Annotated in this window: 56 protein-coding genes, 1 tRNA gene and 2 pseudogenes (1 of these 59 only partly in view); 25 read left to right on the top strand and 34 right to left on the bottom strand. The window is 58.7% G+C overall.

The annotated features are described in order from the left end of the window. Positions 1 to 106: 106 nt before the first annotated feature. Positions 107 to 1,303 carry an amino acid aminotransferase gene (locus QRN61_RS09300; protein ID WP_027611521.1) on the top strand — a complete coding sequence of 399 codons (1,197 nt, stop codon included), beginning with the start codon at positions 107 to 109 and terminating at the stop codon, positions 1,301 to 1,303. 220 nt (positions 1,304 to 1,523) lie between these two features. Continuing rightward, a complete protein-coding gene (locus tag QRN61_RS09295; protein WP_097088650.1) occupies positions 1,524 to 1,724 on the top strand; it encodes a hypothetical protein in 201 nt (66 codons plus the stop codon). Here QRN61_RS09295 and QRN61_RS09290 read toward each other — a convergent pair. Then, entirely contained in the window at positions 1,721 to 1,951 is a 231-nt protein-coding gene (locus QRN61_RS09290) for a hypothetical protein (protein WP_285373645.1), read from the bottom strand. The genes QRN61_RS09295 and QRN61_RS09290 overlap by 4 nt on opposite strands. 228 nt (positions 1,952 to 2,179) lie before the next feature. Here QRN61_RS09290 and QRN61_RS09285 point away from each other — a divergent pair. Further along, positions 2,180 to 2,255: transfer RNA gene (locus QRN61_RS09285), tRNA-Asn, on the top strand. A gap of 186 nt (positions 2,256 to 2,441) precedes the next feature. Here QRN61_RS09285 and QRN61_RS09280 read toward each other — a convergent pair. Next, positions 2,442 to 3,965, bottom strand: coding sequence for a nucleobase:cation symporter-2 family protein (locus QRN61_RS09280; protein ID WP_285373644.1), 1,524 nt, complete (start codon positions 3,963 to 3,965; stop codon positions 2,442 to 2,444). 253 nt (positions 3,966 to 4,218) lie between these two features. On the opposite strand from QRN61_RS09280, the gene QRN61_RS09275 reads away from it, so the two are divergent. Then, positions 4,219 to 4,503, top strand: a complete 285-nt coding sequence (locus QRN61_RS09275) for a BrnT family toxin (RefSeq protein WP_285373643.1) — start codon at positions 4,219 to 4,221, stop codon at positions 4,501 to 4,503. 3 nt (positions 4,504 to 4,506) lie between these two features. Beyond that, positions 4,507 to 4,839, top strand: a complete 333-nt coding sequence (locus QRN61_RS09270) for a BrnA antitoxin family protein (protein ID WP_123588467.1) — start codon at positions 4,507 to 4,509, stop codon at positions 4,837 to 4,839. Between the two features lie 2 nt (positions 4,840 to 4,841). Here QRN61_RS09270 and QRN61_RS09265 read toward each other — a convergent pair whose 3' ends face one another. Further along, complete coding sequence (locus tag QRN61_RS09265) at positions 4,842 to 5,669, bottom strand: arylamine N-acetyltransferase family protein (RefSeq protein ID WP_285373642.1); 828 nt, start codon at positions 5,667 to 5,669, stop codon at positions 4,842 to 4,844. 100 nt (positions 5,670 to 5,769) lie between these two features. Continuing rightward, positions 5,770 to 6,564: an exodeoxyribonuclease III gene (gene xth, locus QRN61_RS09260; protein ID WP_096796937.1), complete on the bottom strand. Its 795-nt coding sequence runs from the start codon at positions 6,562 to 6,564 to the stop codon at positions 5,770 to 5,772. 127 nt (positions 6,565 to 6,691) lie between these two features. Here xth and QRN61_RS09255 point away from each other — a divergent pair, with 127 nt between their 5' ends. Continuing rightward, positions 6,692 to 7,276: a GNAT family N-acetyltransferase gene (locus QRN61_RS09255; protein WP_285373641.1), complete on the top strand. Its 585-nt coding sequence runs from the start codon at positions 6,692 to 6,694 to the stop codon at positions 7,274 to 7,276. A 90-nt stretch (positions 7,277 to 7,366) separates the two neighbouring features. Beyond that, complete coding sequence (locus QRN61_RS09250) at positions 7,367 to 7,666, top strand: hypothetical protein (RefSeq protein WP_285373640.1); 300 nt, start codon at positions 7,367 to 7,369, stop codon at positions 7,664 to 7,666. A gap of 92 nt (positions 7,667 to 7,758) precedes the next feature. Here QRN61_RS09250 and QRN61_RS09245 read toward each other — a convergent pair whose 3' ends face one another. The 4 genes and pseudogenes from QRN61_RS09245 to QRN61_RS09230 form a co-directional block, all read right to left on the bottom strand. Continuing rightward, a complete protein-coding gene (locus tag QRN61_RS09245; RefSeq protein ID WP_285373639.1) occupies positions 7,759 to 9,327 on the bottom strand; it encodes a sensor domain-containing diguanylate cyclase in 1,569 nt (522 codons plus the stop codon). A 236-nt stretch (positions 9,328 to 9,563) separates the two neighbouring features. Beyond that, on the bottom strand, positions 9,564 to 10,088 hold the full coding sequence (locus tag QRN61_RS09240) for a hypothetical protein (RefSeq protein ID WP_097088632.1): 525 nt from the start codon (positions 10,086 to 10,088) through the stop codon (positions 9,564 to 9,566). Positions 10,089 to 10,236: 148 nt separating this feature from the next. Beyond that, a pseudogene (locus QRN61_RS09235) lies at positions 10,237 to 10,347 on the bottom strand (PAAR domain-containing protein); the annotation flags it as partial. A 135-nt stretch (positions 10,348 to 10,482) separates the two neighbouring features. Beyond that, complete coding sequence (locus QRN61_RS09230) at positions 10,483 to 11,148, bottom strand: ribonuclease T2 (protein ID WP_285373638.1); 666 nt, start codon at positions 11,146 to 11,148, stop codon at positions 10,483 to 10,485. 165 nt (positions 11,149 to 11,313) lie between these two features. Here QRN61_RS09230 and QRN61_RS09225 point away from each other — a divergent pair, with 165 nt between their 5' ends. The 6 genes from QRN61_RS09225 (at position 11,314) to QRN61_RS09200 (ending at position 16,595) form a co-directional block, all read left to right on the top strand. Continuing rightward, on the top strand, positions 11,314 to 11,784 hold the full coding sequence (locus tag QRN61_RS09225) for a hypothetical protein (protein WP_150369167.1): 471 nt from the start codon (positions 11,314 to 11,316) through the stop codon (positions 11,782 to 11,784). A 102-nt stretch (positions 11,785 to 11,886) separates the two neighbouring features. After that, complete coding sequence (locus tag QRN61_RS09220) at positions 11,887 to 13,593, top strand: copper resistance system multicopper oxidase (RefSeq protein ID WP_285373637.1); 1,707 nt, start codon at positions 11,887 to 11,889, stop codon at positions 13,591 to 13,593. A gap of 11 nt (positions 13,594 to 13,604) precedes the next feature. Continuing rightward, positions 13,605 to 14,471: a copper resistance protein B gene (locus QRN61_RS09215; RefSeq protein WP_285373636.1), complete on the top strand. Its 867-nt coding sequence runs from the start codon at positions 13,605 to 13,607 to the stop codon at positions 14,469 to 14,471. Between the two features lie 32 nt (positions 14,472 to 14,503). Beyond that, on the top strand, positions 14,504 to 14,878 hold the full coding sequence (gene copC / locus QRN61_RS09210) for a copper homeostasis periplasmic binding protein CopC (RefSeq protein WP_027611506.1): 375 nt from the start codon (positions 14,504 to 14,506) through the stop codon (positions 14,876 to 14,878). Between the two features lie 3 nt (positions 14,879 to 14,881). Beyond that, complete coding sequence (gene copD / locus QRN61_RS09205) at positions 14,882 to 15,751, top strand: copper homeostasis membrane protein CopD (protein WP_096796944.1); 870 nt, start codon at positions 14,882 to 14,884, stop codon at positions 15,749 to 15,751. A gap of 58 nt (positions 15,752 to 15,809) precedes the next feature. Then, positions 15,810 to 16,595, top strand: coding sequence for a transporter substrate-binding domain-containing protein (locus tag QRN61_RS09200; protein ID WP_096796945.1), 786 nt, complete (start codon positions 15,810 to 15,812; stop codon positions 16,593 to 16,595). Positions 16,596 to 16,732: 137 nt separating this feature from the next. On the opposite strand, the gene QRN61_RS09195 is transcribed toward QRN61_RS09200, so the two are convergent. From QRN61_RS09195 to QRN61_RS09180, 5 genes and pseudogenes are all read right to left on the bottom strand, one after another. Then, positions 16,733 to 16,948: a hypothetical protein gene (locus tag QRN61_RS09195; RefSeq protein WP_027611503.1), complete on the bottom strand. Its 216-nt coding sequence runs from the start codon at positions 16,946 to 16,948 to the stop codon at positions 16,733 to 16,735. A gap of 102 nt (positions 16,949 to 17,050) precedes the next feature. After that, positions 17,051 to 17,830 carry a S6 modification regulatory phosphodiesterase RimA gene (gene rimA, locus QRN61_RS09190; RefSeq protein WP_183781038.1) on the bottom strand — a complete coding sequence of 260 codons (780 nt, stop codon included), beginning with the start codon at positions 17,828 to 17,830 and terminating at the stop codon, positions 17,051 to 17,053. Between the two features lie 136 nt (positions 17,831 to 17,966). After that, complete coding sequence (locus tag QRN61_RS27730; RefSeq protein ID WP_502942584.1) at positions 17,967 to 18,746, bottom strand: methyl-accepting chemotaxis protein; 780 nt, start codon at positions 18,744 to 18,746, stop codon at positions 17,967 to 17,969. Between the two features lie 78 nt (positions 18,747 to 18,824). Then, positions 18,825 to 19,901, bottom strand: a pseudogene (locus tag QRN61_RS27725) (methyl-accepting chemotaxis protein); the annotation flags it as partial. 447 nt (positions 19,902 to 20,348) lie between these two features. After that, positions 20,349 to 20,711, bottom strand: a complete 363-nt coding sequence (locus QRN61_RS09180) for a DUF6124 family protein (RefSeq protein ID WP_097088612.1) — start codon at positions 20,709 to 20,711, stop codon at positions 20,349 to 20,351. Between the two features lie 472 nt (positions 20,712 to 21,183). Between QRN61_RS09180 and QRN61_RS09175 the strand changes: the two genes are divergently transcribed. Then, positions 21,184 to 21,573, top strand: a complete 390-nt coding sequence (locus QRN61_RS09175; RefSeq protein WP_285373634.1) for a DUF7079 family protein — start codon at positions 21,184 to 21,186, stop codon at positions 21,571 to 21,573. A gap of 403 nt (positions 21,574 to 21,976) precedes the next feature. On the opposite strand, the gene QRN61_RS09170 is transcribed toward QRN61_RS09175, so the two are convergent. Beyond that, positions 21,977 to 23,407, bottom strand: coding sequence for a hypothetical protein (locus QRN61_RS09170; protein WP_285373633.1), 1,431 nt, complete (start codon positions 23,405 to 23,407; stop codon positions 21,977 to 21,979). A 367-nt stretch (positions 23,408 to 23,774) separates the two neighbouring features. On the opposite strand from QRN61_RS09170, the gene dusA reads away from it, so the two are divergent. After that, on the top strand, positions 23,775 to 24,770 hold the full coding sequence (gene dusA / locus QRN61_RS09165; RefSeq protein ID WP_285373632.1) for a tRNA dihydrouridine(20/20a) synthase DusA: 996 nt from the start codon (positions 23,775 to 23,777) through the stop codon (positions 24,768 to 24,770). A gap of 52 nt (positions 24,771 to 24,822) precedes the next feature. Here dusA and QRN61_RS09160 read toward each other — a convergent pair whose 3' ends face one another. Continuing rightward, on the bottom strand, positions 24,823 to 25,656 hold the full coding sequence (locus QRN61_RS09160) for an undecaprenyl-diphosphate phosphatase (RefSeq protein ID WP_027611490.1): 834 nt from the start codon (positions 25,654 to 25,656) through the stop codon (positions 24,823 to 24,825). Between the two features lie 507 nt (positions 25,657 to 26,163). Between QRN61_RS09160 and QRN61_RS09155 the strand changes: the two genes are divergently transcribed. From QRN61_RS09155 to QRN61_RS09145, 3 genes are all read left to right on the top strand, one after another. Beyond that, a complete protein-coding gene (locus tag QRN61_RS09155; protein WP_134786931.1) occupies positions 26,164 to 26,904 on the top strand; it encodes a winged helix-turn-helix domain-containing protein in 741 nt (246 codons plus the stop codon). Positions 26,905 to 27,182: 278 nt separating this feature from the next. Beyond that, the gene (locus QRN61_RS09150) at positions 27,183 to 27,827 is read left to right on the top strand and encodes a winged helix-turn-helix domain-containing protein (protein ID WP_027611488.1); all 645 of its coding nucleotides are present in this window, start codon (positions 27,183 to 27,185) and stop codon (positions 27,825 to 27,827) included. Between the two features lie 387 nt (positions 27,828 to 28,214). Beyond that, positions 28,215 to 29,609 (top strand): undecaprenyl-phosphate glucose phosphotransferase, encoded by a 1,395-nt coding sequence (locus QRN61_RS09145; RefSeq protein WP_247269292.1) that lies wholly within the window; start codon positions 28,215 to 28,217, stop codon positions 29,607 to 29,609. 965 nt (positions 29,610 to 30,574) lie between these two features. Here the strand turns inward: QRN61_RS09145 and QRN61_RS09140 are convergent. The 6 genes from QRN61_RS09140 to galE form a co-directional block, all read right to left on the bottom strand. Then, positions 30,575 to 32,653 (bottom strand): YjbH domain-containing protein, encoded by a 2,079-nt coding sequence (locus QRN61_RS09140; protein ID WP_027611486.1) that lies wholly within the window; start codon positions 32,651 to 32,653, stop codon positions 30,575 to 30,577. Further along, entirely contained in the window at positions 32,650 to 33,411 is a 762-nt protein-coding gene (locus QRN61_RS09135) for a capsule biosynthesis GfcC family protein (RefSeq protein WP_350310351.1), read from the bottom strand. The genes QRN61_RS09140 and QRN61_RS09135 overlap by 4 nt, the downstream gene beginning before the upstream one ends. After that, positions 33,408 to 34,073 (bottom strand): YjbF family lipoprotein, encoded by a 666-nt coding sequence (locus tag QRN61_RS09130; RefSeq protein ID WP_285373631.1) that lies wholly within the window; start codon positions 34,071 to 34,073, stop codon positions 33,408 to 33,410. The genes QRN61_RS09135 and QRN61_RS09130 overlap by 4 nt, the downstream gene beginning before the upstream one ends. Before the next feature lie 8 nt (positions 34,074 to 34,081). Beyond that, entirely contained in the window at positions 34,082 to 35,197 is a 1,116-nt protein-coding gene (locus QRN61_RS09125; protein ID WP_177416201.1) for a polysaccharide biosynthesis/export family protein, read from the bottom strand. Positions 35,198 to 35,287: 90 nt separating this feature from the next. Then, complete coding sequence (locus QRN61_RS09120) at positions 35,288 to 35,524, bottom strand: hypothetical protein (RefSeq protein WP_003226528.1); 237 nt, start codon at positions 35,522 to 35,524, stop codon at positions 35,288 to 35,290. 231 nt (positions 35,525 to 35,755) lie between these two features. Continuing rightward, positions 35,756 to 36,772, bottom strand: a complete 1,017-nt coding sequence (gene galE / locus QRN61_RS09115) for a UDP-glucose 4-epimerase GalE (protein ID WP_285373630.1) — start codon at positions 36,770 to 36,772, stop codon at positions 35,756 to 35,758. A 389-nt stretch (positions 36,773 to 37,161) separates the two neighbouring features. Here galE and galU point away from each other — a divergent pair, with 389 nt between their 5' ends. After that, the gene (gene galU / locus QRN61_RS09110; protein WP_027611481.1) at positions 37,162 to 37,995 is read left to right on the top strand and encodes a UTP--glucose-1-phosphate uridylyltransferase GalU; all 834 of its coding nucleotides are present in this window, start codon (positions 37,162 to 37,164) and stop codon (positions 37,993 to 37,995) included. A gap of 38 nt (positions 37,996 to 38,033) precedes the next feature. Beyond that, positions 38,034 to 38,438 (top strand): phosphohexomutase domain-containing protein, encoded by a 405-nt coding sequence (locus QRN61_RS09105; protein WP_285373629.1) that lies wholly within the window; start codon positions 38,034 to 38,036, stop codon positions 38,436 to 38,438. Positions 38,439 to 38,521: 83 nt separating this feature from the next. Here QRN61_RS09105 and QRN61_RS09100 read toward each other — a convergent pair whose 3' ends face one another. From QRN61_RS09100 to QRN61_RS09065, 8 genes are all read right to left on the bottom strand, one after another. After that, complete coding sequence (locus QRN61_RS09100; protein WP_285373628.1) at positions 38,522 to 39,661, bottom strand: SGNH/GDSL hydrolase family protein; 1,140 nt, start codon at positions 39,659 to 39,661, stop codon at positions 38,522 to 38,524. A gap of 211 nt (positions 39,662 to 39,872) precedes the next feature. Beyond that, entirely contained in the window at positions 39,873 to 40,916 is a 1,044-nt protein-coding gene (locus QRN61_RS09095) for an acyltransferase family protein (protein ID WP_285373626.1), read from the bottom strand. A gap of 12 nt (positions 40,917 to 40,928) precedes the next feature. After that, complete coding sequence (locus tag QRN61_RS09090; protein ID WP_285373624.1) at positions 40,929 to 42,032, bottom strand: hypothetical protein; 1,104 nt, start codon at positions 42,030 to 42,032, stop codon at positions 40,929 to 40,931. Next, positions 42,023 to 43,252, bottom strand: coding sequence for an MATE family efflux transporter (locus QRN61_RS09085; RefSeq protein WP_285373622.1), 1,230 nt, complete (start codon positions 43,250 to 43,252; stop codon positions 42,023 to 42,025). Before QRN61_RS09085 ends, QRN61_RS09090 begins: the two co-directional genes overlap by 10 nt. Next, on the bottom strand, positions 43,249 to 44,361 hold the full coding sequence (locus tag QRN61_RS09080) for a polysaccharide pyruvyl transferase family protein (protein WP_285373620.1): 1,113 nt from the start codon (positions 44,359 to 44,361) through the stop codon (positions 43,249 to 43,251). Before QRN61_RS09080 ends, QRN61_RS09085 begins: the two co-directional genes overlap by 4 nt. A 15-nt stretch (positions 44,362 to 44,376) precedes the next feature. Then, a complete protein-coding gene (locus QRN61_RS09075) occupies positions 44,377 to 45,459 on the bottom strand; it encodes a glycosyltransferase (protein ID WP_350310350.1) in 1,083 nt (360 codons plus the stop codon). Positions 45,460 to 45,498: 39 nt separating this feature from the next. Beyond that, on the bottom strand, positions 45,499 to 47,727 hold the full coding sequence (locus tag QRN61_RS09070; protein ID WP_027611473.1) for a polysaccharide biosynthesis tyrosine autokinase: 2,229 nt from the start codon (positions 47,725 to 47,727) through the stop codon (positions 45,499 to 45,501). A gap of 38 nt (positions 47,728 to 47,765) precedes the next feature. Continuing rightward, complete coding sequence (locus tag QRN61_RS09065; RefSeq protein WP_003226547.1) at positions 47,766 to 48,206, bottom strand: low molecular weight protein-tyrosine-phosphatase; 441 nt, start codon at positions 48,204 to 48,206, stop codon at positions 47,766 to 47,768. Between the two features lie 290 nt (positions 48,207 to 48,496). Between QRN61_RS09065 and QRN61_RS09060 the strand changes: the two genes are divergently transcribed. Together QRN61_RS09060 and tal are read left to right on the top strand one after the other, a co-directional pair. Further along, positions 48,497 to 49,447, top strand: coding sequence for a glycosyl hydrolase family 5 (locus tag QRN61_RS09060; protein WP_285373614.1), 951 nt, complete (start codon positions 48,497 to 48,499; stop codon positions 49,445 to 49,447). A 207-nt stretch (positions 49,448 to 49,654) separates the two neighbouring features. Continuing rightward, positions 49,655 to 50,581, top strand: coding sequence for a transaldolase (gene tal / locus QRN61_RS09055; protein ID WP_108183327.1), 927 nt, complete (start codon positions 49,655 to 49,657; stop codon positions 50,579 to 50,581). Between the two features lie 213 nt (positions 50,582 to 50,794). Here tal and rssC read toward each other — a convergent pair whose 3' ends face one another. Beyond that, positions 50,795 to 51,277: an anti-sigma factor antagonist RssC gene (gene rssC, locus QRN61_RS09050; protein ID WP_003226553.1), complete on the bottom strand. Its 483-nt coding sequence runs from the start codon at positions 51,275 to 51,277 to the stop codon at positions 50,795 to 50,797. Beyond that, a complete protein-coding gene (gene rssB, locus QRN61_RS09045) occupies positions 51,274 to 52,458 on the bottom strand; it encodes a two-component system response regulator RssB (protein ID WP_041074010.1) in 1,185 nt (394 codons plus the stop codon). Before rssB ends, rssC begins: the two co-directional genes overlap by 4 nt. A 274-nt stretch (positions 52,459 to 52,732) precedes the next feature. On the opposite strand from rssB, the gene QRN61_RS09040 reads away from it, so the two are divergent. Continuing rightward, entirely contained in the window at positions 52,733 to 53,032 is a 300-nt protein-coding gene (locus QRN61_RS09040; RefSeq protein WP_115989290.1) for a PilZ domain-containing protein, read from the top strand. A 52-nt stretch (positions 53,033 to 53,084) separates the two neighbouring features. On the opposite strand, the gene QRN61_RS09035 is transcribed toward QRN61_RS09040, so the two are convergent. Further along, positions 53,085 to 53,774, bottom strand: a complete 690-nt coding sequence (locus QRN61_RS09035) for an MlaA family lipoprotein (protein ID WP_027611467.1) — start codon at positions 53,772 to 53,774, stop codon at positions 53,085 to 53,087. Positions 53,775 to 53,971: 197 nt separating this feature from the next. Here QRN61_RS09035 and pcrP point away from each other — a divergent pair, with 197 nt between their 5' ends. Further along, a complete protein-coding gene (pcrP, locus tag QRN61_RS09030) occupies positions 53,972 to 54,592 on the top strand; it encodes an HAD superfamily inactivated hydrolase PcrP (protein WP_285373609.1) in 621 nt (206 codons plus the stop codon). 109 nt (positions 54,593 to 54,701) lie between these two features. Continuing rightward, complete coding sequence (locus QRN61_RS09025) at positions 54,702 to 54,965, top strand: DUF4404 family protein (protein WP_135296239.1); 264 nt, start codon at positions 54,702 to 54,704, stop codon at positions 54,963 to 54,965. Positions 54,966 to 55,142: 177 nt separating this feature from the next. Here QRN61_RS09025 and queF read toward each other — a convergent pair whose 3' ends face one another. Both queF and copI read right to left on the bottom strand, forming a co-directional pair. Then, positions 55,143 to 55,973 (bottom strand): NADPH-dependent 7-cyano-7-deazaguanine reductase QueF, encoded by an 831-nt coding sequence (gene queF, locus QRN61_RS09020; RefSeq protein ID WP_285373608.1) that lies wholly within the window; start codon positions 55,971 to 55,973, stop codon positions 55,143 to 55,145. Between the two features lie 61 nt (positions 55,974 to 56,034). Further along, a protein-coding gene (gene copI, locus QRN61_RS09015) for a copper-resistant cuproprotein CopI (protein ID WP_134786947.1) crosses the window boundary here: on the bottom strand, positions 56,035 to 56,450 show its 3' portion. 118 nt of this gene lie beyond the right edge of the window; 416 of the gene's 534 nt are visible here — the last part of the coding sequence; the start codon falls outside the window, past its right edge; its stop codon occupies positions 56,035 to 56,037.

The following is a 56,450-nucleotide window of genomic DNA, read 5'->3' as shown; positions in this document are numbered from 1 at the left end:
TGCTCAGTGATGGCCTCTATACTAGCTCCCCGTTTGTGCACCGCTCTAGTGCATTCGGCTGGAGCGCGACACGTCCCTCCACTCTCCATTCAGAGCCGCCGTAATAATGAGCCTGTTCTCCGCTGTCGAAATGGCACCCCGCGATCCAATCCTGGGCCTCAACGAAGCATTCAACGCCGATACCCGAACCACCAAGGTCAACCTGGGTGTAGGTGTTTACTGCAACGAAGAGGGGCGAATTCCCCTGCTGCGCGCGGTGATCGAAGCCGAAACCATTCGCGCTGCGCAGCACGCTTCCCGTGGCTACCTGCCGATCGACGGCATCGCGGCCTACGACCAGGCGGTGCAAAAGCTGCTGTTCGGTAACGACTCGCCGCTGATCGCTGCCGGTCGCATCGTCACCACTCAGGCGGTCGGCGGTACCGGCGCGCTGAAAATCGGTGCCGACTTCCTCAAGCAACTGCTGCCGAACGCCGTTGTGGCGATCAGCGACCCGAGCTGGGAAAACCACCGCGCGCTGTTCGAAACCGCTGGCTTCCCGGTGCAGAACTACCGTTACTACGACGCCGCCACCCACGACGTGAACCGTGCCGGCATGCTCGACGACCTCAACGCCCTGCCGAACGGCTCGATCGTTGTGCTGCACGCCTGCTGCCACAACCCGACCGGCGTCGATCTGACCCCGGCCGACTGGAAAAACGTGCTGGACGTGGTCAAGGCCAAAGGTCACGTACCGTTCCTCGACATGGCTTACCAGGGTTTCGGCGACGGCATCGACGAAGACGCCGCGGCTGTTCGACTGTTCGCTGAATCGGGCCTGACTTTCTTCGTATCGAGCTCGTTCTCCAAGTCGTTCTCGCTGTACGGCGAGCGCGTTGGCGCCCTGTCGATCGTCAGCGAATCGAAAGAGGAAAGCGCGCGCGTGCTGTCGCAGGTCAAGCGTGTGATCCGTACCAACTACTCCAACCCGCCGACCCACGGTGCAAGCATCGTCGCCGCTGTGTTGAACAGCCCGGAACTGCGCGCCCAGTGGGAAGCCGAACTGGCAGAAATGCGCCTGCGCATTCGCGGCATGCGCGAGCAGATGGTTGCTCTGCTGGCGGAAAAAGCCCCGCAGCGTGACTTCAGCTTCGTCGGCCGTCAGCGCGGCATGTTCTCCTACTCCGGCCTGACCACCGAACAGGTGCACCGTCTGCGTAACGAGTTCGGCATCTACGCCCTGGACACCGGCCGCATCTGCGTGGCAGCACTGAACCAGAGCAACATCAAAGCGGTCACGGATGCGATCGTTCAGGTCATCTGATTTCGCCTGGCAATGAAAAACGGGAAGCCTTGGGGCTTCCCGTTTTTTATTTGTCCGAAGGAATCCAACATTCCCTCTAAACTGCACACAAATCTGAATTGTGGGAGCGAGCCCGCTCGCGAATGCGGTGGGTCAGTCGCCATTGTTGGTGGCTGACAGCATTCGCGAGCAGGCTCGCTCCCACAGGTTTCGTACATCCAGGAATTTTGTGAGAACCCAAATGAAAAACGACAACCTGCGCGCTGACCGAGACGACCTGGATGACTTCATCCCCCGCACCCCGGCCAAACGCGACAAAAGCCTGGTGCTGCAAGTCGCAGCGGGCGTCTTCCTCGGCGGCCTGGCCCTGTGGCTGGTGCAACTGGCCGCCACCGCCGCTTACGCCAAACTGATGCTCGGTACGATCACCTTCGGCGGTTAGGCGAGTTCCGTCGCCCGTTGACTGCCCGCATCGTCATACGCGACGTAGAGCGATTCGGCGATCTGGCTCTTGATCGCCTTGGTGCTTTCCAGACCGAGCACGAACCCTTCGGCCTTGCCGCCAGCACGGTTCAGCTCTTCAGCGGTGCTGGCCTGGGTGATCGCGTCGAAGAGTTTCTCGGCGTGCGGGCCAACGCCCTTGGGCAGACTGATTTGCGTGACGCTCATACGAGCACCTCGCGTGAAAGGGAAACAACAACGGTTCGAGTCATGGCGCGTACCTTTTCGGCGAATGGCCGGCAGCGCGTGTCACCACTTCCGGGCAACCATGGTAGACCTGTGAGGCGGTTCTGGTAACCGCCAATCGCTGACAAAACACCGTCCGTCCTGCCGAACGCACAAAATTTACACCCGACGCTTGACTTCTCTTTTTGAATCAGTAACATACGCACCAATTCCGCAATAGCTCAGTTGGTAGAGCAAATGACTGTTAATCATTGGGTCCCTGGTTCGAGTCCAGGTTGTGGAGCCAAATAGCAAAGCCCCTGAATCGCAAGATTCAGGGGCTTTTTTGTGGGCGCTCGAAAAGTCAAAAGATCGCAACCTGCTGCAGCTCCGATCCCCTGTAGGAGCTGCCGCAGGCTGCGATCTTTTGCTCTTCAAACCAAAAAGGCCGATCTGTCTCACAACAGATCGGCCTCTTTCATCCATTCAGCGCTCAAACATGCTCGCTGCTCTTCATCTGGATCTTCGGCGCGCCATGCCCATGATCGTGTTCATCAGGCTCGATCACCGGCACTTCCTTGCCATCGCAATCATGCAGCTTGCCGTCGCTGAAGTAATCGCCTTCACGCAGCGCCGCCAGGTCGCGATAACGCAGGGTGCGCTCTTCTGCGGCGGCAAACACCGACTGTTGGTCAGAGTTGCCGGCGGTAAAGTGGTTGAAGGTCAGATTCAGCACAATCGCCATGATCGCCGACGAGCTGATGCCCGAGTGGAAAATGGTCGCGAACCAGCTCGGGAAATGATCGTAGAAGTTCGGCGCGGCAATCGGGATCATGCCGAAGCCGATCGAGGTGGCGACGATGATCAGGTTGACGTTGTTGCGGTAATCAACCTTCGACAGTGTGCGAATCCCGCTCGCCGCCACCGTACCGAACAGCACGATACCGGCGCCGCCCAGCACCGAAGTCGGCACTGCAGCGATCGCCCGGCCCATGAACGGTAGCAGCCCGAGAATCACCAGGAAGATGCCCCCGGTAGCCACCACATAACGGCTCTTGATCCCGGTCACCGCCACCAGCCCGACGTTCTGCGCGAAGGCGCTCTGGGTGAACGAACCGAAGATCGGCGCAAACATGCTCGACAGCATGTCCGCGCGCAAACCGTTGCCAAGACGTTTGGAATCGACTTTGGTGCCGATGATCTCACCGACCGCCAGAATGTCCGCCGAGGTTTCCACCAGGGTCACCATGACCACGATGCACATCGACAGGATCGCGGCGAAGTGGAAGGTCGGCATGCCGAAATGGAACGGCGTCGGGAAGCCGAACATCGGCCCTTGGGTGACACTGGAGAAATCGGCCATGCCGAGGAACACCGCCAGAATCGTGCCGATCACCATGGCCAACAGGATCGACAGACGCGAGATGGTCGAGCTGCCGACCTTGCTCAGCAGCAACACCAGCACCAGCGTCACCGCCGCCAGACCGATGTTCTGCATGCTGCCGAAGTCCGGCGCGTGGCTATTGCCCCCCATGGCCCAGCGCGCAGCCACCGGCATCAGCGTCAGGCCAATGGTGGTGATCACGATGCCGGTGACCAGTGGAGGGAAAAACTTGGTGATTCGCGAGAACACCGGGGTGATCAGCAAGCCGATCAACGATGCGGCAATCACCGCCCCCAGCACCGACTGAAAGCCGCCCTCCCCGCCACTGCTGACGATCGCGACCATGGTAGCCACACCGGAGAACGACACGCCCTGCACCAGCGGCAACTGACAGCCAAAAAACGGTAGACCCAGGGTTTGCAGCAGTGTCGCCAGCCCCCCCGCAAACAATGAAGCAGCAATCAACAGACCAATGTCCGCCGGCGACAGCCCGGCCGCCTGGCCGATGATCAGTGGCACCGCAACGATACCGCCGTACATGGTCAGAACATGTTGCAGGCCGTAAGCCATATTCGCGCCGACCCCGAGATTTTCGTCCTCGGGCCGTTGGTGTGAAACATGGGGCGTTTTCATGTGGGGGGTTCCCTGGTTTTTGTTATGCGCACACTGTATTCAATACTCTGGACAAATGTCCATAGAGTTGTATACAACTTATCAGTCACATAATGGATAGGTAGCCACCCAAGCTTCTATCTCGCCACCTCCATCTCCCACAAATCCGGCAACACATCCCCTCCTGCCCCCGGTTCTTATCGCACTAGGCTGAATTGTTCATGGCGACCAGCGGTGCACTGTCGCTCTTTTTTATACATATAAAGTATGCATAATGAAGTCATTCGAAATTCAGTACGACAAAAGCAAGAACGCAGCCAACAAACTCAAGCACAGGGGCGTCAGCCTTGCCGAGACCGAGCCGGTCTTTCATGACGAACGCGCGCTGACGATCGAGGACAACGACCATGACGAACAGCGCTGGATCACCCTCGGTCTCGATGGCAAAGGACGTTTGCTGGTGGTTGCGTACAGTTATCGCGAAGCCAACGTCGTACGAATCATTTCTGCACGTGTCGCCACACCGAGCGAACGTCGCGCATATTTTCTGGAGACTTGAACGATGAAAGACGAATACGATTTCTCGCAGGGCAAGCGCGGTGCCTTGGCGCCCGCCAAGGGCAAGACCCGCATCACCATCATGCTCGATGATGCCGTCATCGAAGCCGCCCGCAGCGTGGCGGAAAACGAAGGGTTCGGTTATCAGACCGTGATCAACAACACCCTGCGCCATGCCCTGCTGGAGGCTGGCAGCAAAACGCAGGACGTCGAGCCGCCCCACTCCGGGCAATTCAAGAAAGGCATCACCACCGCCGACCTCAAGAGTCTGGAAAAAAAGCTGTCGGCGGCGGTCGGGGAAATCCGCCGGGTGCTGGAACCGGAGGCCAAGCCCTGAGATCAGGCCGGTACGAGCATCCGCGCCAGCGACTGGCGCACATGCGGCTGGTCAGGCAGGCGCAAGCCGAACTCCTGCTCCAGCACTTCAAGCAGTTCATCAACATCCGCCACCTCGCGTCGCTCGCTGGCGGCGCCCATATGATGAATCGCGAAACTGCCGTTGTTCAGGGTCCGGCGCCAGCCATCGCCGGTGCGCGCAACCATCAACCGCTGAGCAAACGGTGATTCGGGATGGGTCGAGACGTACCAGTTGCCGAGGGTGTAATCGATGTCTTCCTGGCGTTGCAGATCAAACAGGTACATCGCGCGCCACTCCCCTGCGACACTGGCGCGCAGCATGTAACCATCGGCCTGTTTCTCGATGCGATAGGACTCGTGCGGCGTCGGCTGTTCAGCCTCGGTATCGAGCAGCAACGGCGCGGTCGGCACCATGCCACCGAAGCCGACATCGGTGATGTAACGCTCGCCGTCGATGATCACCAGGCTCAAGCGATGCGTGCGGGCCGTCCAGGTGCCTTCGGGTTGCGCCAGCACCACGCGCCCGGAGATGCCACGGGCCTCGAAGCCCAATTCCTGCAACAACGCCAGAAACAGATTGTTCAGTTCGTAGCAGTAACCACCCCGGCCACCGTGGAGAACCTTTTGTTCGACCGACGCCAGATCGATCAGCACCGGCGCGCCAGTGATCGTCGACAGGTTCTCGAAGGGAAAGACGCCGGTGTGGCGCAACTGCAACTGCCGCAGGGTTTCCAGGGTCGGTGCCGGTGGAGCGTCGAACCCCAGGTGTTGAAGGTACAACGTCGGATTCGCCAGACGTGGCTCGCTCATTGCTCAGTCCTTTTGCATGTGGCCGCGCATTGCTGCGCCGATGGCCGACATGTATACGGGATCGCCCCCGGACTCCGACAATTGATTTCGCCAATCACCACTACCGACGCTTGCGCGAACCGATGCGAATCCAGGTCGGCGCATGATCGCTGGCGTGCGGTTCGTTACGCACCCAGGCGTCGACCCCGGCCTCGTGCAAGTACGGACTGAGTGCCGGATTGAGCAGCAGATGATCAATGCGCAGACCGGAGTTGGTTTGCCAATGCTGGCGAAAGTAATCCCAGAAGGTGTAGAGGCGATCGTCGGGATACAGATGGCGCAGCGAATCGGTCCAGCCTTGATCAAGCAGCCGCTGATAACACTCGCGGCTTTCGGGTTGCAGCAGCGCATCCTTGAGCCAGGACCGGGTGTTATAGATGTCCATATCGGTGGGCACCACGTTGTAATCGCCGGCCAGCACCACCGGATGATCACTGCTTTGCAAATCCTTGGCGTAGCGGATCAAGCGTTCGAACCAGGCCAGTTTGTAGTCGAACTTCGGCCCCGGCTGCGGATTGCCATTGGGCAGGTACAGACAGCCGACCAACACACCGTGCACCGCCGCCTCCAGATAACGGCTGTGCTTGTCCTCGGGATCGCCCGGCAGACCGCGACGGCTCTCCAGTGGTTGCGCATCGCGGGCGAGAATCGCCACGCCGTTCCATGACGCCTGCCCGTGCCAGATCGCGCCGTACCCCGCTGCCTCCAGTTCGGCGGCGGGGAATGCACTGTCGACCGACTTGAGTTCCTGCAGACAAGCGATGTCCGGTTGCTCGCGCTTGAGCCACGCCAGCAGGTTCGGCAAGCGTGCGCGCAGGCCGTTGACGTTGAATGTGGCGATCCGCAGGTTTTTCATCGTCCAGGCTCCGGCGAACAAGGTGTGAAAATTGTGACCCTGTGCTAACGGCGGTGGTTGCATCGGATCAACCGGCTGCGGCGTAATAGGCGCTCGCCACTGCCCCGAACTGCCGAGACTCGATTCCATGCTCACCACCCTGCAAGGCCCGCGCATCCTCCTGCGTCCGCTTCAGTACAGCGACGCCGACGCCCTGCTCCGCGCTGCCGCCGACGGCGAACTGTGGAACCTCACCGTCACTGTGGTGCCGTCGGCGAGCACCATCGACAGCTATCTGAAAAAAGCCCTCGACGGTCGTGATGCCGGCACGGTCATGCCGTTTGTGATCGTGTTGAAGGATAGCGGCGAAGTGATCGGCTCGACCCGGTTCTGGAAGATCGACCCGCTCAATCGCAAGCTGGAAATCGGCAGCAGCTGGATCTCGGCACGCTGGCAGAAATCCTTCGTCAACACTGAAGCTAAATACCTGATGTTGCGTCACGCTTTCGAGGTGCTCGACTGCGTGCGAGTGCAGTTCACCACCGACGAGAACAACCAGAAGTCGCGCAACGCGATTCTGCGCCTCGGTGCGCAACAGGAAGGCATCGTGCGCCACGAGCGGATCATGCCCGACGGCCGCAAGCGTAACTCGGTGCGTTTCAGCATCATCGATGACGAGTGGCCGCAGGTGCGGCAGGTGCTGGATCAGAAACTGGCTGAGGATCGAGGCTGAGGCTCGACAACCGCTCGTCAGCCAATCGGCACCAACAGCTGCGGCCGTCAGACCAAAGTCAGGTAACCGAACCTTTTTGGGAGACGTACCATGACAACGCGCAAACTGACTTCCCTGTTGCTCGCCGGGCTGCTGACCACCGCCTCGGTCGGCGCCTTTGCCGCCAATGACGGGGCGGATGCCTCCGGCACCAAATCCGGTGCTACAAGCGGCACCAACATGCCACCCAACAGCACCCCCGGCGCTCCGAAAAACGGTGACAGTACCGATGGCGCCAGCAAGGGTACCGGCACCAACAGTGGCACCATGGGTTCTGGATCGGGAGCGGGGGGCGGCACCGGTTCGGCCGGCGGCGGAACCGGCGGTGCCGGTGGTGGCACAGGCAGCTGAACGAATAAGCGTGACCGCTGGTGATCCGGCATGAAGGCATGAATCTGTGGCGCTGGAATCCGATTCCTCGCCACAGATCAAGCGCGGATGCTTTAGCGATCCGACCGCATCAACTCGGCAACACCCTCCTCCAGCGACAACACCGCCGCGCGATTGCGTCCGGCATTTTTTGCCTGATACAGCGCCGCGTCAGCACGCTGGATAAACACTTCAAGGCTGTCATTGCCGCTCGGAATAAATGAGTAGCAGCCCAGACTCACCGTCAGGTATCCGGTGGGCGAACCGCTGTGAGTAATGCGTTTATCCATCACACTGCGGCGAATCTGCCCGGCAATCGCCAGCACGCCGTTGATGTCGGTATCCGGCAGCAACACCGCGAACTCTTCGCCACCGTAACGCACCGCCAGGTCAGACTTGCGTTGAGAGCAATTCTTCAACACCTGGGCCACCTGAGCCAGGCAGTGATCCCCTGCCACGTGCCCGTAGGCATCGTTGTAGCGCTTGAAGAAATCAATATCGAGCATGATCAAGCCGACTGGACTCGACTGCCGTGCACCGCGAGCAAATTCGATCTCCAGCGATTGCTCGAACAGGCGCCGATTCGCCAGCCCCGTCAGGCTGTCGTGGGTCGCGATCTGCTCCAGTGTGCGCTGTGCCTTGCGCAGGTTTTTCTCGATTCGCTCGCCGTCACGCACCTGATGAATGAACACCCAGCCGAACAGGCCGACGCCAAGAATCACTAGCGCCACAATCACACTGGACTGAAAGGCCCGCTCATACCAACCCTTGAGAATCGTGTCGCGCGAAGAGGCGGACGCTACCACCAGCGGATAAGCCGCCAACTGGCGGTAGCCGTACAAGCGCACCACGCCGTCGACCACCGACTTGATCATCGCAGTGCCGGCCGGGGCCTCGGGCAGCAGCTTCTGGTAGATCCTGCCTTGCGCCAGCGACGAGCCGATCAGGCCTTCGTCGAACGGTCGCCGCGCCAGCAACGTGCCGTCCTTGAGTCCGAGAAACATGATGCCGTTGTCATCGAGGCTGAAGCTTTTGAAGAACCGGTCGAAGTACGCCATCTTGATCCCGGCCATCAGCACGCCCTGGAAGTTGCCGGCGCGGTCGTTGATGCGTTTCGAGATCGGGATGATCCACTGGCCATTCTCGCGGCTGCGAATCGCCGGGCCGATGTGCGCCACGGTAGAAGCGTTTTGCTGGTGAAACCTGAAGTACTCGCGGTCGGCCACACCCTTGCCACGGGGCAGGTCCGGGAACGAGGTGATCACCCACTGGCCCTCGCGATCGAAGAGGAACATGCCGTGCAACTGCTCCAGCTGTTGCACCCGACGCGCGAAGGTTTTTTGCAGACGTGGTCGCTGCGCGGCGCCATAACCATCGTCCTCGACCCAATCAGCGAGACTGGTGAGCACCAGGTCAGCGGCCAGAAACGTGTCCTCGGCCTGCTGCGCCATGGCTCGGGTCAGGTTGGTCGACGCGATCTGCGCGTTCGCCAGGTCCTGACGCCGTGTCTGCTCGAGTTGCAGATAGAGCAAGCCGGACAAGCACAGGCACACCGCAACGATGAACAGCGCTGCCGCCTTGCGCAGTGGCAGGCGTTTAAGCGTGCCGGGAGTTTGATGGGGGTCGTGAATGGGGATTGGCAAAAACGTGTCCTGGGCAGGTACGACAGGGGCCGCAGCCCGAAACCCTTACTTTTCATGAGCGTAGCCCAGCGGGGTGCGCACAGCAAACCCGCCCCGCCAACACACGCCTGCCCCGCTGTATCGGCGCGCAAGGGATTTGGATGATCTCCGCACGTCGATTTATTTTCAGTGGTGGTTTTGCGGGTGATCGCCCTCGCGTATCTGCGTAGGGCAATCGCGCAGTGCACCGATGACGGCTATCGGGGTTTGTTGATTTCCCGCAGCAAATCCGCGACCGGCAGGTTCATGGTGTTTGAGTAGTAGGGTTTGTAGCCGTACGCGGTGACGACGACTTTGCAGGGGATTTGTTGTTTGTTCGCGAGGAGTTGATTCAGTTCTGTTACTGAAAGATTTCTCTCAGAACTTCGGTTGCTGGAAGTTTCACTGAGGAATGCGCGAGTAAGGTAGGAAAACTTTCCCTTGTTGTTTTCATTTTTTTCCGATCGTATCAAACCGGATGCGGAGAACTGTATGGCTTTGCCTACTGAGAAATCATGATCATCCGCCAATGCGCAATGAAGCATGCCCGAAATCATCCCAACTCGCTCCCCGCGATCAAAAAGATCCAACACATCAACGTCCGACTGATACCGGATGATGTATAGCAGCGACTTTTCTCTTTCCACAGATTCGAAGTTCAGGTTTGCGGGAGGCTTTGTGTGGTCTTTCGCACAACCTGAGCAAATAGCGAGCAAGCAACAAATGAGCACCCTGTACATCATGGAAAATCCTTCATGATTGAGTCAAAAAGCATATCGGCTGCCGATTTGCTCCCCGCGATACGGGCAGTAAACAACCCCAATGCATTTGCATGATTTGTGTCTACATTGACGTTTAATGAAGGACCAAAGGAGATAAGCCACTTTTCACCAATCCGTCGAAATTCACGTTCGGCGAGCCACTGGCAATCGGATTGGTGCCATGTCCCGGGAGTGGGCAGGCGGTTGGATCGGTGACGCGGGCGGCGGGTTTTCCGCTCATGAACAGCTCCTTGCAGTGTTGCGGGTCATCCTTTTTGGGGGCGCAAGCATGCGTGAATTTTCCGGTTGCTTCAAACCTCCAGGCAAAAAAAGGCGCCCGATCAAGGCGCCTTTTTCATTCGTGCAACCACTCACATCAACGCGATGGCGGCACCCGAATATCCCCCGCCCGGCACTGCGTCTTCACGCCCTTGCCGCACGCGCCGAACTGCAGATCCTTGCCCATGCACACCCGCACTTCCGAAAGCTCCGGGCCGCTGCAGATCACCGCGATGCCATTGGCCGGGATCCCCGGGTTGGCCTTGCGGAACAGGTCGGCGATTTCCTGGGCTTCGAAATAGTAGGAGCTGCTGAACGGTTGCAGCTCCTGCGGGATTTTCACCGCGCCAACCGCTTTGTCCGCTTCATCCAGATAGCCCATCGCGCCCAGACCGCTGCAAGTGCCGTGCTTGGACCATTCGTGATCAAGCAGTTTTTTTGTCGGGAACAGTGTCAGGCCCTTGGTGGTTTCCGCCGCCGACAGCGTGGTCAATGGAGGGCAGGACTCCGGCCAGCCGCCATTGGCGTATTGCGGCCACAGACCATGCAGCACGAAACCGTAGCCCTTGCCGGAACACTGCGCGTCGTCCTTGTGTGTCAGGCAAAAGGTCGGCGACCAGGACAGCGTCAGCAGGTAGTAATCGAACTGCCCCGCTACCGCTTCCGTTTGCACCTTGCTGGCGTTCGACTGACGCGCCGAACTCAGGCCGATGCTACCGGCCGTCAGCGCGATCAGCGCCAGAATTGTAAACAGCTTTTTCATGTACCCGCTCCTTGGGACGCCTGCGTCCGTGGTTTTTGATGCTGACCAGACTTGGCCAGCGCTGATTTCGCCATGCTTGTGTTGCAAGCGCATGACGCAAGGCAACGCCGTACGCCGTTGAAAGGTCTACGATTAACAGGCAGACATCAAACCAAGGGATCCGAAATGAGTAAAGCAGACGAACTCGCCGCCAAACTCAAGCAAACCCGGCACACCCAAGCGGATGCCGCGCTGGAGATCGATTGCTGGCCGGCGCAGGTCTACGATCTGTACCACCGCATCGAGGCCTGGCTGCAGCCAGTCACTGAAGTGGGCCTGAAAATCCGTCGCAACCCGACCCACGTTTGCGAAAGCTCACCCGATGGCGAAAGTCACGATTACGCGATCGACCAACTGGTGATCGAAGCCAACCAGCAAACCCTGACCTTTGATCCCATCGCCCGGTTTACCGAAGACGGCGCCGGCCGCGTGCAGATCACCCTGCCCGAGCGCAACACCTATCTGCTGCGCACCGTCGATGAACATCATGAGAGCCATTGGTGGTTGCAAACGGTGGAAACCGGGCAGGAACTGGATGCCATTGCGCTGACCGAGAACAACCTGTTGCAGGTGGTGCAGGAAGGGCTCGGTCTGTAACGCGAGCGGCCAAACTGTCAAAACTGTAATCCCCCTCTCAGCCAACTGAAAGCCAGCGCTGGGTAGCCTCCCCGTCATGAATCAAACGGGGACTTCCAGCGCATGCCTTCCAACACCTCAAGACGCACCTTCGTCAAAGGCCTGGCCGCCAGCGGCCTGCTCGGCGGCCTCGGTCTGTGGCGCGCGCCGGTCTGGGCGTTGCCCCCGCCTGGGCAGATCAACGAACTGAGCGGCAGCGAATTCGAGCTGTTCATCGGCGAAACCCCAGTCAACTTCACCGGCCGCCCGCGCACGGCAATGACCATCAACGGCAGTCTGCCCGGCCCGCTCTTGCGCTGGCGCGAGGGTGATACGGTGACGTTGCGGGTGCGCAACCGGCTCAAGGACAGCACTTCGATTCATTGGCACGGCATCCTGCTGCCAGCCAACATGGACGGCGTGCCGGGTCTGAGTTTTCACGGCATCGAACCCGGCGGCGTATACGTCTACCAGTTCAAGGTACGGCAGCACGGCACTTACTGGTATCACAGCCATTCCGGCTTGCAGGAGCAGGCCGGGGTTTACGGGCCGCTGGTGATCGACGCGAAAGAGCCGGAGCCGTTCCAGTACGACCGCGACTACGTGGTGATGCTCAGCGACTGGACCGACGAAGACCCGGCCAGCCTGATGAAGACCCTGAAAAAGCAGTCCGACTACTACAACCACCACAAGCGCACCGTTGGCGATTTCATCGACGACGTCAGCGACAAAGGCTGGGGGGCCACCGTCGCCGACCGCACGATGTGGGCCGAAATGAAGATGAACCCCACCGACATCGCCGACGTCAGTGGCGCCACCTACACCTTCCTGATCAACGGCCACACGCCCGACAGCAACTGGACCGGACTGTTTCGCCCCGGTGAAAAACTGCGCCTGCGGCTGATCAACGGCTCGGCCATGACTTACTTCGACGTGCGCATTCCGGGGCTGAAAATGACCGTGGTCGCGGCAGACGGTTTGCACGTCAAACCGGTCAGCGTCGACGAGCTGCGCATCGCCGTGGCGGAAACCTACGACGTGATCGTCGAGCCTGACAGCGAGGCCTGCACCCTGTTTGCCCAGGCCATGGATCGCAGCGGTTACGCCCGCGCCACCCTCGCCACCCGCGCCGGTCTGGTAGCACCGGTGCCTGCGCTGGACTCGCGCCCGTTGGTGACCATGGATGACATGGGCATGGCCGGGATGGATCACGGCTCGATGGACATGAGCGCCATGGCGGGCATGGATCACTCGGCGATGGGCCCGATGCAATCGCACCCCGCCAGCGAACAGGACAATCCGCTGGTGGACATGCAAGCCATGAGCACCGCGCCGAAACTCGACGACCCCGGCCTCGGCCTGCGCAACAACGGCCGCCGCGTGCTGACCTACGCCGATCTGCGCAGCACCTTCGAAGACCCGGACGGCCGCGATCCCGGGCGCACGATCGAGCTGCACCTGACCGGGCACATGGAGAAATTCGCCTGGTCGTTCAACGGCATCAAGTTTTCCGACGCCGAGCCGCTGCGCCTCAAGTACGGCGAGCGCATCCGTCTGGTGCTGGTCAACGACACGATGATGACCCACCCCATCCACCTGCACGGCATGTGGAGCGATCTGGAAGACGAGAACGGCAACTTTCAGGTGCGCAAACACACCATCGACATGCCCCCCGGTACCCGTCGCGGCTATCGCGTGACGGCCGATGCATTGGGCCGCTGGGCCTATCACTGCCATCTGCTTTATCACATGGAAACCGGCATGTTCCGCGAAGTGCGGGTGGAAGAATGAAGGGGCCGAACATGACTCGATTCGCAGCGTTCTCCTTGTTAATCATCGGCAGCTCCGTCATGGCCGCCGACGACATGCAAGGCATGGATCACAGCCAGATGCCCGGCATGGATCACTCGATGCAGAGCATGGACGACGGCATGATGCAGCCCGCCGCGCCGACAGAAAGTCGCACGCCGATCCCGGTGCTGACCGACGCCGACCGCGCCGCCGTGTTTGTCAGCCCCGGCGGCCATCAGGTGCACGACAGCGCGATCAACAGCTACTTCCTCGCCGACAAACTCGAATGGCAAAACGCCGATGACGGCAGCGCTTTGGCCTGGGATTTGTCCGGCTGGATCGGCGGCGACATCGATCGCCTGTGGCTGCGCTCCGAAGGCGAACGCAGCAACGGCAAGGCCGAGGACGCCGAGCTCCAGGCTTTGTGGGGCCATGCGATTTCGCCGTGGTGGGACGTGGTCAGCGGCGTGCGTCAGGACTTCAAACCCGGCGCCCCACAAACCTGGGCCGCGTTCGGTGTGCAGGGCATGGCGCTGTACAACTTCGAAGCCGAGGCTACGGCGTTTCTCGGCGAAGGCGGACAAAGCGCACTGCGGTTGGAGGGCGATTACGACATTCTGCTGACCAATCGGCTGATCCTGCAGCCCACCGCCGAGCTCAACGTCTACGGCAAAAACGACCCGCAACGGGGCCTCGGCTCCGGCCTGTCGAACACTGAAGCCGGCCTGCGCCTGCGCTACGAAATCCGCCGCGAATTTGCGCCGTACCTCGGCGTGACGTGGCACCGCACCTACGGCAACACCGCCGATTACGTCCGCGAAGAAGGCGAAAATCGCAGCGAAGCACGGCTCGTGCTTGGTGTGCGGCTGTGGTTCTGAATCCCATTGAAAAACAACCCCAGAGGTCTTGCATGCGCACGTTGAATATCACCCTTGTACTCGCCAGCGGATTGCTCCTGAGCAGCCTCGCTCAGGCTCACCCGAAACTGCTGTCATCAACCCCGGCCGAAGGTGCCGACGGCGCGGCTCCCGACAAGATCGAACTGCACTTTTCCGAGAGCCTGCTGACTCAGTTCTCCGGCGCCAAATTGGTGATGACCGAGATGCCGGGCATGGCTCATTCGCCGATGCCGATGAAGGCCAGAGTCAGCGCCGGCAGCGACCCGAAATCCATGCTCGTCACCCCGCTCACGCCGTTGCCCGCCGGCACCTACAAGGTCGAGTGGCGCGCGGTGTCGTCCGACACGCACCCGATCACCGGCAACGTCACGTTCAAAGTGCAGTGAGCGATGGCTGAACTGATCAACATCATTCTGCGCCTGGCGTTGTATGTGGATTTGCTGCTGTTGTTCGGGGTGGCGTTGTTTGCGCTGTACAGCGTGAACGCGCCGCTGCGGTTCAGGCCGCTGTTGCGTGGATTGGCGTTGATCGGGGCCCTGCTGTCAGTGGCTGGAGTGCTGCTGATGACGAGCGCCATGAGTGGCGAAACCGAACTCGCCGCACTCTGGCCGCACCTGCAGATGATGCTGCTGGAAACGGACGTCGGGTTGGCGTGGGCGCTGCGCATGATTGCACTGATCGTGGTGCTGGCTCAGCCGGGGAAGTGGCTCGCGTCGATGGCCGGCGCGGTCGCCCTCACCTCCCTTGCGTGGAGTGGGCACGGAGCAATGGACGAGGGCTCGCTGCGGGTCTGGCATTTCCTCAGCGACATCCTGCATCTGCTGGCGGCGGGGGCATGGTTGGGCGGTATGCTGGCGCTGGTGCTGCTGGCGCGGGGTGGTGTGGATGAAGCACGGATTCGCCTGCTGGCTGCGGCGGTGAAACGCTTCGAATGGATCGGCGCGGCGATTGTGCTGACGCTGTCAGTGAGCGGCGTGGTGAATTACCTGTTCATCGTCGGCCCGAGGCTGGATGAGGTGCTGCTCGGCACCTATGGGATGTTGCTGGCGATCAAGGTTTTGCTGTTTGCCGCGATGCTGGTTCTGGCGGCGCTGAACCGCTTTCACCTTGGGCCTGCGCTGGAGCGATCGCTACGCGATGGACAGCACGTCATCGCGGCGCATGCACTCAGGCGCAGCGTGCTGCTGGAACTGGGCATGGCCCTGCTGATCGTGGCGTTGGTGGCGTGGCTCGGCACGTTGAGTCCGGACGCGGGATGACACCCGAGAAGGCCTTTCACTACACTGGCTCACCGTCCTCTGCAGAAGCCCGATGTCCATGACCATTCTAAAAAGCACGATGATCCTTTGCGGCGCGCTGACCCTGGCCGCCGGTGTTCAGGCCCAGGAAAGCCCTTCGCACCTCGACAGCATCCAGCAACAAGGCCAACTGCGCGTCTGCACCACCGGCGACTACAAGCCCTACACCTTCAAGCGCACCGACGGCGACTTCGAGGGCATCGACATCGCCATGGCGCGCTCGCTGGCCGACAGCCTCGGAGTGAAAGTCGAGTGGGTGCAAACCACCTGGAAAACCCTGATGCCGGACATGCAGGCCGGCAAGTGCGACATCGGCATGGGCGGGATTTCGGTGACGCTGGACCGGCAGAAAAAAGCCTACTTCAGCGACACCCTCGACAGCGACGGCAAGATCCCGCTGGTGCGCTGTGCCGAGCAGGCCAAGTACCAGACCATCGAGCAGATCAACCAGCCCAACGTGCGTCTGGTCGAACCCGCCGGCGGCACCAACGAAGCCTTCGTCCACGCCTTCCTGCCCAAGGCGCAACTGGCGCTGCACGACAACGTGACGATCTTCCAGCAACTGCTCGACAACAAGGCCGACGTGATGATCACCGACGCCTCGGAAGCGCTGTATCAGCAGAAACTCAAACCGGGGTTGTGCGCGGTGAATCCGCACCAGTACATGCAGTATGGGGAGAAAGCCTATCTGCTGCCGCGCGATGACATCAGCTGGAAACTGTACGTCGATCAGTGGCTGCATCTGAGCAAAGTCACTGGCAGTTATCAGAAGGTTATTGGTGAGTGGCTGGCCCTGCCGCAGTAATCTTCCAGGCACAAACATTTGTGGCGAGGGAGCTTGCTCCCGCTGGGCTGCGCAGCAGGCCTTCTTTTGAGGGGCCGCCTCGCGCCCCCAGCAGGAGCAAGCTCCCTCGCCACATTGATTCTCAGCCAGGAAATCTATCAATCGTCATGCAACATCCCGGAGCTGTACTGGTTCAAGCTGCTGCCAATGCTGTTGCCGCCAAACTTCAGGGTCGTCGCATGACTGCGCCCCTCCGGCGATTGGCAATCCGAGGAGAAACAACTGGTGGTGGTCAAACCTCCGGCGCCTGAACAGGCACTCAATACCGAGACAGCTGCGGCGATCAACAGCACTTTGACGACATTGGTGCGCATGGTACAGCTCCCCTTGGGATGATCTTGTGCAAGCATCCTAGGCCTAAGCCGCACCCGGCAAGATGAAATTTTGCCGATCGACAGCACGGGTTCAGGTTGGCATCAAACCGCCCGCCACGCCTCCATCGGAATCTGCGCCATCGCCTCAAACGCCGGTTTGGCGAACCAGAAACCCTGCATCAGATAAATCCCGCAATCGGCGAGAAAGTCCCGTTCCTCCGGGTGCTCGATGCCCTCGGCAATCACCTCGATCCCCAGTTCAGTACACATGCCCACCACGCCCCGCACGATCGCCTGACGCACACGGTCTCGGTGGATATTGCGGATCAGCGCCATGTCCAGTTTGATCAGATCCGGCTGAAAGTCCGCCAGCAGATTCAGCCCGGAATACCCCGCACCGAAGTCATCAATGGCCGTCTTGAAACCAAACTCGCGATACTCGCGCAGGATGTTCATCAAGTGCTTATTGCTTTCAACGTGCTCGCCCTCGACCGCTTCGAAGATCAGTCGATCAAGCGGAAACGCGTGTGCGCGGGCCGCCTCCAGCGTGCTGCGAATGCACAGGTCCGGACGATAAACGGCGTTCGGCAGGAAGTTGATCGAAAGGAACCCGGTGAGCCCCAACTGCGCTGCCGTAGAGATCGCCCGCACACGGCACAGTTGATCGAAGCGATAGCGGTTCTGGTCATCGACCTGCTGCAGAACCGACAGTGCACCTTCGCCCTGCACGCCCCGTACCAGTGCCTCGTGGGCGAAGGTCGATTGATCACGCACATCGACAATCGGCTGGAACGCGAAGGAGAACGCCATATCGGCCTCGCCTTTTTGCCGGCATCCTTGGCACCCCCCGCTGGGCTGGGGGAAAATTGGTGTATTGGTCATGACGCCCCCTGAGAGCGGGTTGCAACCATCCATGGCCCAGAAAAAAATCACTGCACGGACCGGGTGGCGCCGCTTGGCGGCCCCCGCTTATACAGGCTGACCGGTCAATTCCGGCCAAGTTCATTGCGAAATGCCATCAGGTGCGGAAATGCGCCGTCATGCGTTGCAGGTTCTGCCCCAGCGATGCCAGCTCAATGGTCGCGGCAGCACTTTCTTCGCTGGCGACGGCCGACTGATCGGCCACATCGCGCACACTGACGATGCTGCGATTGATCTCATCGGCCACCGCACTTTGCTGCTCGGCGGCGGCGGAAATCTGCAGGCTCATTTGCTGGATCGTGCCGATCGACTGGTTGATCTCGGTAATCGCCTGCTCTGCCTTCTGCGCCAGCACCACGGTGTCCAGCGTGCGCTCGCGGCTGGATGTCATCAGCGTAGATGCCGCTTGCGTACCCTGCTGCAGAGTGATAATCAGCGCTTCGATTTCCTTGGTCGAATCCTGGGTGCGCTGCGCCAGCGAGCGCACTTCATCGGCAACCACCGCGAAACCACGGCCCTGCTCCCCCGCCCGCGCCGCTTCAATCGCCGCGTTCAGCGCCAGCAAGTTGGTCTGCTCGGCGACAGCCTTGATCACATCGATGACCTTGCCAATCTGCTCACTGTCCTGGGACAGCACGTTCATCGCCGCGCCCAAGTCTTCGATCGCCACCGACAGTTCGCTGATCTGCACGGTCGCCTGCTTGACCACCGCACTGCCGTGACGCGCCTGCTGATCGGCCAAGGTCGCGGCGGCCGATGCGTCGGTGGTGTTGCGCGCTACCTCCTGCACCGTCGAGGCCATTTCGTGCATCGCCGTGGCGACCTGATCCACCTCGACTTTCTGCTGACGCACACCGGCGCTGGTCTGCTCGCTCATCGCCGAAAGCTTCTCCGCCGACGTCGAAATATGCGTCACGCCGTTACCGATTCCCTGCACCAATGTGTTCAGGCTTTGCGCCATGTCCTGCATCGCGTTTTGCAGATCGCCCAACTCATCCTTGCGGCTGGATTTGGCTTGCACCGTCAGATCGCCCTTGGCAATCCGTCGCGCCAGCTCCACCGTCAGCGCCAGCGGCCCGGTGATCTGCCGCGAGATCAGCACCGCAGCCAACAGACCGACCACCAGCGCCAGCACGGTCAGCACGGCAATCTGGATAAACGCACGCTGTTGATCGTCCCGCGCCAGACGCTGCTGCGTGTCCATCAGGCCGGTCATGATGCTGTCCATCGCCTGGCTCTGCTGATCGACCTGCTGGCGCAGGCTCTGCTTCTGCTCGAACAGCGCGGCGACCTGTACCAGCACCTCGCGATAACGGCGCATCCCGGCCTGCGCCTCTTCAAGCTGACTCGACAAGGCCGCCGGCAAACCGCTGCGCGCCTTGCTCATGTCGGCCAGAAACGCATCAGTGGTGTCCAGCAGCACCTGTTTGTTGGCCTCGCTCGGCACCGCGATATAACGCCGCAACATCAGACGAAACATCGTCATGCCATTGCGCAGATCCGCCACGGTGCGCAAATCCGTCACACGTGCGCTATCAGCAGACGCCAGCGCACTGGCCGTGGTGCTCTCGAACATGCTGTTGAAGGTCTCGGCGTACTTGTCCGACATCGCCCCCAACGGTTTCAGCGCATCACTGGTCGCCTTGTCCGCCTCGACCAAACGCTTGACCTGCTGATCGTAAGCCAGCGTGGTGTCCTGCAAACGCTTCAAGGCCTGCTGGTTTTCCGCCCGCGTCAGGGTCTGCAAGGCCTTCGCGATCAGCCCTTGCAACACCGTCAGCCGCGACTGATAAGCCTCGGCAAACGCCGCATCCGCTGCCGCTTCGTACTGCTTCTCCGACAACCGCATGTCCTGCGACGCATCGTTGAGCGTGCCGATCAGACGCGTGGTGTCCAGGCGATCCACCAGCACATTGCTGCTGCTATAGCCAATGAAAGCCACCGCCCCCACCGCCAGCAAAAGAACGCCAAACCCGGCCCCCAACTTTCGGGAAACCTTGATGTTGCCCAGGAAATTCGATGCTTCTGCCATGTTCAGCCTCTAACGCCCTGACGCGATTCAGCGTCAGGCACAAAAAATAGATCTCTGATAACCGGAGTTACCGCTCATATTCGGGGTCGTCGTCCTGGGCGAAATACGGGCAGCTTCCACTGACCCGGCTGCAACAAACTGACGCGAAAAGCCGTACCGACGGGCCACGCACCAGCGGACAAATCCAGGACTGACGCTGGATTTATCGTTTCAGCAAAGGTGTTGGAACGGATGCTATAAATTTTGGGAAAAGTTGTACAACTTTATATTTTTGTATAATCGTTGAACTTTTTTGAGCGCGTGATGACGCATTGCCATCATTTTTTGTGGCACATCGCTATTGCTGCAGAAACAGGCTGAAAACCGCCATTTTGGACGGTTGTTTTGCGCATCGACAGAATGCCCTCCGCGACCACAAGCTCGCCGCTCGCCACGGAGGGCAGCGATCTACGCCTTGAGCTCGACGTTATCCAACGCCTGATTCACCGCCAACTCCCCCAACATCACCACCTGCGCAATGCCCAGCAGCGTCTTGCGGTGCGAGACATCCAGCAACGCGGCGAAATCGTTGAGCATGGTCGTGGCGGAACCCAGGGATTCGCTGGCATTGGCGAGCAGGGATTCGGTGTCGTAGGCCGGGTTGGCGAGGAACATCGGTCTGGATTGATCACCACTGGCCATGATCTGGCTGGCCGGGGTGAGGTAGTGATCGAGGGCGCGCTCGGCGGCTTCGTGGAGTTTGCGGGAATCGAGGGATTCGTAGGGGGATGCGGGGTTGGATTCGGGTGGGTTGGGTGTTGGTTTGAACATGGATGGAGCCTCTAGTGCGAATACTAAAAGGAGCCATCACCCTCGCTACCAAACGATAGGTGGCGGCCATACGCGGGTTGGTAGACCGGTCGCACTAGAACCCGGCGCCCACGAATGAGCCCCACGCATGACCACCATGAAATGTGAGCCCCGAGAAAGGACTGCACACGGTGATGCCATGAGTCTAGAAACGAAGCGGGCTACCAAACCCGATCACTGATTTGCAGTGACGTAAGGACGATAGAACCCGCGAGCTAGACGCACAAGCCGGCGGATTCTGTCTTAGGTGTAGGGAGTGGCGCAAGGCGTTGTAGGGCTAAAGTAGTGCAGATAACCACATTTTAAACAGGACGTATCTAAGCCGTTTAAATTGAGGGCGTTGTCTCAAGGAACGGTTCCACGCAAGTCTGATAAAGTCAGCAACTGTTCATTCGTTGACAGGTCTGGATGAAGAACTGGAGGATTTTTTGACATGGAACGTTCAATGACGGATGAGGAACTCGCTTACGTCTATTGGGCGCTATCTGACGCTTTTGTTGATACAGAAGTTGATTATGAAGCTATTGCGCGTCAAACCGAAAACTATGACCCGGAGGAAATCAGACGAATCCTCTATCATGAGGTAGCGCCTGTCTGTCATACAAATCTTGAGACGGTGATTCCAATGATATGGTCAGCATTCAACTCAGAAAATTTGAAAACTGAAATAGAGAAAGTGCTAAGAATGCGAGAAAAGAATCACTTCCGCCGCCAAAGAGACAAGCTATTAATATATTGGCTTGAGTTTAGATACAGCTACATCTGGAAAGAGATTAAAAAACAATATAAAAATAAGCCATGCCGCACGAATAGAGTGATATGAAATCAGCATACTATATACGTAGCTAGTTTAGCTGTATCGGCAGCCACGAAGGGGGCGGATTTATTTACCGCCAAGCACTCAGTCTTTTGAAATAAATCCATCGCCTTTTTTTCGAAATTCCGGCGCACTCGGCTAGTCACTTTTCCTCCGTATTTATGGCAAATACGCCCCCCGAGTAAGGAGAACTGTTCTTTTACAGCATTACGCGAACGTTGAAATACGTGACACCTGCCTCAAGGAGAATTGAAGAACTCAGAATAGGGCACGGTAATCTCCAGTCCCCGAATTTTTCACCTATCGCTTTTACGCTCAATCCAGACTCGGGCGTTGGAGTGCAGTGTATTGACTCGGCAATACAGTCTAGGACCAATGGCAGCCCCATCGTTTACCCACCCAGTATTTTTCAATACACCTCATCGCTTATGGCATAGCCCAAAACTTTAAGAGTCGCTTCATCCAGAACAACTCTGCACACCGTATGCAGCCCCTGGCCGCCATTTAGTAGCATTTCCATTCGGTCTTGATCAAGCTCTCCATTAAAAAAATCGTCGATCAATTTACGCACCAGAGCCGCGCTCGATATCTCCAGTAACATTCTTCCGTAATCAGATAACCCATCGGAGGAGTACGGATCTAGCTCATCATTCTCACTGTAATAGCGAAGGATTTTCGCAATATCCCCATTTTCGAAATTCGACATGGCTTGGCTAAAATTACGTCGAGAATGCCTGATTAGCCTCAACACCCAACCAGACTCAACGGATACCAACCGCTTAAAAAATAAATTGGCAGTTTCTTGATCCGTAGGTTTAGTCTCTTCAAGCTCTTGAAGCCATTTTTTGGCAAGATTCTCTCGCTGAAAATCCTGAATACTGCGCATCAAAGCGTCTACAGAGGCTTTCGCTTCACCATTTTTTATCGAGTCGCCGAGGTACTTCGTCAAATTTTTAGGTTTTGGGCTGTAGCCGACAGCTATGTCATATTCTGTTTTTTGCAGGTCCTGCGGGGGATGCTTCGCCAGCGGGTCAATAACGAACACTACCGACCGACTTGATACCGTTGCAGCGACCCCAAGATTGACACCGTAATGAAACGCTCCGAACAGCGAAATCCTGGCATAGATGACGTTGTCATCTGCGTTATGGCCAACAATCACTCGGTGACTAAACCTCTTTCTCTGAGGGTCGTGCTCTTCGTCATAAGGATTTAACCACCAAGCAAAATCTTTCCCAGAATTATTAAGCGTGTACTCTTTGATAGGTGCCAACTCGGGTAGGCGGGCCAATTCCGGAAACGCATGGGCTAAAAATGTCTGAGCTATGTAGGCAATTGCCCTAAGCCCAGTATAGGTCCCGCCCAAATCAAGCCGCCCCTCAAGTGTGCCAGGATAGTAAATGCCTGGCGTACCTTTGCTCTCAATGCGAACGTTCAGACCTTTCTTTTGTAATTCAGCTACATAGGCTTCTAGTTGCTCGGGAGAGTTGGCTGCAATTTCAATCGTGCTACCGCCCTTTGAGTGCGACGTGGCGGACACTATGCGGGGTTCAGCATAAGCAGTTGAGGTGTTAGTCAGCCACATTTCAGCCTTGGTCGCAGGATCAATCAGTAAGACGGGCTTCACTTCTCCTGTCGATTTCTGGTGATCTCCCACCACCCCTATTTGCGAATTGAAGAACCGCATCTGGTTGGCGATGATATTTGCCAGCTCTGAGTAGTCTCCATTGTGAGTATCACAATAAATACCTTTATTGGTACGACGTCCTCCTAAAGCAGCCGGAAATACGTGCTCGCGGGAATTGGCCGCAACGCCACAGATAATGCAAGTTCTTTCCATGAAAATCACCTTTGAAAACAGACGCAATTGATCGTCGTGAAGCGCCTTTGTATAGCATGAAAATATGCAGGATAGAGACCTCCGCACGACCAAATCATGCGCGCACCATCTGGGTCTACCTTCGCGCGCAGTCAACGCCTTCCTGAAAAGCACCGGCTATCGATCGAGCAAATGAAAGGCCGTCGTAAAACTTTTATAAAGCGGTACTGAGGAGAGTGTCAGATTTATTTACTTCCCATTTGCTACAACACATCCACCGTATTGAACCAACTTTTCAGAAACAGACCTCTACCAGCCTTCAAACCAGTCCGCCCCCATTCCTGATAAACTCCCCCACCTCCCAGCCCCACCCAACCCAGAACCGCCAATGTCTCCTATCTCCGCCACACCCGCCCCACTCTCCCGCCGCTTCTCCGTCGCCCCGATGATGGATTGGACTGATAGGCATTGCAGATACTTCCTACGCCTCCTGTCGAAGAACGCCCTGCTCTACACCGAAATGGTCACCACCGGCGCCCTCCTCAACGGCGATCACGAACGTTTCCTCCGTCACAACGAAGCCGAGCATCCGCTGGCACTGCAGCTCGGCGGTAGTGTTCCGCTGGATCTGGCCGCCTGCGCGCGCATGGCGCAGGAGCATGGTTACGACGAGGTGAACCTTAATGTTGGCTGCCCAAGCGATCGCGTGCAAAACAACATGATCGGCGCGTGCCTGATGGGGCATCCGCAACTGGTGGCGGATTGTGTGAAGGCGATGCGCGATGCGGTGTCGATTCCGGTGACGGTGAAGCATCGGATCGGGATCAATGGGCGGGACAGTTACGCCGAGTTGTGTGATTTCGTCGGTACGGTGCGGGACGCCGGGTGTACCAGTTTTACCGTGCATGCGCGGATTGCGATTCTGGAGGGGTTGTCGCCGAAGGAGAATCGCGACATTCCGCCGTTGCGGTATGACGTGGCGGCGCAGTTAAAGGCGGATTTTCCGGAGCTGGAGATTGTGCTGAACGGCGGGATCAAGACGATGGAGGCCTGCCATGAGCACTTGCAGACCTTTGACGGTGTGATGCTCGGGCGTGAGGCTTATCACAATCCGTATTTGCTGGCGGAGGTCGATCAGCAGCTGTTCGGCAGCAGCACGCCGGTGATCAGCCGTGCCGAGGCGCTGGCGCAGTTGCGGCCATATATTGCCGAGCATTTACATTCGGGCGGTGCGATGCATCACATCACCCGGCATGTGTTGGGGCTGGGTACCGGGTTCCCGGGGGCGCGTAAATTCCGCCAGTTGTTGTCGGTGGATATTCACAAGGCCAAGGATCCGTTGGCGTTGCTGGATCAGGCTGGCGAGTTACTGCAAGGGCGTTGATGCCCTCCCTCCGTAAAACGTGCCAGGCGGGTTGATCCGCCTGGCGTGCGCATCACCCCGCCGCAGCTTCCGTCCAGTTCACCCAGCCAAACACCCACGTCGCCAGAATCAACAAGCCAAACGCGATCCGATACCAGGCGAACGCCGCATAACTGTGGTTGGCGATGAATTTGAGCAGGCCGCGCACGGCGATCATGGCGAAGATGAAGGCGATGACGAAACCAAGGGCGAACACTGGCAGGTCGCTGGCCTGGAACAGGTCGCGGTATTTGTAGCCGGAGTACACCGCAGCGCCGACCATGGTCGGCATGGCGAGGAAAAACGAGAACTCTGTGGCGGCTTTCCGGGACAAGCCGAACAATAAACCGCCGATGATGGTCGAGCCGGAGCGCGACGTGCCGGGAATCATTGCCAGGCATTGCACGAAACCGATCTTCAACGCGTCTGACCAGCGCATATCGTCGACGTGATCGACGCTCACCACATGATTGCGCTGTTCGGCCCACAACATGACGATGCCGCCCACCACCAAGGCCATGGCCACAGTGATCGGGTTAAACAGGTATTGATGGATTTTGTCAGCGAACAGTACGCCGAGGACCACCGCCGGCAGGAAAGCTATCAGCAGGTTGAGGGTGAAACGTTGTGCATTGCGTTGGGTGGGCAGGCCTTTGACGATGTCGAAGATCTTCGGGCGAAACTCCCAGACTACGGCCAGGATCGCGCCCAGCTGAATAATGATGTTGAACGCCATCGCGCGTTCGCCGCCGAAGTCCAGCAGGTCGGCGACGATGATCTGGTGGCCGGTACTGGAGATCGGCAAGAACTCGGTCAGGCCTTCTACCGCGCCCAATATCAACACCTGGATAAAGGTCCAGAAATCCATTAATCCTCCGTCAGAGCGCTCTTGATGAGCGACCGGTCAACTGCATTCAGGAATTGAGTATCTGAAGTTAAACAATCGGTATAACGCGACACCCATTGCCTGATCAGGCGACGGAGAATATGTCTTATCAAAAGACACACTCAAGCCATGTTAATAAACGTCCGCCTACGAACTACACGAAAAATATTTAGGGCTATAGTAGAAAAAAGTTCGACTGGCCAATAAAGTGTGATCCAGCTCACATTGTCTCAGGATCGTCGACAGTGGCAATTGGACATGAATAAAGCCATCGCCATAGATTCAAAATAGTGGCACAATTCCACATCGCCATCATGTAACGACTAGTTCACAACCCCGAGAAAATCAACTAAAAGCTTGAAATGCTTAATTATTGTTAGAAAACTCGGGAGCCACGTCTAAAAATCGCGTGAATGTTACCAATTGTCAGTCACAGATGAGAACCGGTGCTTTAACATCCCGATGTCAGCACCTAATTCGAGTCAAAGCATGATGCTCTCAGGGAACTTGGCGACTAGAAGTCCGCGCCCGACAAACGACGTACCCGGTGTTCTCACACTGGGCCGTACCCGTGGCGTGGCCGAACATTTTAGTGCGCTGATCGCAAAGCACGTACGCACTGATATGGCACTTGAGGCCAGTTCGTACACTAGTTCCTATAACAATGAACTTTCTGGTTCGTATCGAGCCATTTTCATCGTTATCGACACTCCGCAAGCGCTGGAAGACAATCTTGCGCTGATCGAGAACCTGCGTTCCGACAACTTGAAACCGATCATTTGCGCGGTCATAACCGGTCGCGGCGCGTTCAACAAGATCAAGTACTTCCTGGCCGGTGCCGACTTCTGTATCAAACTCAATACCCTTTCCGACGAGGGCGACGAGTTGCTCGGTGAATTCTTCAACAGTGAAGAATGGCAGCGGGATATCAATCTGACGCTCGACCCGACGCGCATCTGCCTGCTCGGCGGCGCCAGCCAGAAACTCGACATCTCGTTCGCCGAGATGAAGATCCTGGAAGCCTTTGCGCAGACCAGCAATCACATTCTCAGCCATGATGAAATCGCCAGCATCATGGGGCTCAATACCAATTTCTACGACCCGAGAGCGCTGGAAAAATCCATCAGCCGCTTGCGTGGAAAAATCAAGGACATGTATGGTACCAACGCGATTCAGAGCATCCGCGGCTACGGCTATCGCCTGATGCGGGGTCTGATATCGACTGCCTGACTCTCGGGCAGCCATCCTCTTTGCATAATCACGAAGGATCGTCATATGCAACCATACAGCTCAAGTTGTACTTCAAATCTACTAATAATCAAGCCATTGAATGAGCACGGCTACACCGAACCATAACAATAAACTTAACAACATAGCAGCAGAACGAGTGGAATTTATCGAGGCCATTTTGGGCCCAGACCCTGCCTGTCGGTTACTTCCAAGGAAGTTATTGCTCGCCTGCCGATTTACCTTTTCGCCCATTTTGGTGCACATTTTAGGAGAGAGACATGGAAACTAGTACAACCCTCCCAAGAAAATATTTTGTCGTCGTGACCAACAGTACAACGTCGCAGCGTGAACTTGAGAGCATTCTGTCCAGCGAGCGCTTCAATTCGTTTGGCACGTCTCAGGCACAAATGTTTATTGAAGGTGCTACTTCGCCCTCTTCCGCTCCCATGCTGATGGAGTTCACTTACCCAAGGGGCACCCGGAAAAACGTTGCCCGCACGATTGAACACGACACCCAGCGCATATTGGCCACCCTCGAATCGGAATGGTTGTCCGCACAATCGGCGAAGCCGTTTCAAAGTGCAGAGAGCGACAACCGCACTGCCGCCATCGAAGACGCCGCCACCTGCAACGAAACCTGGCATCTGGACAACGATCAAGGCGCCCTGGTCAAGGAAGGCGTCGAGATCAGCCTTACCGGACTGGAAACCGCGCTGGTGCGCAAAATGCTCCATCACGAAGAACGTGTAGTCAGTCGAGATGACCTGATCCTCAGCATCGGCCGCGAGCCGGAGCAATATCGCGGCCTGGAGATGTGCCTGAGTCGCCTGCAGGACAAGTTCAAAAACGCGAGTAATGGTGAGCGATTGTTCCGTGCCGTAAGAAACCGCGGTTATTGCCTCATTCAGGAAATCGTTGCGTAAATACCGCCGATATCCGCGAACAAAACAAACAGAAAACAGTGCGATTACAAAAACAACAAGAGCACTCTGTTTGGCTTCCCCCCTGGTAATAATAGCTCCCTGCCTCCACCCCTCCTACAGTAACAAACACAACATAATTTATTCACCCCCCGCTCTGCGACCTTTTCTAACACCCTTGTATTTGATTATTAAAAAGTTGGCACTGTGCCATCTTGTTAGAACTCGTCAGACACCCTCTCCGGCAATAACTTAGTCTATTGATTGACGACAGTTCGGCCTATCGACGTTGTTACCTCAGGACACTCGTCCAATAACAACAACAAGCCTATCTAGCAACTCGGACTTCAACTGTCGAAACCTGAATGGACGTATTTCTGGGGATATCTCATGGAACTTTCTCTACGGATCAATCGAAATAACGGCCTCAAGGGACTTACCTTCTGGGGCCAATGGGCATTGGCGCAGGCTTTCATTGTTGCGTTGCTATTCATACTCGCTGAACGGCACACCGGCACCGTCGAGTTCTATTACCGCATGTGCGCGACACTGGCGGTACTGGCCTCGGTACCGGCGTATACATTTAGCGGCGTGTACCGCAAGCAGGACAATTACCTGACCGGGCTTGGACGCTTGTTCATGGGCTGGTCGATGACCATGGTGGCGCTGGCCGGCATCGCTTTCGTGTGCAAGGCCGACGAAGTGTTCTCCCGCGAGGTGACGCTGAGCTGGGCGGTCTACGGCTTCCTCGGCCAAGCATTGATGTACGCGCCGCTGCATGCCTTTTCCAAGTACTACCAGCGTTCCCGCACCAGCGCGCAGAAGACCCTGATCGTCGGCACTGGCGAGCTGGCTCTGGGTCTGGCGAAGAAGATCAGTCAGGTGGAAAACCTGCCGCTGGTAGGTTTGGTCAGCAATGGCGCGACACCGAATCTGGATGCGGATGCGCCGCGTGTGGTCGGTGATCAGGAAGATTTGCTGGAGCTGATCAAGGATCATGACATCCGCCGGTTGTACATCACCCTGCCGCTGGCCGAGGCCGCAAAAATCGAAGCGATGTACGTCGATTTGCTCGGCGCCAACGTCGATGTGGTCTGGGTGCCGGACTTGAACAGTCTGACCCTGCTCAACCACTCGGTGAAGGTCGTGGATGGTCTGCCGGCGATCTGCCTCAACGAAAGTCCGCTGACCAGCCGCCCTACCGCTGCGCTGAGCAAGAGCCTGGTGGAAAAAGGCGTGGCGCTGCTGGCGATTATCCTGCTGAGCCCGGTGCTGCTGTTCATCGCGTTGGCGGTGAAGATCAACTCGCCGGGGCCGGTGTTCTTCAAGCAGGATCGCCACGGCTGGAACGGCAAGGTGATTCAGGTGTGGAAATTCCGCTCGATGCGCGTGCACGATGACCGTGAAGTGGTTCAGGCCAGCCGTAATGACTCGCGTATTACTGCGGTCGGGCGCTTCATTCGCCGCACCTCGCTGGATGAGCTGCCGCAATTGTTCAACGTGCTGCAGGGGCAGATGGCCCTGGTCGGTCCACGTCCGCACGCTGTAGCGCACAACCACTACTACTCGGGGAAAATCCTCGCGTACATGGCTCGTCATCGAATCAAACCGGGAATCACCGGCCTGGCGCAAATCAGCGGCTGCCGTGGCGAGACCGACACCATCGACAAGATGCAGCGGCGAGTGGAGATGGACCTGCATTACATCAACAACTGGTCGTTGTGGCTGGATTTGAAGATCCTGGTAAAGACGCCGTTTACGTTGTTGTCGAAAGATATTTATTGATGGGCTGGTGACAAGCCAGGCGATACCGCAAGGGGACGAGAGTCCCCTTTTTTGTGGGCGGGATTTGGGTAGTGGGTCAGGCTGTTGCGAGGGTGGCAGTGCCGGCGCCTTCGCGAGCAAGCCCGCTCCCACAGGGGATCTCGGCATGGATCGGGATATGTGCCTCACCACAAAACACTGTGGGAGCGTGGCTTGCCCGCGAAAGCGGTGGGTCAGGCAGCACAGATGTTGAATGTGCCGACGCCTTCGCGAGCAAGCCCTCTCCCACAGGGGATCTCGTCATGGATCGGGATACGTGCCTCACCACAAAACACTGTGGGAGCGTGGCTTGCCCGCGATAGCGGTGGGTCAGGCAACATGGATTTTGAATGGACTGGCGTCTTCGCGAGCAGGCTCGCTCCCACAGGGATCGGGGGCGTTCACTCAAATCGGGCACACCACAAAATCACTGTGGGAGCTTGCCTGCAAGCGATAGCGGTGGGTCAGGCAACATGGATTTTGAATGGACTGGCGTCTTCGCGAGCAGGCTCGCTCCCACAGGGATCGGGAGGGGGATCAAGATATCCAGTTCACCCCGTACCAAAGTGGGAGCGTGGCTTGCCCGCGAAAGCGGTGGGTCAGGCAGCACAGATGTTGAATGGGCCGACGCCTTCGCGAGCAAGCTCGCTCCCACAGGGGATCTCGGCATGGATCGGGATATGTGCCTCACCACAAAACACTGCGGGAGCGTGGCTTGCCCGCGAAAGCGGTGGGTCAGGCGACAGAGATGTTGAACGTGCCGCCGCCTTCGCGAGCAAGCCCGCTCCCACAGGGTCCGGCGGCGTTCACTCAAATCGGGCACACCACAAAATCACTGTGGGAGCTTGCCTGCAAGCGATAGCGGTGGGTCAGGCAGCACAAATGTTGAATGTGCCGACGCCTTCGCGGGCAAGCCCGCTCCCACAGGTCCCGAGAAGGCCCGGGGTTTACTCGGTAATCTTCGAGAAGTTGCGGTAGAACATGTCACCCTCACGGCTATCGGTCATCGAGTGCAGCTGGAAGCTGCGATTGAGCCTGGCGCCGCCGTCGCGGGTCAGGGGGGCCCAGACCAGGTTGGCGCGGCGCATGGTCGACATGCTCATCATTTCGTCGAACGGGATCGACAAATAGATGCCCTTGTCGAAACTACCCTCCCCGTACTCGGCACTGCCAGCCGTGGTGATCGTCGCCCAGGCACCGAAGCGCACCCCATTGAAGAACTCGCGGGAGATGTCCAGCGTACCGCCCCAGTCGCCGGCCAGATAACGACCGACGCTGACCGCAGCCAGTGTGTCGTACGGCAAGTCGGTGTAACCGGTGATGTGCCCTGTCCAGACCGAGTAGTCGCGCAGGCCGAAACCCTGGTCGAACTCGCGCTGGCGCACATAGTTCAGATCCGCTCCCACCGACCAGCGCTCACCGGTCGGCCGGAACAGCACCTCACCGCCGACACCGGCAAACATCGATTCCAGATAGCCGCCGTAGACCATGCCATACAGGTCCTTGTCCAACTGCTCGGCATGGCTGACCTGGAACAACGGCATGGTCACTTCCGAGGTGGTCAGATATTGACGCAAATCGGTACGCACCCGCGGCAGGCCGCTTGGTGCATCGTAGGTGAACTTGTCGAAGTTGTTCACCAGGTTGGCACTGAGCAGACCGTTCCACCAGGTGTTGCGGTTGAAGCGGTACTCGGCATCCGCGTCGGCACTGAACTGATAGAGCAAACCATCAGGCCCGCCAACGTTCTGCTTGAAGCCCAGCCCAACGCCATAATTGAAGTGCTGCGGCGCTTCGCTGTAGAGGGTTTTCTCGTTGTGCGGCATCGCCGGGTTGATCTCGGTGGTGCGGTGCAACGACTCCAGCGGCTCCTCGTTGTTGATCACTTCGCGGAAGGTCTGGCGCGGCACGCTGGTCTCTTCCAGCGGCAGGTCGTAGCGCTTGTTGACCACGGTGAACCAGTTGATGTCGTCGTTCACACTGTTGTCGAGAATCCGGCTCGCGCGGCCGACAGCCTTCGACGAATGGAAGTAGCGCTGCTGCTCGCCGTAGACGATCAGCTCGGAATCACGCTGACTGATGCGCTCGACCTTGTACCCGGCATTCTGCTGCAGGCGCTGCGATACGTCGGCCCAGTTGACTTGTTCCATCGGCGTGGTCGGCATCTTCGCCGGCAGCGGTTCCGGCGTCGGGTCGTAGGTCTTGGCCGGCGCCTTGCGGCTGACGAAATTGGTGTGGAACGTGATGCCAAACATCGCCGTGTTGCCCCGCTCCCACGCCGCGCTGACGTCCACCGAATCGGCGACCTTGAATACCGCACCGAAGTTGATCGGCGAGTCTTGCTTGATCACGTTGTCCTTCGGTTCGTGCTTGTAGTCGTTGCCTTCGTATTCGAGTTTCAGGCTGAGTCGATCCCACGGCGTCTGGTAGCTGACGCCACCGAAGAACGACGGCCGACCGCGAAAGTACGAGCCGGAGTTGACGTCACCGGTACCCTCAAGGGCCGGCCGGGTGTCGAAGCGATCACTGACGTAACCCAGCGGGTTGTCGAGATCACCACGATTACCGAGATAACCCCAGGCAATACCGGCGCTGAAATCGAAATTGTCGAAGCGCTTGTTAGCGACGAAAAACTCACTGGAGAACAAGCCCGTACCACCGATGTCTCGGAAGCCCAGCGCGACTTCCGGCGCCCAGTGGCTTTCCTGCCACAGCCGGACTTTGGCGTCGACCGCCTTGTCCTTGTAGCTCTGGCTGCCACTCAGCGCCTCAGAGCCGTACGGCCGGTTGGTGATCGCGGTGTAGCGGAACGAACCTTCGAGCCAGTCCAGTGGCTGCAACGACACGCTGTAGCGGCTGTAAGGCTCGGTGCGGTTGGCGTTGACGCTCAGCTCTCCGGCCGGAGCCATGCGCGCGGTCGGGGTCTGCAACAGACCGGTGCCGCCGAAATCATTTTGGGTAATACGCGGCTCGGCATGCACCAGACCGCACGGCAATAACAACACAGCTGCAAAACGTAACTTCAACGAACCACCTCAGCCAGCTGCGTGGCAATCAATTCGGCCAACTGCTGATTCAGTTCAGGAACAGGCGGATCCAGATCATCATTCTTCACCGGCACCAGAATCTTGCTGCCGGCCACGGGGAACTGCCCGCTCTCGCGATTCCAATGCGCAATGCCCACCCGCCGCACCGCACCATTGGGCTGGATCAGCCACAGGTAATCGGCCTCGGCATCGTCCAGCGGCGTGCAGTTTTCCAGATACTCGCGCGCCTCCAGCAGCGGCTGATAAGGCAGGTGGCAGGTTTCGGCGACCGCGCCCAGCACTTGCACCTCGTCGACCCGTTTCGGGTAGATCAGCCGATCGCCGTCGTCCAAACGAATATTGCGCGCGAAACCGACTTCCACCGCGACCGGATCGAGGTCCGCCACCTGACGCCCGGTGACCGGCATTTGCCGCACCTGCTCAGCCAGGCGCAGCGCCAGCGCCGCGCGACTGGGTCGGTCAAACAAAGACGCCATGCGCTGCAACACATCGAGATCAAACAACACCCCGGCCTTGAGCCGCGCCTGCTGTTCCAGCAACGACTGGCGCAGCAACACGCCGGCCAGCCAGTAACCTTCGGCATTCGGCACCGCCACGCTGATTACGTCGAGCAAGCGCCCGCCCGGCGGCAACTCCACCGGCCCTGGGTTGGCGACATCGCCGCTGACGGTGACCGCTGCCTGACTGATGCCGCTGAGCAACAGCAAACCCGCCGATAACATTCGTAAGCGCTTCACGGCAGGTGCCTGCGATCAGGGGTCAGTTGCACGATGCGCACGCGCAGTTGCGCGGTCAGTTGCTGCTCGCTCTGCAGGATGAAACCATCCTGCGGATCGACCCAGTAATGGTTGGTCGCGCGCAGGCCGATCGCCGGGACGTCGATACGTTCGTCGACACGCAGCACGGTGTATTCCTTGTCGAGAATTTGCAGGGTTTGCGTGGATCGGCGGGAGAACCGGCTATTGACGATCAAACCGACTTCCTGGCCCTTGTACAGGTCGATCCAGCGCTGACTGGTGAAACCATCGGCGACTTGATGCAGGCCGCGTTTGAACGGCGCGTTGTCGGCAAGCCGCGTGCCGTCCAGGTCGCCCTCGACGCCGAGGCCGATGGTGCGCACGGCGAGGCCGTCACGCAGCAGCAACACCTGTTTACCGGAGGCGACCCAGAACTGCAGGTCTTCCCGCTCGCGCACCAGCGCCAGCACCCCGGAGCCAGACGGCGTGGTCAGTTTGACTTGCGGATACTTGACCTCGGCCACCTGGGCCGCGCTCACGTCCAGCTCGTCCGGGCCGATCACCGCCGACTTGAGGTTGCGCACCGAAGCGGTCATCAGCGGGTTACAGCCACACAACATCAAGGCCGCCATCAGGCAGACGCCAACTTTCAAGGTTTTCACGGTCGGCCTTATTTGCTGTTGTTACTGAATTCGCTCCAGTTCTTCGCAGCGGAAGCCCCGGTCCCGACAATCGATGCCGACGGCACCAGTTGGCTGATGAAGCGGTTCCAGCGCGTGACATTGGCCGGGCCGACGTACACCACGTCCTGTGGACGCACTTCAAAGTGCGAAGCGAGTGCCATGGCGGTCGGCGACTGGGCTTCCAGTTGATAGATCTTCGCTGGCTCTACATCGAGGTTTTCCACCCCGCGAATCACGTACACCGCGTTGCCGTTGGAGGTGGTCTGACTCAGACCGCCGACCGAACCGAGCACGTCGGAGAGGTTCATCGTCGCGGTCTTGAAACTCAGCGCACGGGGCTGATTGACTTCGCCCATGACGTAGATGCGCTTGTTGTCGTTGTACGGCAGGTACAGCTGATCGCCGCCCTTGAGGAAGACGTGCTGCAACTCGGAATCCTGCTGGTTGAGCGAGTCGAGATTGAGCGGATACACCCGGCCATTGCGGGTCAGCAACAGGCCCGACAGATCGGCGTTATTGGTGTCGATGCCGGCAGTGCCGAGGGCTTCGACCACGCTCAACGGGTTGGTGGAAATCGGCTGCGGACCGGCCTTGGCCACGGCACCGGAAACCACCACTTTCTGACTGGCGAAACGCAGCACCGCGACATCCACCTGCGGCTCGGCGATGAACGCCGACAGCCGGGTTTCGATGTCCGAGCGCAGCTGTTGAATAGTCTTGCCGGCCGCCTGCACTTCCTTGATGAACGGGTAGTACAGCGTGCCATCGGAGCGCACCAGTCGACCGTTGGCGTCGATCTGCTGTTGTGCCCCCGATGGCGCGGTCAGCTCCGGGTGATCCCAGACCGTGATGTACAGCACATCGTTGCTGCCGATGCGGTATTCCGCAGGCGTTGCCAACAGTTCCGACGGTACCGTCTCACGCTTCTGCGTGGCACGGGTCATCGAGATCAGCTTGGGCGTGATCGGGATCAGCTCGACCCGACTGCTTTCGCTGGCGCCCTGGCGCGTGATGTCGCCGGTGCTCAGGTATTGGCCGGGGGAAAACATACAACCTTGCAAAGCGATACTTGCCAACAGCAAAAGAGAAAAACTACGAGTCATAATGGCACTACGCTATTCAAGGGCGAATCTAAAAATAAAGTCACCCGACTTGCGTCGGGCGACCCTGTACTGCACTAACAAATGTTCCTGTTAGTTGTGCGTGCCGGTGGTGCCGGTAGTACCGGTGGTGCCAGTGGTACCGCCGTTGGCACTTCCGCCGCTGTTGGACGCCGCGACTGCACTGGCAACCATTGCAGTACTGGCAGCAGGCGCTGTAGAAGCCGCAACACTGCCAGATACATTGGTCACCGCAGTTAGCGGTGCTTCAGCAGCGGACGCCCAGTTGCTCAACATCGTCAACAGGGCAATCGCCATCACTTTTTTCATATCAACTCCTTTCTAACATTCGACCTGTTAAAAACCGGTCTTTGTTAGCGGTGGTAGCGTTCGAGTCCGCGAAAAGCGCGAACAAGATCCGTCGTTCTTTCACAGTCTTACCCAACTGATAAAAGTCGAACGGCAGGTTTATATCTACGGACTTGCAAAAGGCATTTCCAGCGTATTTTCCCGACGATATCTAACAGCTGACCGAAACTAACATTCAGTATTAGAACGACATCATTCGAGATAACCGCGCGGATGATTCGATTGCCAGCGCCAGGTATCGGTGACCATGTCCTGCAGACTGCGCGTGGCTTTCCAGCCGAGTTCTTTTTGCGCTTTCGAGGCGTCGGCCCAGCTCTCGGCAATGTCCCCGCTGCGCCGTGGCATCACCCGGTACGGCACCGGACGTCCACTGGCTTGTTCGAAGGCATGCAGCACTTGCATCACGCTGTAGCCGTCGCCGGTGCCAAGGTTCCAGGTATGAATGCCCGGACGGTCGGCAATCGATTGCAAGGCTTTGAGATGGCCATCGGCGAGGTCGACGACGTGGATGTAATCGCGCACTCCGGTGCCATCGATCGTCGGGTAGTCGTCGCCGAAAATCGACAATTCCTGCAGGCTGCCAACCGCGACCTGGCTGATGTAAGGCAGCAGGTTGTTGGGGATGCCGCTGGGGTCTTCGCCCATATGCCCGCTGTGATGCGCGCCGATCGGGTTGAAGTAACGCAGCAAGGCGATGCTCCAGCGCGGCTCGGCCTGGCTCAGGTCGCGCAGCACGTTCTCGACGATCAGCTTGGATTGACCATAAGGATTGGTCGGAATGCCGGTGGGGAAATCCTCGCGGATCGGCATCTGCTCAGGCTCGCCATACACCGTGGCCGACGAGCTGAACACCAGCCGGAACACCCCCGCTGAGGCCATCGACTGACACAAGGTGATGCTGCCGCCGACGTTGTTCTCGTAGTAATCCAGCGGCTTGCGCACGCTCTCGCCGACGGCTTTGAGCCCGGCAAAATGCAGCACCGCGTCGATCGCATGCTCGCGGAAGATCCGGTCGAGCAACGCCCGGTCGCAGACATCGCCGCGAATCATCAACGCGCTTTTGCCGCAGATACCTTCTATCGCGTGCAATGCCGCATCGCTGCTGTTGCAAAGATTATCCAGTACAACAACTTCATAACCTGCTTCAAGCAGCGCAAGTGTGGTGTGCGAGCCGATATAGCCGGCGCCACCCGTTACCAGAATCTTCATAGCGCGGTCCGTCATTGGATAAGTGACAAGTAGCCTGTCAAGTCCCTTTCATTGAATCTGTGGCGCACCACACAAATAAGGACGACAACAGCCTTAAACAAAATTAGTTCAACCACTGGCAATAAATATTTTTGCAGGTCAAACTGTATTGCCCGGTACTTATTAGCACCCCAAGTACACTCATCACTATCAACAGATACCGACTAAAAATAACTAATAACGCCTTAACCGACATCTCATAACATTGTCATGTTTTGCCCCCTGCGCTAATTGCCATTAACAACCTGACTCAGGTATTAAAGTACTCGTTCAATAATCATTGAAACTTGTGCGCTTTGATAAGTGCGCGCACCCGTTGCCTGTGTTCCATGACTGTCCAGGATACTTTTATGATTCGTAAATGTTTGTTCCCCGCTGCCGGTTACGGCACGCGTTTCTTGCCGGCGACCAAAGCCATGCCGAAAGAGATGCTGCCGATCGTCAACAAGCCGTTGATCGAATACGCCGTTGAAGAAGCACGGGACGCCGGCCTGCAACACATGGCCATCGTCACCGGTCGGGGCAAGCGTGCGCTGGAAGACCACTTCGATATCAGCTACGAACTCGAACACCAGATCCGCGGCACCGAGAAAGAGAAGTTCCTCGCCGGCACCCGCGAGCTGATCGACACCTGCACCTTCTCCTACACCCGTCAGGTGGAAATGAAGGGCCTCGGTCACGCGATTCTCAGCGGCCGCCCGTTGATCGGCGATGAACCTTTCGCCGTGGTGCTGGCCGATGACCTGTGCCTGAACCTGGAAGGTGACGGCGTGCTGTCGCAGATGATCCAGCTGTACAAGAAATTCCGCTGCTCGATCGTCGCCATCCAGGAAGTCCCGGCCGACCAGACCCACAAATACGGGGTGATCGCCGGCGAGCTGATTTCCGAGGGCATCTACCGGGTCAATAACATGGTGGAAAAACCGGCGCCGCAGGACGCGCCGTCGAACCTGGCGATCATCGGCCGCTACATCCTGACGCCGGACATCTTCGACCTGATCGCCGACACCCAACCGGGCAAGGGCGGCGAGATCCAGATCACCGACGCGCTGATGAAACAGGCGCAGAACGGTTGCGTGCTGGCCTACAAGTTCAAGGGCCTGCGCTTCGACTGCGGCGACGCCGAGGGTTATTTGCAGGCGACCAACTTCTGCTACGACAACGTCTACCTCAAGGGCCGCTGAGACGGTCCCCGCCCACTTCTCTTTTCAGGAGGCAACCCATGAACATGGCACAGCATGCAGCAGAGATTGAACGGGAGGTGGGCAACCTCGGGGCGGTGAGCTGGCTGTCACACCATCAGCCGTTGCCCAGCGCCAACGAGTCATGGCTGGGCAGTATTTTGCTGGTGGAACGCATCGGCATGTTTCCCTCGTCCGGCGACATTCGCCGGACGCTGGCGGATCCCTATCCCCTGCTCGCCCATCTGAAACAACGGTATGCCGAGCAGGCGCTGGAAATGGACGACCGTGATGGGCTGAAGGTGATCTTCAGCGACTGGCGCTTCCGCGTACGCCTGTGCTGCAACGAGCCGGCGATCATCATCAATGTCGAGACCCGGTGTGCCACGCAACTGATGCCGCAGAGGACTGCGGAGCTCCTCAGCCAGATAGATAACTTCAAATAAAACACGCCCCTGTAGGAGCTGCGGCACGCTGCGATCTTTTGATTTCTTTTTCAAGATCAAAAGATCGCAGCCTTCGGCAGCTCCTACAGGGGTTTCGTTGGGTCGCAACTGTCCGCGTTGATGCCACTGACGATCCAGCGATAGAAGTAATCGGCAATCACCTTCCCGCCCGTGGCCGGCTGCGGATGAATCTTGTCCGGGCCGATCATCGCCGCCGCATAGCGTTTGACGTCAGGGCCGAACGCGCATTGCAGATTGGCAAAGCCCAGCTGCTGCTCGTGCGCCCACGGCTGCAAGACCTGTGCATACGCCGACATCGGATAGGCGCTGGAACGCGTGGTGTCCTGACGCATGATCAGGTTGATGCTCGCCGCCGGTTGGATCTCGCGGATCATCGCCACCAGGCCCTGAACGTTGTGCAGGTATTGTTCGGGTTTGACCCCGAAGCCCTGATCGTTGCCGCCGAGCATGATCAGGTAAACGTCGGCGGGGATCTTCGACACGGCGGCTTTCCACTGCACCTGCCATTGCGGGTCCTGGTGATAGAAATCCGCCGATGCCGCGCCCGAGGCCGCCAGTTTCGAAACCCGCACGCCGTGCTGCTCGTTGCTCATCCACAAGCCAAACAAGGTCGGTGCACCCTTCACCACTTCCAGTTTGAATGACCAGTCTGCGGCTGCCGAAAGACCTGCGAGTGGTACTTCCTGCACACCTGAACCCTTGAGCGTCAACGGTTGCCAGTCTTCCGAGGGCGTCCAGCGGTAGCGCAGCTCACTGGTTTCGCCGTTGCCCAGGTAGAGCAATTTCGCCTGGGTGACTTGGGTGTCGATGGCCGGTGTCGGGCTGGCATCGATTTGCAACCAGGCGCCGGGCTTGCCGGTCACCGTGCGGCTGTCGGGGCTGGCTTGGCCGAGGCCGGATACTTGCCAGCCACCACCGAAGTATTTTTCGCTGCTGCGGGTGTATTTGAAATGCGTGCCGCCCAGCGCCGCGCCGTGGTTGAAACCGACGTAACCGGGACCGGCAAAACCGACCTCGCCGGCCACGCGCTGCACCAGTTTGTTCAGGTAGAAATCCTGCCCGGCGCTGTAGCTGTCGCCGATCACCGAGACCGACAAGACCTTCCCGGCCTTGCCTTCGCGCCACTGCGCAAAGCGCTCGCGGGCATCGCCCACTTCCACCACCGACGCCGCGACGGGCTGAGCGTCATTTACTGCCAACATGCATTATTTCCTTCAGTCTGGAATGGCCCGTTCGCGAGCAGAGGTTGAGGTCATCCGCTAAATCCTTGTACACCTAAATCCTGTGGGAGCTGGCTTGCCAGCGATGGCGGTGGGTCAGGCGAATAAGCTTCATCTGATCGGTCCCCATCGCTGGCAAGCCAGCTCCCACAGGGATGGTGTGAGTTCCAGAGATCCTTGCTCGCGAAGCTTTTCAGCTATTGGCCGGCACCACCGGAGTAACGCCAACCGCTGGCTTCTTCTTCGCCGCACGCTCCCCGAGAAACAGCATCGAAGTGACATTGAAGCGACTGAAAATCATCGACAGCAGCACCGGCCCCAACAGACCCGACAGCAGTCCGCTGAGCACCATAATGCTTTCGTCTTTCACCCCCAGCCGTCCCATGACAAACCGCGAAGTCGCCGCGAACAGCACATGGAACAGAAAGATCGCGTAAGAGTAGCCGCCCAGCCAGGTCAGCCACTTCGAGCGCATGTCACTCGACAGCAAAGCAATGCAGGACACACACCCCACGGTCAGACCGATCAGGCTGCGGCGGTCGACGATCAACTCACGATCAATCGCCGCCACGTACAGCAGCGTCAACGAAATCAACACAAACACCAACGGCCCGACCACCTTGAACCGCTGCTTCAACGCCTCGACATTTTCCTGGCCGATCATCCCCGCCACAAAAAACGGCAGCAGGTAAATCGCACCATTGATGCCGAACGCATCGAGCTTGAACGGTGGCAACAGAAACACCGCCGCTGCGAAGGCGAACAGCAGGTACAAGCGCGTCATCGAGCGCAGCATCCCGCGCCATTCCAGCAGGCCGACGAACATGAAAATGATGAACACCGCCTGCAGGAACCAGAAGTGATTGACCGGTACCCAGAACGACAACAAGGCATCGATCACGCCGACATCCTTGTTCACCCCCGGCCCCACCGCCTGCAACACCGAGAACGGCACACCGACGCAAAACAGCGGCACGATCAGCCGTCGCACCTTGCCGCTGAAGAATGCGGAAAAGTCATTGCCGCGAATTTTGTAGATCGAATAGATGTAGCCGGAAATGAAGGTGAACAGCGGCATGCGCACGTACACCATCGAGTCGGCGATCACCCGGAACGGCGAGCCGATATCGATTTTCAGCCCTCCGCCCAACGGGCCAATGACGTGATAGAGCACCAGCAGCAGGCACGCCAGACCACGCAGGGTTTCGATCTCCAGCGATTTTTTCTTGCTCGACATACAGCACCTGCCTCAATTCAGAACTCTTGATTCAACCCGCACCGGTTTGTTGGCGCGCAACATCAGACCCAAGCCGACAAACAACACCGGCACCACCATGGAAAAGTGCCGGGCGAAGGAGCCGAAGTCCGGCTCGAACAACCCTTGCACCAGCAGGAACGCCAGCGGAATCGCGATCAGTTCCTTGGGTTTGGTCTCGATCGGCGCGCCTTTGTAATCGGTGGAGGTGATGACTTTGAACAGCAGCAACGCGGTCATGATCATCAGCGCCACAAAGATCACCTGGCCCGGCCCGGACAACAGAATCAGCTCCACCGGGAACGACAGCCGGAAGAAAATGATCATCGAGTCCAGCGCCTGCGAAACGAAGTCACTGCCGCTGAGCCACGAGACAATCAGCGATTTCGAGCCCTCCTCCCCCGCCGTGCGCAACTCGTTATTGCTGGCGCGAATCGATGACACCGGGAACCCCAGCGCCAGCTGAATCGCCATGGCCACCGCCAGGTAAAACAGGAACAGCATCAGGAAGAAAGTGAAGCGCGACACGTACTTCTTCATCACGCAGACGCCGACCCACGACAGCGAAAACAGAATCCAGTAAGGCCGGATCAGCACGCCGTAGATCACCGCCGACAGAAAAAATCCGCCGCGGTATTTGCGCGTCAGCGAGCCGAACAAAATGCTCAGCACCGCCACCGAAACGATGATTTCCTTGGTCAGGTTTTCCAGGAAGAACGAACGCACAATCCCCCACAGACACAGGGTGCCGAAGATCGCCAGCGGCATGCGCCGGAACACCACCACCGGAATCGCCGTGAGGAAGAAGTTGCAGAACATCCCGTAGGCCCAGGCGTTGGTCAGGTTGATCCCGGTGGGCCGCAGCAGGAACGCCGAACACTCGTAGGAGGAACGATCCGGTGAGAACGGGTTCCAGAAATTGCAGTTGTCGGCGCGGGCGTAGGACGACCACAAGGTCATCGCATCCGGGCCCGGAGCGCGCGGGATCAGCAGCGGCATCGCCACCGACAGAAACAGCCCGGTGAACAGAATCAGGAACGACAGCGAAGAATCGAGTTTGCGGCCGCGAAACTCGATGCACGGCAACTTCAACCCCATGCCAGCGCCCCTTTTGCGCGGGTCGCTCGGGTCAACACGGCAATCACGCCAAGCTGCACGATGATCGCAAAGACATTGCCCCACGCCGCGCCATAAATCGAATAGTGCTTGATCAGCAGGTAGCTGATCGGCACCGACACCAGCAGACAGATCGCCGCGCTGGCGAATGACACCCGACTGTTTTTCGAAGCGATCAGACCACCCCAGACGATGTCGCCAATGGCCCGCAGGGCAAAGGAAAAGATCAGCACACCGAGGATCGCGTTATCCGGACGCGGCACGCTGGTGGCGACGTAATCGAGCACCACGTTGAAGAACAGATAGATCAGCACCGCCACCGCCGCCGACACCAGCAGCGAGCGCATCACCCACTTGTTAACGAACAATTGCTTGACCGTAAATGACTGCTGATCCGCCTGAAACCGCTTGGCCAGCACCGGAATGCCGACCACCGCCACTACCGCGTAAGACAGCGCCTGCAAAGTGTTCGCCGCCGACCACGCGTACACGTATTTACCGAGGCTGGCGTAGGGTTCGAGATCGGCAATCAGAAAGCGCTCGGCGTACTGACTCAGCGCGATCAAGCCCGTGCCGAAGTAGAACGGCAGGCCGGCCTTCCACACGGTCGCGGTAGTCAGTGCTTCGCTGACCCGACCCTTGTGCACATTCACCACGATCAGGTAACCGGCGACGATCACCAGCACGTTGGCGGCCACCCACAACCACAGCACACTGGCGATGCCGGCGACCCAGTCGAGCATCATCCCGCCCACCGCCAGCAGCGCCCAGAGACCGGTCTTGATGAAGAACAGCAGCGCGCCCGCGGTGGCTTTCTGCGCAGAAAACACGAACGAGTTGATCTCGAACGACAGGTGTTCGGTGAGCAGCACCAGCGTCACGCAAAGAATCAACGCGGTGCTCGCCTCGACCTGCTGAAACAGCGAGTAAATCCCCACCGTGACCAGCGACAGCAGCAGCCCCACCGCCAGGTACAGCAACAGGACTTTGTCGACCACCCGCCGCGAGCTGCCGCCAACGCTGATCAACCGATTGATCTCGGAACTGAAACCAACGCTGTAGAACTTCGAAGCGATCAGCGACGCCGCGACCACCACGCCATAAAACCCCAGCGCTTCGTAGCCCAGGTAATGGGTGATGGCCAACACCAGCAGAAACTTCGCGCCCAAGGCTCCGCCGCGCAGCAGCAAGCGAAATATCATCGAACGACGCCTTTGATGATCTCGTCCATCATCACCGTCTTGGCTTCGATTTCGCGGCAGGTATCGGTCAGGCGCTTGCCGAAATTCGACAGCGCGTTCGGCGCATAAACGGTGTCGATGATCTGCTCGACATTGATGTCGCCACCGTTGATCACCCAGTCTTCCACGCCCATGTCCTGATAGGCGCCAAAGCCTTTGCGCTCATAGCTGATGTGGTACGCCGGGACACCGGACAGCAGCGACTCGATGGCGCCGTGCAGACGCACCGAGATCACCAGGTCCGGCTGATATTTGGCAATCGTCGCCTTCAACGACAGCAGGTCCTCGGTGATGCCCAGTTCGCGATAGAACGCACCGTCATCGTTGCCGCGAACGGCGCTCTGCACCGCGCAGACCACTTTGCTTTTGTTCTTCAGGCGCTGCAGCAGCAGCTTCAGGTTGGCGACGTAGGCGACCTTCTTGTCCTTGCTCCACTCCGGCGGCTTGCGCAGCACCACGCACACGGTGGCCGGCGATGCGGCGCAGCGGGTGAACTTCGGTTGCTGAAGGATCTTGCTGGCCAGCGACTGGACCGCCAGATCCGGCGCGCGGTAGACGTTTTCGCAGGCATCGAACATCGCCGAGGAGCGGTTATCGCGCACGAACACCGCATCGGCACTGGCGTAGTGCTCGACGATCTGGCGGCTCTCGCCATGGAACGGGCCGATGCTTTGCGGCAGGTACACCGACGGCACCTTGCTGAGGATCGCCGTTTCCAGTTGCTTGGCGTGGCCGAGTTTGAGCTTGATGTGTTCGAAGGCACTTTTCGAGCGCATGTAGCCGCCACCGACGCCGACGATCAAATCGGTCTTGCGCAACAGATCCGCCAGCCCGGCATACGACTGATTGAGGAACACCGCCTGCTTGACCCGCCCCAGGCCCTTGGCCGCCATCACCGGCGCGTCGAAACGCGGGTGCGGCAGGTAGGCGAAAGACTGCGGATCGGACGCCACGACATTGATCGCGGTGTCTTCGCCAAAGTTGCGCTGCACCAACGCGATGGCCAGATCGACGAGCAGGCCGTCACCGGAATTGGACGCACTGTAGCCATGCAAAATCGTTACGTTCATAAGCTTGAGTTCTACTTAATAAGTGGGAGCGCAATACACGTCGTAGGTCTGGCGGATCATCAGCGCGGCGCTGAAGCGTTCGCGCACGATGTTCCGGCCTTCGCTGCCGAGGTCGAGCAACCGCGGCTTCTGGATTCGCGCCAGCACGTCGGCCAGCGCCTGATGATCACCGGTGGGAAAGACGTAGCCGGACACTTCATGGGTGACCAGTTCGGGCAGTGACGTGCAGTTGCTGGCGATCACCGGCAACCCCATGGCCATGCCTTCCAGCGGCACCATGGCAAAACCTTCCCAGCGGCTCGGAACGATCAACGCGTCGGCCTGCTGATACAGCGCCTGCACTTCGGCTGGCGTGACCCACGGCAGGTACTCGACCGCGTCCATCTCGGGGCACTCGACCTTGTCTTCGTTGACCGCACTGCCGACCACTGTCAGTTTCAGATCGCTGCGCTGCACCTTGGCGAAGGCCTTGAGCAACACGTCGAAGCCTTTCTGGTAGTCCAGACGACCGACGAACAGCAGATGAATCGGCGCCGGGCTCTCGGCCTTCGGCGCTTCGCCGCGTTGGTGGATGCCGTTGTAGATCAGCTTCATGCGCTTGCGCTGAATGCCGAACCGCGCGGCCTTGTCCATTTCGTAGCGGCTGACGCAGATGATCACGTCGGTGACTCTTTGCAGGACCCGCTCGATCCACGCGTAGAGCTTCTGCTTGGTCGGCGAGCTTTCCATCAGGAACGAAAAGGCGTGCGGGCAGTAGACGATTTTCGGCTTGCGCCAGGGCCGCAGAAGCACACAGACCACGCGGCCGATTACCCCGGAAAAGGTGCTGTGCAAATGCACCACGTCGGGTTTTTCCTTGAGCACCACCCGGGTCAGTTGCCAGGCAAATCGCAGCAGCGAACGCACATCGCGCCCGCTGCGTTCGAACGTGCGAATCTGCTGTGCATCGATGCCGTGCAGCTCTTGTTTCTGGTCGAGCGGCACCAGATAGACCAGCTCGTAATTCGAATCCTGGCCTTCGGGCGACGCCGAGATGGTGCGGATAACGGTGGCGACCCCACCTTTTATCGTTTCAGCCACGTGCAGTATTTTCTTCACAACCCACCCACTTTCATGCCTGTTGGAACGCCCCTGATTTCAGGATTTGTCCGACGCGTATTCGTAGTTGTAATAGCCATAGCTGCCATTGCCGTAGTAGCTGGCAGCGCGCTTCTCGACGCCGTTGAACACCGCGCCCTTGAGCTCGATGCCGTTCTGCGCGAAGCGGCGAATGGTCGCTTCAATTTCCTTGGCCGGGTTTACCGCAAACCGGGTGACGATCAGGCTGATACCGGCTTCACGCCCGACAATCGCCGCATCGGTCACCGCGAGCAGTGGCGGCGTATCGATGATCACCACGTCGTAGCGTTCACTGAGTTCGGCCAGCAGATCGCGGAAATTGGCATGCATCAACAGCTCGGAAGGATTCGGTGGAACCTGGCCACGGCTGATGAAGTGCAGGTTGTCGATTTCCACCGTGTTGACCGCCTGCTCGATGCTGCAGCGCTTGACCAGCAGGTCCGACAGACCATTGGCGATCGGTACATTCAGCGTCTTGTGCAAGTGGCCCTTGCGCATGTCGGCGTCGATCAGCAACACGCGCTGACCGCTCTGCGCCATGACCGCGGCGAGGTTGGACGAGACGAAGGTCTTGCCGACCTGCGGGCTGGGGCCGGAGATCATGATGCGGTTGTTGGTCGAATCCAGCGCGGCGAAATGCAGGCAGGTGCGCAGGCTGCGGATCGACTCGATGGACAAGTCGGTCGGGTTGCGCAGCGCCAGCAGATAGGCCGGTGTTTCGGCGGTGATTTTGGCCCGGCCCTTTTTCGTGTCCTCGTCACGCTGCAAGGCGCTGTAGGGAATCGACGCGTACACCGGCAGCCCGAGCTGTTCGATGGCTTCCGGCCCTTCCAGACCTTTGCTCAACGATTTGCGCAACAGCACCAGGGCTACGCCGACAAAGGCGCCGAGGAACGTTGCGATCAGCACGATCAGGGCTTTTTTCGGTTTGACCGGGCTGCTCAGGTCAACATCCGCCGGATCGATCAGGCGCACATTGCCCACCGCCCCGGCGCGGACGATGTCCAGTTCCTGGGATTTGTTCAGCAACTGCGTGTAGATCTGCGAAGCCACTTCCACATCGCGGGTCAGGTTGAGCAATTCCTGCTGCGTGGCCGGCAGATCACCGACCTTGCCTTCCAGCGACTTCTGCTGCTGGGTCAACTCACCGATCTGCGACATCAAGGCGCGATACGCCGGATGCTGTTTGGTGAACTTGCGATCCATTTCCGCCTGCTGCATTTTCAGCTCGGAAATCCGCGTTTCCAGCGCCACGGACTGACCAAGCACCGATTGCGTTTCCAGAGAAATATTCACGGTCTTGCCGTGGGTCTGATACGCGTTGAGCGCATCGCTGGCCTTGGCCAGATCACGCTTGACCTGCGGCAACTGGCTTTGCAGGAACGCCAGGCTCTGCGCCGCTTCCGCCGAGGTGCGGCGCACGTTCTGATCGACGTAGAGCGCGGCGATCTTGTTGAGGATCTTCACCGCCTCGGCCGCATCGGCGCTGGCCAGCGCCAGACGGATAATCCCCGACTCTTTACCTTGCTCGGAGATATCCAGCGCATCCTGGTAACCCTGAATGGTCACGATCCGTGGATTGCGCACCACTTCAAAGCGAGTACCCGGGTTGGCTTGCAGGCGCTCGATCAAACCCTCGACGCCGTCCTGGGCGAAGGCTTCGCCGGCGACGCCCTCGACCAACAGGTTGTCGTTGTCATCGAGCAACTGAAAGTGCTGTTGTTCGCCAGCCACCAGGGTGAGCTTCTTGCCCAACAACTCTTTGGGCAGATTGAGCCGAGTGAACTCCAGACGCTCGCCGCCCCAGGCGTAGCTGTTGAAGCCAAAACGCGGCGGCGCCACGCTGAACTCGGTTTCGCCGCGATAACGCCGGGCGAGAAAACCGCCGACCACCGGGAAGGTGTTGGGGGTGACGTCGATATCCAGGCGCAGGTCGTCGACGGTTTTGCCGATCACCGCACGGGATTTGATGATGCCGATTTCGGTCACCGACGGCGATTGCCCGCCGAGCATGCTGCTGAGGTCGGAAAAACCGAGCATGTCGTTCTTTTTCGGTTCGACCTGCACCAGCGCGTTCGCCAGGTACACCGGCGTCGCCAATACCGCATAGGCAACGCCAGCGGCCATGAATGCACCGGTGAATGCACCGATCAACCATTTCTGGTCGATCAAACTGCCGAATATGCCGAGAAGATCAATACTGTCTTGATCGTTATCACGGTTGGCGATTACTGACGGTAACTGCATAAGTCTTTCTTACCATTCACTGATCTGAAGAATATTCATCAATGTCCGAGGCGCTGCGCCCACGAGCTAACAGCATCTTCAATCAATGCATGGGCATGAATAAAAGCGGCCTTACCTTGACGATACGGATCCTGTATTTCTCGTTCGCTCTGCCACTTGCCGAGAAGAAACACTTTGCCCCGGGCGTGCGAGGCAATCTTCAGCACCTGATTCACATGTTGTTTTTCCATGACCAGAATCAGGTCTGATTCATTGACGATATCGGCGGTCAATTGCCGGGCCTGGAAACCTTCGGCGCTGTGCCCGTGGTCTTCCAGCACCTGACGTGCCGACGCCTCCATGCCTTCGCCAACCCGCGCAGCGAGGCCTGCGGAAGTCACCGAGATGGTTGAGGGGGTCAGCGCGTTACGCAGCAGAAGTTCTGCTGTCGGACTTCGGCAAATATTGCCAACGCACACGACGAGGATCTTTTTGAACAAGGTTTACATTCCTGTGTAATATCATTCTGCCAACATCTAGAGCGGATCTTAATGAACCCACTAGATCATTCTGCACTCAGAAATAGATTCGCCCTGTTAATACCAGCGTATTAAGTACCACAGGGTCAAAAGCCGCCAAAACACAATTAACGGACTAAAAATAACTGTGATTTTCAGGTCTGGTTTTCCTGACAAAAAATAACATTGGCGCACTTAGTGCGATTGTCAGTTTCGAAACAGTTATCTCGAGATACTTTTCGCCGTTGTCACTTCTCACCCGGAGAACCGACATGAAATCAGCCCATCTCAACCCCCTGAGCGCCCTGACCCTGTTACTGCTGGCGGCAACCGGCCAGTGCCAGGCCAATGAACTGTTCCCGGCATTGCCCGCCAATAAAACCATCGGGGTTCAGGTCAAAGTCCAGACCTTCTCCGCTGCGGACGCCGAGCGCGTCAAAGCCACCGGCTTCAGTTTCGTGCGGTTTGGCGTATGGACTGACAGCCTGCCCAGCGCGGCCTACCAGAAGCAGATCAGCGATGCCTTCGCCGTGGCCCGCGCTGCTGGTCTTCCGGTGCTGATGACCCTGCGCGCGACCAAGCCGTTACCGGCCAATGATCTGGCGAACGCGGGGGTCGCGTATGCCAACGCGCTGACCAGCCTGGCAGCGACCTATGGCTCACAACTGGTGGCGATCGAGCTATGGAATGAGCCGGACCTCGGCACCTACTGGCCGACCGGCAATTTCGACACGACCTTCGTGCCGTTCATGAGCGCAGCGTGCAAGACCCTTCAAGACAAACCCCAGACTGTCCCGGTGATCGGTTTTGGTTTTGCCCGGCCACCGACCGCCGGCTCGGCGTCCACCGTGGCACTCAACCGAATCGTCAGCGAATACCCCAAATGCCTCAACGCGGTTTCCTACCATCCCTACGGCATGAGCGGCACGCAGATCAGCAACGCCCAGGCGTTTATCCAGCAGAACTTCCATCTGCCGGGGGTGATCAGCGAATGGGGCATCTCGGCGCTCGCCTCCAACGGCGGGATTGAGGGTCAGGCCAGCAAAATCAGCGCATTCGTCGCCGATATCAAAACCCGCAACATTGCCCTGACCTCGATTTACGAGTGGAAAAACAGCGACACCGGCAGCAATGACCGCGAGAAGAATTTCGGTCTGTTGACGTCCGATGGCCAGCCGAAACCGGCAGAAACTGCGGTCAAAACCCAGCTAAGCCAGCAATAACCTCCATCAATGTGCTCAAGGGGCGCTGGCCGTCAGTTGCTTTGAACCTGCGGCCGATTTTGGCATCGTATTCATCGATACCGCGCCCCACCATTCAAACAGCCGTTCTCAGGTTGTTGCCCCCGGGGAACCCGTTGCGCCTTGATGCCCTTGAGTGGCTGTCAACGCTCGGGTAATGTCGTCAAACCCACAGGACAGAGCACACCCATGACTTCCAAGCTGGAACAACTCAAACAGATGACCACCGTAGTTGCCGACACCGGCGACTTCGAAGCGATCGCCCGGGTCAAGCCGGTCGACGCCACCACCAACCCTTCCCTGCTGCTCAAGGCAGCCGCCATCCCCGCCTACGCCGAGCTGCTGAACGCCTGCGTCAGCGACTGCAAGGGCGACGTGGGTCTGGCCAGCGACCGTTTCGGCGTCGCCGTGGGCCAGGAAATCCTCAAAGTGATTCCGGGCCGCATTTCCACCGAAGTGGACGCGCGCCTGTCGTTCGACCAGGACGCCGTGCTCAAGCGTGCGCATCGCCTGATCGAGCTGTACGACAAGGCCGGCATCGGCCGTGACCGCGTGCTGATCAAGATCGCTTCGACCTGGGAAGGCATCCGCGCTGCGGAGATCCTCGAGAAGGAAGGCATCCAGACCAACCTGACCCTGCTGTTCTCCTTCGCTCAGGCTGCCGCTTGCGCTGACGCCGGGGTGTTCCTGATCTCGCCGTTCGTGGGCCGCATCTACGACTGGTACAAGAAGGCTAACGGCAACGACTACACCGGCGCCGATGATCCGGGCGTGCAGTCGGTCACCCGCATCTACAACTACTACAAGGCCAATGACTACAAGACCGTGGTCATGGGCGCCAGCTTCCGCAATCTGAGCCAGATCGAGCAACTGGCCGGCTGCGATCGCCTGACCATCAGCCCGGACCTGATCGACAAGCTCGCGGCAGACACCGGCAAACTGGAACGCAAACTCGCCCCGGGCCACGCCGGCGAAGCGCGCCTGAGCCTCAGCGAAGCGCAATTCCGCTGGCTGTCCAACGAAGACGCGATGGCTACCGAAAAACTGGCTGAGGGCATCCGTCAATTCGCCCGTGACCAGGAGAAGCTCGAGGCGCTGCTGCAGGCCAAGCTGTGATCTGAGTCGCTGAAACGCAAAAAGGGCGAACCCAAACGGGTTCGCCCTTTTTTTATGCGGTGCTGAAAGATGCATCGTCTGGACTGGCGCCTTCGCGAGCAAGCCCGCTCCCACAGGGTCAGGTGTGGAATGAAGATCTCGGGTTCACTCAATCACTGTGGGAGCGGGCTTGCCCGCGAAGAGGCCGGAACAGACAACCTCAACCCCAAAGAATCAGTGTCTTTCGAGGGCGTTAACCAGATCATGAAAGGCTTCACGATTGGAGTCGTTCAGGCCCATGAGGATCTTGTGCGCTTCGAGCACCTTGATCCGCACCACTTCTTCGGACTGGTCCTGATCCGGGAGGTCATCCAGGCACTCGGGGCACGGCACCGGGTGGTTGACGATGTTGAACACCTGCTCGAAGCCCATCGACTGCAGCAGACGGGTGATGTCTTCGTGGGTGGTGACGACGGTCGGCAGCAGGCCGACCTTTTGCCGCGACAGGATCGACAGTTTGGCCAGCAGGCCGAGGGTGGTGCTGTCGATGCTGCGGGTTTCGGTCAAATCGATCACGATCGCGTTGAAATTCAACGCGGTGAAGATTTTCTCAATAGTCGCATCCAACGCCGAACACAGGGTCAGGCGAACTTCACCGACGAACTTCAGGACGAAGGTGCCGTCCTGCTCGGCGAACTGGATTCTACCGGTACTCATTGAAGGTTCCTGCTCAACACCAACAGGGCGATATCATCCGGCATCTCCCCTAGCGTGGCCAATCCAAACACTTGCCGCAGACCATCCAGGCTGCCGCCCGCCGACTTCACCCGTTGGGGCAAAGCGGCTTCTTTTTCCTTGAGCGTCGGTTCTGGCAACAGATCCAGAATGCCGTCGGACATCAGCGTCAGGCTGAACGTCGGAGGCAGCTCAAGCACGTGATCTTCGTAGGTGGCCTCATTGAACAGGCCCACCGGCAAACCGCGGCCTTCGAGGTAACGAACACTGTCAGGCGTGTACAACACAGGCAACGGCAGATGGCCGCCGATGCTATAGGTCAACAAACCGGTCTCCTCGTCGATGACTCCACCGACCATTGTGACGTGTTTGCCCAGCTTACAACTGATCAGCCCCCGGTTGATATGACCAAGGACTTCCGAAGGCTTGAATTCCGGCAACGTGCCGTTGCGCTTGGACTCGAACAGCAGGCGCGTGGTCATGAACTTCAGCAGCACCGTGACGAACGCTGACGAGGCGCCATGCCCCGATACGTCGGCCAGGTAGAACGCCACCCGACGCTCGTCGACACGGAAGTAGTCGACAAAATCACCCGACAGGTACAACGACGGGATGATCTGGTGGGCAAACTGGAACTCGTCGATGCGCCACGGGCTTTCCGGCAGCATGTTCATCTGCACCTGACGACCGGCGTTCTGGTCTTCCTGGAGCAGGTTCAGGCTGGCTTCGAGCTCGCGGTTGGCCTTCTCCAGCTTCTCGCGGTAGCGCTGGTTCTCCAGCAACAGGCGCGCACGGTCCAGCGCGCGACGCACCGAATGCTCGAGCACGGCCAGGTCTTCGAGAGGCTTGATCAGGTAGTCCGCCGCACCGAGGCGCAGCGCCTCGACCGCGTCGTTCATCACGCCGGCACCCGAAACGACGATCATCGGCGTTTGCGGTGAGCGCTCGGTGACCTGACGGATGAGTTCGAGACCACCCATCTGCGGCATGCGCAGATCGCAGATGACCAAGTCGGGCTTGTCTTGCTCGAATACCTGAAGACCCTGTTGGCCGTTGCTGGCCTGCAGGACGCTGAAACCACTGTCTTCCAAATAGGCCGCGAGGCTCGCGCGCACTACTTCGTCATCATCGATTATCAGCAGCGTGGCACTGGTTTTTGGCATGTGGGCAAACGGCGCCAGAATTAGGTTGGCGTAGCAGGCGGGGCATCGGCCCGGCTCAGACTACTGGATTCGCTTTCTAGCCTCTCTGCTGCACCGCTTTCGAGCATTGAGCCGGAACGCGATTGCACCAGAGGTGCCCTTCTAAGGCGCAGACGGTACTCCCATCCGCGGGGCGTTTCAAGCATGCGCCGATGGTCGCTTGACGACTTTACTTGTCAAATCACCGAGAGTTATAAGAACAGCTCAAACCGTAACCCAATGGAAGGTCGAAGCCATGAGTCAAACCGGTCGGGACTACAGCGAAAAGCGCGATTTCATCCGCATGCGGGTCGATGCCGATGTGGTGTTGATTCATGAAGGTGATGAGATCGCCGGCGTGTGCATCGACCTCTCTAGCAGCGGCATGCAGGTCGAAGCGCCGCGCCAGTTCGCGGTTGGAGACCGCTTGAGCGTACGCATCGATTCCGAGCATGCCGCGTTGAGTGGGCTGGAAGCGGAGACCGAAGTGGTCTGGGTCAAGGCCCAGAACGGCGATGGCCAGAAGCTCGGCCTGACCATTCTGCAGATGAAATAAGCGCACACAAAAAAGGCGGCCTCGCGGGCCGCCTTCCTGTCATCGGTCGAGATTAAAAATCGTCTTCGACCTGACCATCCTTGACCTTGAACTCGCGGTTCTGCAGGTAGGCGTTGCGGATGAAGGTGTATTTGTCGCCGCTGATCAGCTTCTCGCTCGACAGCAGGCTGGCGCGGGTGTCGACGATGTTCAGGCCGAACACCGAGTTACGGACAGGCACGTCGTTGATGTAGCGGTACGGACCGGTGAAGCTGTCGACGTACTTGGACGGTGCATCACGCAGGGTGCTCGGGCCGAGCAACGGCAGCATCACGTACGGGCCGCTGCTGACGCCCCAATAACCGAGGGTCTGGCCGAAGTCTTCGTCACTGCGATTCAGGCCCATTTTGGTGCCGACATCGAAGAAGCCCAGCAGGCCGAAGGTGGTGTTGAAGATGATACGCGCGGTATCGACACCGGCTGCTGCCGGCTTGGCCTGCAGAATGTTGTTCGCCAGGTTGGTGACGTCACCGACGTTGCGGAACATGTTGTGGATGCCGTCTTCGAGGAACTGCGGCGTCACGAACTCATAACCCTGCGCCAGCGGCTTGAGCGCGTAGGTGTCAACGAAGTCGTTGAACTGGAAGATCGGGCGGTTGACGCTTTCCCAAGGGTCTTCTTCCGTTGCAGCGTTGGCGGCGAACGGAACCAGCAGGACGCTGGCACATACACATAGCTGAGCGAGAGGATTGCTCCAGCGCATAGAAAAACTCCTTGGATTTTTACTGGCGCGGGCACCCGGGCCCAGGCATTAAGAGCGCTAGTATAAGCGCAAAAGCCGTTTTGGGCAGTCTGCCCGTGAAGAGTAATGCAGGACGTTTCCAGGGAGCGCCTTCACACCCCTGTCATCCAACTGTCACCGGCGTCGCCTAGCCTCATGCCTATTTCAGGGACGTTGCCATGACCCACGCTGAAGTCTTGCCTGTCGCCGCGCCCGGCCTGACCGCCGTGCTGTTCGGACTCAGTGGCTGTCTGGTGGATTTCGGTGCTCGCGCACATCAACACGCCAGCGTGCTGCCCGAGCACGCCGACGTCACACCCGGCGCTCTCGACAGCCTGCTCAGCCTGCAGCGCCAGCAGATTCCCTGTGCGTGGATCGACGAGCTGCCCCCTGCCCTCGCGCATCCCCTGGCGGCCTCTCTGCCGGCGTGGATCAAACCGACGCAATATTCAGCAACAATCAATCCGTGGCCCGCACCGAACGCCTGCTGGCAGGCGCTGATGGGTTTGAACGTCAGCTGCCTGGATGGCTGCGTGCTGGTGAGCGGCGAGCCCCGGTTGCTGCAATCGGGCCTCAACGCCGGGCTGTGGACCATTGGCCTGGCGTCCTGCGGCTCACTGTGCGGCCTGTCGCCGAGCGAGTGGCAAGCCTTGAGCCAACAGGAACGCGAACAGCGCCGCGGCAAGGCGACCCTGCAGTTGTTCAATCTGGGCGTGCATTCGGTGATCGATCATCTGGGCGAACTCGACACCTGCCTGGCCGACATCAACCTGCGCCGCCTCAAGGGCGAAAAGCCCTGACCGGGATCATGCAGGTTGCCGCAGAGTGGATTAATCTAAAGGTCAGCCATAGACCTTTGGCGCGCGGCTGCGGTCAATGCCAGTGCCTCTTGATAAAAGGAACCCCACCATGCCCGCCCAAGAACTGCAAAAACAACTCGACACCCTGCGCGAGCAACTGGAGCAGAATCCTCCGCTGTCCGAAGCCGAACGTGAAGATCTGCATGCGCTGATGGCGCAGATCGAATCGGAAATCAAACTGGAGAACGCCACTCAGGATGCCAGCATCGCCGACGGTGTGAATCTGGCAGTGGACCGCTTCGAACTCGAACACCCGGCCATTGCCGGCACCCTGCGCAATATCGTCAATGCGTTGGGTAGCATGGGGATCTGATTTTCCTCCCCTGAAATGCAAAAAGCCCTGCCAGCGCTGGCAGGGCTTTTTCATAGGCGCGATTTGAAACGCGATCCCTTGTAGGAGTGAGCCTGCTCGCGATAGCGGTGTATCAGTAGACATCCATGTTGTATGTCAGTCCGCAATCGCGAGCAGGCTCACTCCTACCGGGGTTATTTATTGGCGCACAAGGCGCTGGTTCGGCAGTTGCGCAGTCTCAGTGCTGCGATACGGGTTGATATCCAGCCCGCCCCGGCGCACATAGCGCGCAAACACCGTGAGTTTCTCCGGCTTCAGCAAACGTTGCAGGTCGAGAAAAATCCGCTCCACGCACTGCTCGTGGAAGTCCGAGTGCTGGCGGAAACTGACGATGTATTCCAGCAGACTCGCGTGATCCAGCGCCGCACCACGATATTCCACCACCACGCTGCCCCAGTCCGGCTGACTGGTCACCGGGCAGTTGGATTTGAGCAGATGGCTATGCACGCTCTCTTCGACAATCTTCGAATCATCGCAACGCAGCAGTTCCGGACGCGGATGCTCATAGTTGCTGACGCTGATGTCCAGATCGTCGATGCACACGCCGGGCAACGCCACGACGCCTTCGGCTTCGACGTCCTTCAGGCTGCGTACCCGTACGCCGACCGGTTTGCCGGCAGCGGCCGACAAGTCCTTGACCAGTGTTGCTTCCAGGCTGGCGATATCGGCAAACGGCGTCTGATTCAGCGAGTTCAGGTACAACTTGAACGACTTCGATTCGATGATGTTCGGCGAATCCGCCGGAATACTGAATTCACCGATCGCCACCACCGGCTTGCCCGACGGCAGCAGCCACGACAGTTCGAAGCAATTCCAGAAATCCACGCCTTTATACGGCAGGGTTTCGGCGGTCAGGCCCAGCTCGGCCCATTTCGCGGTGCGCGGAATCGGGAACAGCAGGGACGGCGTGTACGTGGCGATGTATTCGCTGGATTTGCCCAGCGGCGAATGTTCGGCTGCGGGATGCATGGCGGAAACCTGACTGAAGAATCAGCGGATTCTATCAGCCTTTGCGCCCGCCTTTGAGTGCTTACTGACTGACAGTCAGTTTGCCGACCATGCCCGCCTGGTAGTGACCGGGAATATTGCAGGCGAACTCCAGGCTGGTGGCCTTGCTGAAGGTCCAGGTCAGCTCGGCGGTCTTGCCCGGCTCGACCAGCACGCTATTGGGGTCGTCGTGCTTCATGCCGTGGCCCATGCTGCCGTGATCCATACCCGCCATGTCGTGGGACATTTCTTTCATGCCGGTAGGCGTGAGCATGCCGCTTTGCTGCATCTGCAACATTTCCTGCTGGTGCTGGGCATGCATCGCCGCGTCACCGAGGTTGAATTCGTGCAGCAACTGGCCTTTATTCACCAGCACAAAGCGAACCGTCTCACCGGCCTTGACCTGAATCGCCTTGGGATCGAACGACATGTCGTTCAGTACAACTTCAATGCTGCGAG

The organism is Pseudomonas sp. lyk4-TYG-107, assembly GCF_030209055.1.
GTDB classification, from domain to species: domain Bacteria; phylum Pseudomonadota; class Gammaproteobacteria; order Pseudomonadales; family Pseudomonadaceae; genus Aquipseudomonas; species Aquipseudomonas putida_A.
Note: the sequence above shows the minus strand (reverse complement) of the source record. Positions and strands in the feature narration are given on the sequence as shown.

Bases quoted from the DNA above. Each gene is read 5' to 3' on its own strand.
- QRN61_RS09300 (WP_027611521.1), top strand. From the start codon at position 107: ATGAGCCTGTTCTCCGCTGTCGAAATGGCACCCCGCGATCCAATCCTG.
- QRN61_RS09295 (WP_097088650.1), top strand. From the start codon at position 1,524: ATGAAAAACGACAACCTGCGCGCTGACCGAGACGACCTGGATGACTTC.
- QRN61_RS09290 (WP_285373645.1), bottom strand. From the start codon at position 1,951: ATGAGCGTCACGCAAATCAGTCTGCCCAAGGGCGTTGGCCCGCACGCC.
- QRN61_RS09280 (WP_285373644.1), bottom strand. From the start codon at position 3,965: ATGAAAACGCCCCATGTTTCACACCAACGGCCCGAGGACGAAAATCTC.
- QRN61_RS09275 (WP_285373643.1), top strand. From the start codon at position 4,219: ATGAAGTCATTCGAAATTCAGTACGACAAAAGCAAGAACGCAGCCAAC.
- QRN61_RS09270 (WP_123588467.1), top strand. From the start codon at position 4,507: ATGAAAGACGAATACGATTTCTCGCAGGGCAAGCGCGGTGCCTTGGCG.
- QRN61_RS09265 (WP_285373642.1), bottom strand. From the start codon at position 5,669: ATGAGCGAGCCACGTCTGGCGAATCCGACGTTGTACCTTCAACACCTG.
- xth (WP_096796937.1), bottom strand. From the start codon at position 6,564: ATGAAAAACCTGCGGATCGCCACATTCAACGTCAACGGCCTGCGCGCA.
- QRN61_RS09255 (WP_285373641.1), top strand. From the start codon at position 6,692: ATGCTCACCACCCTGCAAGGCCCGCGCATCCTCCTGCGTCCGCTTCAG.
- QRN61_RS09250 (WP_285373640.1), top strand. From the start codon at position 7,367: ATGACAACGCGCAAACTGACTTCCCTGTTGCTCGCCGGGCTGCTGACC.
- QRN61_RS09240 (WP_097088632.1), bottom strand. From the start codon at position 10,088: ATGATGTACAGGGTGCTCATTTGTTGCTTGCTCGCTATTTGCTCAGGT.
- QRN61_RS09230 (WP_285373638.1), bottom strand. From the start codon at position 11,148: ATGAAAAAGCTGTTTACAATTCTGGCGCTGATCGCGCTGACGGCCGGT.
- QRN61_RS09225 (WP_150369167.1), top strand. From the start codon at position 11,314: ATGAGTAAAGCAGACGAACTCGCCGCCAAACTCAAGCAAACCCGGCAC.
- QRN61_RS09220 (WP_285373637.1), top strand. From the start codon at position 11,887: ATGCCTTCCAACACCTCAAGACGCACCTTCGTCAAAGGCCTGGCCGCC.
- QRN61_RS09215 (WP_285373636.1), top strand. From the start codon at position 13,605: ATGACTCGATTCGCAGCGTTCTCCTTGTTAATCATCGGCAGCTCCGTC.
- copC (WP_027611506.1), top strand. From the start codon at position 14,504: ATGCGCACGTTGAATATCACCCTTGTACTCGCCAGCGGATTGCTCCTG.
- copD (WP_096796944.1), top strand. From the start codon at position 14,882: ATGGCTGAACTGATCAACATCATTCTGCGCCTGGCGTTGTATGTGGAT.
- QRN61_RS09200 (WP_096796945.1), top strand. From the start codon at position 15,810: ATGACCATTCTAAAAAGCACGATGATCCTTTGCGGCGCGCTGACCCTG.
- QRN61_RS09195 (WP_027611503.1), bottom strand. From the start codon at position 16,948: ATGCGCACCAATGTCGTCAAAGTGCTGTTGATCGCCGCAGCTGTCTCG.
- rimA (WP_183781038.1), bottom strand. From the start codon at position 17,830: ATGACCAATACACCAATTTTCCCCCAGCCCAGCGGGGGGTGCCAAGGA.
- QRN61_RS27730 (WP_502942584.1), bottom strand. From the start codon at position 18,746: ATGAGCGAGCAGACCAGCGCCGGTGTGCGTCAGCAGAAAGTCGAGGTG.
- QRN61_RS09180 (WP_097088612.1), bottom strand. From the start codon at position 20,711: ATGTTCAAACCAACACCCAACCCACCCGAATCCAACCCCGCATCCCCC.
- QRN61_RS09175 (WP_285373634.1), top strand. From the start codon at position 21,184: ATGGAACGTTCAATGACGGATGAGGAACTCGCTTACGTCTATTGGGCG.
- QRN61_RS09170 (WP_285373633.1), bottom strand. From the start codon at position 23,407: ATGGAAAGAACTTGCATTATCTGTGGCGTTGCGGCCAATTCCCGCGAG.
- dusA (WP_285373632.1), top strand. From the start codon at position 23,775: ATGTCTCCTATCTCCGCCACACCCGCCCCACTCTCCCGCCGCTTCTCC.
- QRN61_RS09160 (WP_027611490.1), bottom strand. From the start codon at position 25,656: ATGGATTTCTGGACCTTTATCCAGGTGTTGATATTGGGCGCGGTAGAA.
- QRN61_RS09155 (WP_134786931.1), top strand. From the start codon at position 26,164: ATGATGCTCTCAGGGAACTTGGCGACTAGAAGTCCGCGCCCGACAAAC.
- QRN61_RS09150 (WP_027611488.1), top strand. From the start codon at position 27,183: ATGGAAACTAGTACAACCCTCCCAAGAAAATATTTTGTCGTCGTGACC.
- QRN61_RS09145 (WP_247269292.1), top strand. From the start codon at position 28,215: ATGGAACTTTCTCTACGGATCAATCGAAATAACGGCCTCAAGGGACTT.
- QRN61_RS09125 (WP_177416201.1), bottom strand. From the start codon at position 35,197: ATGACTCGTAGTTTTTCTCTTTTGCTGTTGGCAAGTATCGCTTTGCAA.
- QRN61_RS09120 (WP_003226528.1), bottom strand. From the start codon at position 35,524: ATGAAAAAAGTGATGGCGATTGCCCTGTTGACGATGTTGAGCAACTGG.
- galE (WP_285373630.1), bottom strand. From the start codon at position 36,772: ATGAAGATTCTGGTAACGGGTGGCGCCGGCTATATCGGCTCGCACACC.
- galU (WP_027611481.1), top strand. From the start codon at position 37,162: ATGATTCGTAAATGTTTGTTCCCCGCTGCCGGTTACGGCACGCGTTTC.
- QRN61_RS09105 (WP_285373629.1), top strand. From the start codon at position 38,034: ATGAACATGGCACAGCATGCAGCAGAGATTGAACGGGAGGTGGGCAAC.
- QRN61_RS09100 (WP_285373628.1), bottom strand. From the start codon at position 39,661: ATGTTGGCAGTAAATGACGCTCAGCCCGTCGCGGCGTCGGTGGTGGAA.
- QRN61_RS09095 (WP_285373626.1), bottom strand. From the start codon at position 40,916: ATGTCGAGCAAGAAAAAATCGCTGGAGATCGAAACCCTGCGTGGTCTG.
- QRN61_RS09090 (WP_285373624.1), bottom strand. From the start codon at position 42,032: ATGGGGTTGAAGTTGCCGTGCATCGAGTTTCGCGGCCGCAAACTCGAT.
- QRN61_RS09085 (WP_285373622.1), bottom strand. From the start codon at position 43,252: ATGATATTTCGCTTGCTGCTGCGCGGCGGAGCCTTGGGCGCGAAGTTT.
- QRN61_RS09080 (WP_285373620.1), bottom strand. From the start codon at position 44,361: ATGAACGTAACGATTTTGCATGGCTACAGTGCGTCCAATTCCGGTGAC.
- QRN61_RS09070 (WP_027611473.1), bottom strand. From the start codon at position 47,727: ATGCAGTTACCGTCAGTAATCGCCAACCGTGATAACGATCAAGACAGT.
- QRN61_RS09060 (WP_285373614.1), top strand. From the start codon at position 48,497: ATGAAATCAGCCCATCTCAACCCCCTGAGCGCCCTGACCCTGTTACTG.
- tal (WP_108183327.1), top strand. From the start codon at position 49,655: ATGACTTCCAAGCTGGAACAACTCAAACAGATGACCACCGTAGTTGCC.
- rssC (WP_003226553.1), bottom strand. From the start codon at position 51,277: ATGAGTACCGGTAGAATCCAGTTCGCCGAGCAGGACGGCACCTTCGTC.
- rssB (WP_041074010.1), bottom strand. From the start codon at position 52,458: ATGCCAAAAACCAGTGCCACGCTGCTGATAATCGATGATGACGAAGTA.
- QRN61_RS09040 (WP_115989290.1), top strand. From the start codon at position 52,733: ATGAGTCAAACCGGTCGGGACTACAGCGAAAAGCGCGATTTCATCCGC.
- QRN61_RS09035 (WP_027611467.1), bottom strand. From the start codon at position 53,774: ATGCGCTGGAGCAATCCTCTCGCTCAGCTATGTGTATGTGCCAGCGTC.
- pcrP (WP_285373609.1), top strand. From the start codon at position 53,972: ATGACCCACGCTGAAGTCTTGCCTGTCGCCGCGCCCGGCCTGACCGCC.
- QRN61_RS09025 (WP_135296239.1), top strand. From the start codon at position 54,702: ATGCCCGCCCAAGAACTGCAAAAACAACTCGACACCCTGCGCGAGCAA.
- queF (WP_285373608.1), bottom strand. From the start codon at position 55,973: ATGCATCCCGCAGCCGAACATTCGCCGCTGGGCAAATCCAGCGAATAC.